The sequence below is a fragment of the Pseudomonas sp. St386 genome, from assembly GCF_018325865.1.
GTDB lineage: Bacteria > Pseudomonadota > Gammaproteobacteria > Pseudomonadales > Pseudomonadaceae > Aquipseudomonas > Aquipseudomonas brassicacearum.
Map to the genome: position 1 here is coordinate 3,380,711 of NZ_AP021900.1, position 57,025 is coordinate 3,437,735.

Annotated in this window: 50 protein-coding genes and 2 pseudogenes (2 of these 52 cut by a window edge); 21 read left to right on the forward strand and 31 right to left on the reverse strand. The window is 61.7% G+C overall.

Annotated features, from left to right (window positions below):
- From hpaD to KI235_RS14835, 4 genes are all read right to left on the reverse strand, one after another.
- A protein-coding gene (gene hpaD, locus KI235_RS14820) for a 3,4-dihydroxyphenylacetate 2,3-dioxygenase (protein ID WP_027911702.1) crosses the window boundary here: on the reverse strand, nucleotides 1-303 show its 5' portion. Its footprint begins 555 nt before the window's first position; 303 of the gene's 858 nt are visible here — the first part of the coding sequence; its start codon is at nucleotides 301-303; the stop codon falls past the left edge of the window.
- Nucleotides 304-415: 112 nt separating this feature from the next.
- A complete protein-coding gene (gene hpaE / locus KI235_RS14825) occupies nucleotides 416-1,876 on the reverse strand; it encodes a 5-carboxymethyl-2-hydroxymuconate semialdehyde dehydrogenase (RefSeq protein ID WP_003201617.1) in 1,461 nt (486 codons plus the stop codon).
- Nucleotides 1,877-1,881: 5 nt separating this feature from the next.
- Complete coding sequence (locus KI235_RS14830) at nucleotides 1,882-2,652, reverse strand: fumarylacetoacetate hydrolase family protein (protein WP_003201619.1); 771 nt, start codon at nucleotides 2,650-2,652, stop codon at nucleotides 1,882-1,884.
- Nucleotides 2,649-3,326 (reverse strand): fumarylacetoacetate hydrolase family protein, encoded by a 678-nt coding sequence (locus tag KI235_RS14835; protein WP_003201621.1) that lies wholly within the window; start codon nucleotides 3,324-3,326, stop codon nucleotides 2,649-2,651. Before KI235_RS14835 ends, KI235_RS14830 begins: the two co-directional genes overlap by 4 nt.
- A 187-nt stretch (nucleotides 3,327-3,513) precedes the next feature.
- Here KI235_RS14835 and hpaA point away from each other — a divergent pair, with 187 nt between their 5' ends.
- Nucleotides 3,514-4,419, forward strand: a complete 906-nt coding sequence (gene hpaA, locus KI235_RS14840) for a 4-hydroxyphenylacetate catabolism regulatory protein HpaA (protein WP_003201623.1) — start codon at nucleotides 3,514-3,516, stop codon at nucleotides 4,417-4,419.
- 204 nt (nucleotides 4,420-4,623) lie between these two features.
- Entirely contained in the window at nucleotides 4,624-5,046 is a 423-nt protein-coding gene (gene hpaR, locus KI235_RS14845; RefSeq protein WP_003201625.1) for a homoprotocatechuate degradation operon regulator HpaR, read from the forward strand.
- Nucleotides 5,047-5,185: 139 nt separating this feature from the next.
- Here the strand turns inward: hpaR and KI235_RS14850 are convergent, their stop codons facing one another.
- The 6 genes and pseudogenes from KI235_RS14850 to wecB form a co-directional block, all read right to left on the reverse strand.
- Nucleotides 5,186-5,404: a phage infection protein gene (locus tag KI235_RS14850; protein WP_212795843.1), complete on the reverse strand. Its 219-nt coding sequence runs from the start codon at nucleotides 5,402-5,404 to the stop codon at nucleotides 5,186-5,188.
- Between the two features lie 200 nt (nucleotides 5,405-5,604).
- Nucleotides 5,605-6,477, reverse strand: coding sequence for a hypothetical protein (locus KI235_RS14855; protein WP_027911698.1), 873 nt, complete (start codon nucleotides 6,475-6,477; stop codon nucleotides 5,605-5,607).
- Between the two features lie 87 nt (nucleotides 6,478-6,564).
- Nucleotides 6,565-8,567: pseudogene (locus tag KI235_RS14860) on the reverse strand (bacteriophage N4 adsorption protein A).
- The gene (locus tag KI235_RS14865) at nucleotides 8,564-10,678 is read right to left on the reverse strand and encodes a glycosyl transferase family protein (protein WP_003201631.1); all 2,115 of its coding nucleotides are present in this window, start codon (nucleotides 10,676-10,678) and stop codon (nucleotides 8,564-8,566) included. Before KI235_RS14865 ends, KI235_RS14860 begins: the two are co-directional and overlap by 4 nt.
- Before the next feature lie 12 nt (nucleotides 10,679-10,690).
- Nucleotides 10,691-12,904: a hypothetical protein gene (locus KI235_RS14870; RefSeq protein WP_212795844.1), complete on the reverse strand. Its 2,214-nt coding sequence runs from the start codon at nucleotides 12,902-12,904 to the stop codon at nucleotides 10,691-10,693.
- A gap of 38 nt (nucleotides 12,905-12,942) precedes the next feature.
- Nucleotides 12,943-14,169, reverse strand: coding sequence for a UDP-N-acetylglucosamine 2-epimerase (non-hydrolyzing) (gene wecB, locus KI235_RS14875; RefSeq protein ID WP_080560970.1), 1,227 nt, complete (start codon nucleotides 14,167-14,169; stop codon nucleotides 12,943-12,945).
- Between the two features lie 942 nt (nucleotides 14,170-15,111).
- Here wecB and KI235_RS14880 point away from each other — a divergent pair.
- From KI235_RS14880 to KI235_RS14890, 3 genes are read left to right on the forward strand one after another with little or no spacing between them, the layout of a single operon-like run.
- A complete protein-coding gene (locus tag KI235_RS14880; RefSeq protein WP_003201637.1) occupies nucleotides 15,112-15,672 on the forward strand; it encodes a TRAP transporter small permease in 561 nt (186 codons plus the stop codon).
- The gene (locus tag KI235_RS14885; RefSeq protein WP_003201639.1) at nucleotides 15,669-16,949 is read left to right on the forward strand and encodes a TRAP transporter large permease subunit; all 1,281 of its coding nucleotides are present in this window, start codon (nucleotides 15,669-15,671) and stop codon (nucleotides 16,947-16,949) included. Before KI235_RS14880 ends, KI235_RS14885 begins: the two co-directional genes overlap by 4 nt.
- Nucleotides 16,950-17,004: 55 nt before the next feature.
- A complete protein-coding gene (locus KI235_RS14890; protein WP_028236998.1) occupies nucleotides 17,005-18,024 on the forward strand; it encodes a TRAP transporter substrate-binding protein in 1,020 nt (339 codons plus the stop codon).
- A 150-nt stretch (nucleotides 18,025-18,174) separates the two neighbouring features.
- Here the strand turns inward: KI235_RS14890 and KI235_RS14895 are convergent, their stop codons facing one another.
- On the reverse strand, nucleotides 18,175-18,966 hold the full coding sequence (locus tag KI235_RS14895) for a transporter substrate-binding domain-containing protein (RefSeq protein WP_027911694.1): 792 nt from the start codon (nucleotides 18,964-18,966) through the stop codon (nucleotides 18,175-18,177).
- Between the two features lie 67 nt (nucleotides 18,967-19,033).
- Nucleotides 19,034-19,711, reverse strand: coding sequence for a TetR family transcriptional regulator (locus tag KI235_RS14900; protein WP_212795845.1), 678 nt, complete (start codon nucleotides 19,709-19,711; stop codon nucleotides 19,034-19,036).
- Nucleotides 19,712-19,852: 141 nt separating this feature from the next.
- On the opposite strand from KI235_RS14900, the gene KI235_RS14905 reads away from it, so the two are divergent.
- Together KI235_RS14905 and KI235_RS14910 are read left to right on the forward strand one after the other, a co-directional pair.
- Complete coding sequence (locus KI235_RS14905) at nucleotides 19,853-21,079, forward strand: arabinose transporter (protein WP_212795846.1); 1,227 nt, start codon at nucleotides 19,853-19,855, stop codon at nucleotides 21,077-21,079.
- A gap of 55 nt (nucleotides 21,080-21,134) precedes the next feature.
- The gene (locus KI235_RS14910) at nucleotides 21,135-22,004 is read left to right on the forward strand and encodes an SDR family oxidoreductase (RefSeq protein ID WP_027911692.1); all 870 of its coding nucleotides are present in this window, start codon (nucleotides 21,135-21,137) and stop codon (nucleotides 22,002-22,004) included.
- A gap of 59 nt (nucleotides 22,005-22,063) precedes the next feature.
- On the opposite strand, the gene KI235_RS14915 is transcribed toward KI235_RS14910, so the two are convergent.
- Both KI235_RS14915 and KI235_RS14920 read right to left on the reverse strand, forming a co-directional pair.
- On the reverse strand, nucleotides 22,064-22,696 hold the full coding sequence (locus KI235_RS14915) for a response regulator transcription factor (protein ID WP_013693308.1): 633 nt from the start codon (nucleotides 22,694-22,696) through the stop codon (nucleotides 22,064-22,066).
- A 31-nt stretch (nucleotides 22,697-22,727) separates the two neighbouring features.
- Complete coding sequence (locus KI235_RS14920) at nucleotides 22,728-24,089, reverse strand: cache domain-containing protein (RefSeq protein WP_013693309.1); 1,362 nt, start codon at nucleotides 24,087-24,089, stop codon at nucleotides 22,728-22,730.
- 310 nt (nucleotides 24,090-24,399) lie between these two features.
- Here KI235_RS14920 and KI235_RS14925 point away from each other — a divergent pair, with 310 nt between their 5' ends.
- Together KI235_RS14925 and KI235_RS14930 are read left to right on the forward strand one after the other, a co-directional pair.
- Nucleotides 24,400-26,460: a carbon starvation CstA family protein gene (locus KI235_RS14925; RefSeq protein WP_003201654.1), complete on the forward strand. Its 2,061-nt coding sequence runs from the start codon at nucleotides 24,400-24,402 to the stop codon at nucleotides 26,458-26,460.
- A 15-nt stretch (nucleotides 26,461-26,475) separates the two neighbouring features.
- A complete protein-coding gene (locus KI235_RS14930) occupies nucleotides 26,476-26,673 on the forward strand; it encodes a YbdD/YjiX family protein (protein WP_003201656.1) in 198 nt (65 codons plus the stop codon).
- Between the two features lie 192 nt (nucleotides 26,674-26,865).
- On the opposite strand, the gene KI235_RS14935 is transcribed toward KI235_RS14930, so the two are convergent.
- Nucleotides 26,866-28,662 (reverse strand): methyl-accepting chemotaxis protein, encoded by a 1,797-nt coding sequence (locus tag KI235_RS14935; RefSeq protein ID WP_003201658.1) that lies wholly within the window; start codon nucleotides 28,660-28,662, stop codon nucleotides 26,866-26,868.
- Between the two features lie 291 nt (nucleotides 28,663-28,953).
- Between KI235_RS14935 and KI235_RS14940 the strand changes: the two genes are divergently transcribed.
- Nucleotides 28,954-31,077 carry a TonB-dependent siderophore receptor gene (locus KI235_RS14940; protein ID WP_013693312.1) on the forward strand — a complete coding sequence of 708 codons (2,124 nt, stop codon included), beginning with the start codon at nucleotides 28,954-28,956 and terminating at the stop codon, nucleotides 31,075-31,077.
- A gap of 68 nt (nucleotides 31,078-31,145) precedes the next feature.
- Here KI235_RS14940 and KI235_RS14945 read toward each other — a convergent pair whose 3' ends face one another.
- The 8 genes from KI235_RS14945 to ribBA all read right to left on the reverse strand — a co-directional run bounded on the left by KI235_RS14945 (nucleotide 31,146) and on the right by ribBA (nucleotide 39,384).
- On the reverse strand, nucleotides 31,146-32,144 hold the full coding sequence (locus tag KI235_RS14945; RefSeq protein WP_043042986.1) for an acyltransferase: 999 nt from the start codon (nucleotides 32,142-32,144) through the stop codon (nucleotides 31,146-31,148).
- 236 nt (nucleotides 32,145-32,380) lie between these two features.
- Complete coding sequence (locus tag KI235_RS14950) at nucleotides 32,381-33,424, reverse strand: LLM class flavin-dependent oxidoreductase (protein WP_003201664.1); 1,044 nt, start codon at nucleotides 33,422-33,424, stop codon at nucleotides 32,381-32,383.
- Nucleotides 33,425-33,453: 29 nt separating this feature from the next.
- Entirely contained in the window at nucleotides 33,454-33,939 is a 486-nt protein-coding gene (locus tag KI235_RS14955; protein WP_013693314.1) for a flavin reductase family protein, read from the reverse strand.
- 44 nt (nucleotides 33,940-33,983) lie between these two features.
- Nucleotides 33,984-35,135 (reverse strand): ABC transporter ATP-binding protein, encoded by a 1,152-nt coding sequence (locus KI235_RS14960; RefSeq protein WP_003201667.1) that lies wholly within the window; start codon nucleotides 35,133-35,135, stop codon nucleotides 33,984-33,986.
- A 17-nt stretch (nucleotides 35,136-35,152) separates the two neighbouring features.
- A complete protein-coding gene (locus tag KI235_RS14965; RefSeq protein ID WP_003201669.1) occupies nucleotides 35,153-35,962 on the reverse strand; it encodes an ABC transporter permease in 810 nt (269 codons plus the stop codon).
- A gap of 6 nt (nucleotides 35,963-35,968) precedes the next feature.
- Nucleotides 35,969-36,913: an ABC transporter permease gene (locus KI235_RS14970; protein WP_013693316.1), complete on the reverse strand. Its 945-nt coding sequence runs from the start codon at nucleotides 36,911-36,913 to the stop codon at nucleotides 35,969-35,971.
- Nucleotides 36,898-37,923, reverse strand: a complete 1,026-nt coding sequence (locus KI235_RS14975; protein ID WP_013693317.1) for an ABC transporter substrate-binding protein — start codon at nucleotides 37,921-37,923, stop codon at nucleotides 36,898-36,900. The genes KI235_RS14970 and KI235_RS14975 overlap by 16 nt, the downstream gene beginning before the upstream one ends.
- A gap of 351 nt (nucleotides 37,924-38,274) precedes the next feature.
- Nucleotides 38,275-39,384 carry a bifunctional 3,4-dihydroxy-2-butanone-4-phosphate synthase/GTP cyclohydrolase II gene (ribBA, locus tag KI235_RS14980; protein WP_028237712.1) on the reverse strand — a complete coding sequence of 370 codons (1,110 nt, stop codon included), beginning with the start codon at nucleotides 39,382-39,384 and terminating at the stop codon, nucleotides 38,275-38,277.
- Between the two features lie 81 nt (nucleotides 39,385-39,465).
- On the opposite strand from ribBA, the gene KI235_RS14985 reads away from it, so the two are divergent.
- Nucleotides 39,466-39,759, forward strand: coding sequence for a DUF1330 domain-containing protein (locus KI235_RS14985; RefSeq protein WP_212795115.1), 294 nt, complete (start codon nucleotides 39,466-39,468; stop codon nucleotides 39,757-39,759).
- A 6-nt stretch (nucleotides 39,760-39,765) separates the two neighbouring features.
- Here KI235_RS14985 and KI235_RS14990 read toward each other — a convergent pair whose 3' ends face one another.
- From KI235_RS14990 to KI235_RS15020, 7 genes are all read right to left on the reverse strand, one after another.
- On the reverse strand, nucleotides 39,766-40,329 hold the full coding sequence (locus tag KI235_RS14990; RefSeq protein WP_003201681.1) for an NUDIX hydrolase: 564 nt from the start codon (nucleotides 40,327-40,329) through the stop codon (nucleotides 39,766-39,768).
- A gap of 2 nt (nucleotides 40,330-40,331) precedes the next feature.
- The gene (locus tag KI235_RS14995) at nucleotides 40,332-41,084 is read right to left on the reverse strand and encodes a GntR family transcriptional regulator (RefSeq protein WP_003201683.1); all 753 of its coding nucleotides are present in this window, start codon (nucleotides 41,082-41,084) and stop codon (nucleotides 40,332-40,334) included.
- 60 nt (nucleotides 41,085-41,144) lie between these two features.
- On the reverse strand, nucleotides 41,145-41,549 hold the full coding sequence (locus tag KI235_RS15000) for a carboxymuconolactone decarboxylase family protein (RefSeq protein ID WP_003201685.1): 405 nt from the start codon (nucleotides 41,547-41,549) through the stop codon (nucleotides 41,145-41,147).
- A gap of 133 nt (nucleotides 41,550-41,682) precedes the next feature.
- The gene (locus KI235_RS15005; RefSeq protein ID WP_028237714.1) at nucleotides 41,683-42,168 is read right to left on the reverse strand and encodes a flavin reductase family protein; all 486 of its coding nucleotides are present in this window, start codon (nucleotides 42,166-42,168) and stop codon (nucleotides 41,683-41,685) included.
- Nucleotides 42,169-42,180: 12 nt separating this feature from the next.
- Nucleotides 42,181-43,662: an aldehyde dehydrogenase gene (locus KI235_RS15010; RefSeq protein ID WP_212795116.1), complete on the reverse strand. Its 1,482-nt coding sequence runs from the start codon at nucleotides 43,660-43,662 to the stop codon at nucleotides 42,181-42,183.
- Complete coding sequence (locus KI235_RS15015; protein ID WP_003201690.1) at nucleotides 43,659-44,492, reverse strand: alpha/beta fold hydrolase; 834 nt, start codon at nucleotides 44,490-44,492, stop codon at nucleotides 43,659-43,661. Before KI235_RS15015 ends, KI235_RS15010 begins: the two co-directional genes overlap by 4 nt.
- A 45-nt stretch (nucleotides 44,493-44,537) precedes the next feature.
- The gene (locus tag KI235_RS15020) at nucleotides 44,538-45,128 is read right to left on the reverse strand and encodes an amino acid synthesis family protein (RefSeq protein ID WP_212795117.1); all 591 of its coding nucleotides are present in this window, start codon (nucleotides 45,126-45,128) and stop codon (nucleotides 44,538-44,540) included.
- Nucleotides 45,129-45,331: 203 nt separating this feature from the next.
- Between KI235_RS15020 and KI235_RS15025 the strand changes: the two genes are divergently transcribed.
- From KI235_RS15025 to KI235_RS15040, 4 genes are all read left to right on the forward strand, one after another.
- Nucleotides 45,332-46,819, forward strand: coding sequence for a hypothetical protein (locus KI235_RS15025; protein WP_013693319.1), 1,488 nt, complete (start codon nucleotides 45,332-45,334; stop codon nucleotides 46,817-46,819).
- 503 nt (nucleotides 46,820-47,322) lie between these two features.
- On the forward strand, nucleotides 47,323-48,732 hold the full coding sequence (locus KI235_RS15030) for a circularly permuted type 2 ATP-grasp protein (protein ID WP_003201697.1): 1,410 nt from the start codon (nucleotides 47,323-47,325) through the stop codon (nucleotides 48,730-48,732).
- Between the two features lie 3 nt (nucleotides 48,733-48,735).
- The gene (locus KI235_RS15035; RefSeq protein WP_003201699.1) at nucleotides 48,736-49,686 is read left to right on the forward strand and encodes an alpha-E domain-containing protein; all 951 of its coding nucleotides are present in this window, start codon (nucleotides 48,736-48,738) and stop codon (nucleotides 49,684-49,686) included.
- The gene (locus KI235_RS15040; RefSeq protein ID WP_003201701.1) at nucleotides 49,683-50,480 is read left to right on the forward strand and encodes a transglutaminase family protein; all 798 of its coding nucleotides are present in this window, start codon (nucleotides 49,683-49,685) and stop codon (nucleotides 50,478-50,480) included. Before KI235_RS15035 ends, KI235_RS15040 begins: the two co-directional genes overlap by 4 nt.
- Before the next feature lie 203 nt (nucleotides 50,481-50,683).
- On the opposite strand, the gene KI235_RS15045 is transcribed toward KI235_RS15040, so the two are convergent.
- A complete protein-coding gene (locus KI235_RS15045) occupies nucleotides 50,684-51,541 on the reverse strand; it encodes a hypothetical protein (protein WP_212795118.1) in 858 nt (285 codons plus the stop codon).
- Between the two features lie 382 nt (nucleotides 51,542-51,923).
- Between KI235_RS15045 and KI235_RS30455 the strand changes: the two are divergent.
- The 6 genes and pseudogenes from KI235_RS30455 to KI235_RS15075 form a co-directional block, all read left to right on the forward strand.
- Nucleotides 51,924-52,094: pseudogene (locus tag KI235_RS30455) on the forward strand (transposase); the annotation flags it as partial.
- A gap of 191 nt (nucleotides 52,095-52,285) precedes the next feature.
- Nucleotides 52,286-53,890, forward strand: a complete 1,605-nt coding sequence (locus KI235_RS15055; protein WP_013693321.1) for a ShlB/FhaC/HecB family hemolysin secretion/activation protein — start codon at nucleotides 52,286-52,288, stop codon at nucleotides 53,888-53,890.
- A gap of 17 nt (nucleotides 53,891-53,907) precedes the next feature.
- Complete coding sequence (locus tag KI235_RS15060; protein ID WP_212795119.1) at nucleotides 53,908-55,707, forward strand: MotA/TolQ/ExbB proton channel family protein; 1,800 nt, start codon at nucleotides 53,908-53,910, stop codon at nucleotides 55,705-55,707.
- A 10-nt stretch (nucleotides 55,708-55,717) separates the two neighbouring features.
- Nucleotides 55,718-56,143, forward strand: coding sequence for a biopolymer transporter ExbD (locus KI235_RS15065; RefSeq protein WP_003201710.1), 426 nt, complete (start codon nucleotides 55,718-55,720; stop codon nucleotides 56,141-56,143).
- A gap of 2 nt (nucleotides 56,144-56,145) precedes the next feature.
- Complete coding sequence (locus KI235_RS15070) at nucleotides 56,146-56,850, forward strand: energy transducer TonB (protein ID WP_003201712.1); 705 nt, start codon at nucleotides 56,146-56,148, stop codon at nucleotides 56,848-56,850.
- 38 nt (nucleotides 56,851-56,888) lie between these two features.
- Nucleotides 56,889-57,025, forward strand: partial view of a putative porin gene (locus KI235_RS15075; protein WP_060613857.1) — the 5' end (the start) only. Its footprint extends 1,549 nt past the window's final position; 137 of the gene's 1,686 nt are visible here — the first part of the coding sequence; its start codon is at nucleotides 56,889-56,891; its stop codon lies off the right edge, out of view.

A 57,025-nucleotide genomic window follows, 5' to 3' on the forward strand; every position in this document is an offset into this window, starting at 1 on the left:
CAGCTCGCCCAGTTCCGGGGCGCCTGAGTATTCGTACTCCATGTTCTTGATGAAGTGCGGCAGCTCGTTGCTGGTGTAGATGCCCTTGAAGTGCGCGCCGCTGTTGACGTGATAGGCGCTGTTGACCAGCCAGTGCACATCGAACACCACGGCGGTATCGGCCCCCAGTTCCCGGGCGCGGCGACCGATTTCCTTGTGGCCGGCAATCGCGGCGGCGCGGCAACCATGGTGCTTGCCGGGCAGCTCCGACAGGTACATCGAGGGAACGTGGCAGATTTTCGCAGCCAGGACGACTTCGCCCATGATGATTCTCCTGAAAAATTGTTCTTGTTGAATCTTGGTTGTGGGAGCAAAGCTTGCTCCCACAGGAACAGGGATAAATCCCCTCGCCACAGGGTTCATCACTTACCTGGGGTCATACACCCCAGCGCGGTATGTGATGACTGCCCATGGAGATGCAAACGTTCTTGATCTCGGCAAACACTTCAAAACTGTACTGTCCGCCTTCGCGGCCGGTTCCGGAACCCTTCACGCCGCCGAAAGGCTGGCGCAGGTCGCGCACGTTCTGGCTGTTGATGAACACCATGCCGGCCTCGATGCCATGGGCCAGGCGATGGGCCTTGCCGATGTCCTGGGTCCAGATATACGAGGCCAGGCCGTATTCGGTGTCGTTGGCCAATTGCAGGGCTTGGGCCTCGTCCTTGAACGGGATCAGGCACACCACCGGGCCGAAGATTTCTTCCTGGGCGATGCGCATGTTGTTGTTCACATCGGCGAACACCGTCGGCTGGATGAACTGGCCGCGGCTCAAGTGGGCAGGCAAATTGGTCGGGCGCTCCAGGCCGCCGGCCAGGAGGGTGGCGCCTTCTTCGAGGCCGATCTTGATGTAGCCGGTGACCTTGTCGTAGTGGGCCTGGGTGATCATCGAGCCGACCTGGGTCTTCGGGTCCTGCGGATCACCGACGATCAGGCGCTTGGCGCGGGCGGCGAACTCGGCCACGAACTGCGGATAGACACTTTCCTGGATGAAGATCCGGCTGCCGGCGGTGCAGCGTTCGCCATTGAGGGAAAAAATCGTGAACAGCGCGGCGTCGAGGGCCCGTTCCAGGTCGGCGTCTTCGAAAATCAGCACCGGCGACTTGCCGCCCAGTTCCATCGAATACTTCTTCAACCCGGCGGTCTGCATGATTTTCTTGCCGGTGGCGGTGCCGCCGGTGAAGGAGATCGCCCGCACATCCGGATGGCGCACCAGCGCATCGCCGGCGGTTGCGCCGTAACCCTGGATCACGTTCAGCACGCCATTGGGCAGGCCAGCCTCGACCGCCAGGCGACCCAGCTCGTTGGCGGTCAGCGGCGACAGCTCGGACATCTTCAGCACGGCCGTGTTGCCCAGCGCCAGGCACGGCGCGGTCTTCCAGGTCGCGGTCATGAACGGTACGTTCCAGGGCGATACCAGCGCGCAGACACCCACCGGTTGGTACAGGGTGTAGTTGAGCATCTGGTCGTCGACCGGATACGTATGACCGTCCATGCGCGTGCAGACTTCGGCAAAGAAATCGAAGTTGTGGGATGCACGCGGAATCAGCACATTCTTGGTCTGGTGGATCGGCAAGCCCGTGTCGAGGGTTTCCAGTTCGGCCAGTTTCGGCACGTTCTGCTCGATCAGTTCACCGAGCTTGCGCATCAGCCGGGCGCGTTCCTTGGCGGGGGTATTGGCCCACTTCGGGAAGGCCTCCTTGGCGGCGGCCACAGCCTGGGCGACTTCCTCGGCACCGCCGCTGGCGACTTCACCGATGGCCTCGCCGGTGGCCGGGTTGTAGTTGACGAACACGTCTTTGCTTTCGACCTCACGGCCGTTGATCCAGTGTTTGATCATGCTGCTCAAGCCTCTTTACGGGATGCGAAGAACTCGGCTTCGCTGACAATTCGATTGACCAGACGGCCGACGCCTTCCACTTCCACCACCACTTCATCACCGGGCACAACGTCCGCCAGGCCTTCCGGCGTGCCGGTGGCAATCATGTCGCCGGGTTGCAAGGTCATGAAGCTGGACAGGTATTCGATCAGGTACGGGATATCGAAAATCATGTCCTTGGTGCTGCCTTCCTGGCGCAGTTCGCCATTGATCCAGGTGCGCAGCGTCAGGTTGCTCGGGTCCGGTACATCAGCCACATCGACGATCCATGGGCCGACGGGGGTGGTGGCATCGCGGTTCTTCACTCGCAGGTTGGGGCGGTAGTAGTTTTCCAGGTAATCGCGGATCGCGTAGTCGTTGCACACGGTGTAGCCGGCCAGGTATTGCAACGCATCCTGGCGCTTGACGTTGCGCGCCGCTTTGCCGATGACCGCCACGAGCTCGCACTCGTAGTGCATGTAGGCGACGTTGTCGGGACGCCAGCTCACCTGGTTGTGGCCGGTGTAGGTGCCGGGGGACTTGATGAATGCCAGGGGTTCGGTCGGCGGCTTGAACGCCAACTCGGCGGCGTGATCGGCATAGTTCAGGCCCAGGGCGAACATGCTGCCGGTGGCCGGTGGCAGCCACTGGACCTGGTCCTCGGCCACCAGGCGACCGTCGGCCAGGCGTACAGCGTTGTGAGCTTCAACGGTGACGGCTTGATCCTGGCCTTCAAAACGAATGCGTGCGTGTTTCATGAACCTGCTCCTGTTTCCTCGGCCACGATGGTATTGACCAGACGGCCCAGGCCGGCGATGTCCACTTCGACACGGTCACCGGGCAGTACGTCGACCCGGCCTTCAGGCGTACCCGTGATCAGCACGTCGCCGGCATGCAGGGTCATGAATTCGCTGATCTCGGCAATCAGTTGGGGAATGTTGCGAACGAGGTTGGCCGTGCTGTTCTGCTGGCGAACCTCGCCGTTGACGTACAGCGTGATCGCCAGGCTGTGAGGGTCGGCCACCTGAGTGGTAGGCACCAGTTCTGGGCCGATGGCGCAGAAGCCGTCCCGGCACTTGGCCTTGACGGCGGGGCGGTAATAGCTGTCTTCCGGGAGGCTGAATTCATTGACGATGGTGTAGCCGGCCACGTAGTCCAGGGCTTCGGCGGCGCTGACGCGACTGGCCGACTTGCCCATGACCACGCCCAGCGCCGGCCCTGGTTGCAGTGTTTCGCCGCGACCGGGGTGAAACACCTCGGCACCGTGCCAGTTGCGGGTGTTAGGGGTCTTGATGAACAGCACGGGCTTGAGCGGCGGTTTCTGGTAGGGCGGTTGCTCGAACTCGGCGAGGCGCTGTTTCAGCAGCCCCTGGTAGTTCAGCGCGACCCCGAACAGGGTGCCGGTCGCGACGTCATGCAGGGCACGGCTCATGCTTGTCTCCTGGCGATGCAGAGGGGTGAGGGCTCTGCGGTTATTGTTAATGTGTTAACAGTTATAATTAAGATGTTAACTATCGTCAAGCGTGACAGAATGAACGGGCACTGGTTGCCTTGCCGGATTCGGTGCAGGATGGCTGCGGCAGGTGCCTGGACCAGAATAAGAAAACGAGTACTGCGTGATGACTGACCGTCAGCCGATCCCCAACATCAACATTGGTCAGGTGTACGACCAGCGCTATAGCGACGCGGAAGTGCATTACGACCGACTCGCCAACCTGGCGGATTTTTTCGGTCGCAACATGCCGGTTCATCGCCACGACCGGTTCTTCCAGGTGCATTACGTCAAGAGCGGCACCGTGCGCGTGTATCTCGATGACCAGCAGTACGTCGAATCCGGCCCGATGTTCTTCCTCACACCGCCGACCATTCCCCATTCCTTCGTGACCGAGGCCGACAGTGACGGGCATGTGCTGACGGTGCGCCAGCAATTGGTGTGGCAGTTGATCGACGCCGACCCGAGCCTGGCGCCGGCGGGCGTGCAGATGCCGGCAGCCTGCGTAGCGCTGGCGCAACTGGGGCCCGGGCAGGCGGGGGAGGTGCGGCGCCTGGAGTACCTGTTCGAGGAGTTGAGCGAGGAGGTGACGGCCGGGCGCCCGGGGCGCAGCGCAGCACTGGACGCTTTGACGCGGCTGATCATGATCAGCCTGCTACGGTTGTGTTCCAACTCCCTGGAGGCCAGGCCGGCCCGGCATGAAGACCTGAAGATCTTTCACCGCTTCAACGAGTTGATCGAGGCCCACTACCTGCAGCATTGGCCGTTGTCGCGCTACGCCGAAGGCATCGGCGTGACCGAGGCGCGCCTCAATGATGTGTGCCGACGCATCGCCGACCTGCCTTCCAAACGCCTGATCATGGAGCGGCTGATGCAGGAGGCCAAGCGCCTGTTGTTGTTCACCGGCAGCTCGGCCAATGAAATCTGCTACCAGCTCGGGTTCAAGGACCCGGCGTATTTCAGTCGGTTTTTCCAGCGTTACGCCCAGCTCACGCCGGGGGAGTATCGCCAGCGGCAATCGGGGTTGCGCTGAATAGTGGCGAGAGGGATTTCTGTGGGAGCAAAGCTTGCTCGCGATGGAGGCGCCTCAATTTCTGAAAGACCGCATCGCCAGTATTCGCGAGCAAGCTTTGCTCCCACACAATCCCCTTCCACAGTGACATAGCGCGGCCATGCTTCTTGCAGCAGCCTGGCGGCCCAACTAAGCTGCCGACTCGCCCATCCACACAGTTCGAACATGGCCAACCCCAGACCCTCATTGACCCTGACGCTGTTGCAAGCCCGCGAAGCGGCGATGGCTTTTTTTCGACCGGCGCTGAACCAGCATGACCTCACGGAACAGCAATGGCGGGTGATCCGTATCCTGCATCAGCAAGGGGAGCTGGAAAGCCATCAGCTCGCTCACCAGGCGTGCATCCTCAAGCCGAGCATGACCGGTGTGCTCAGTCGCCTGGAGCGTGACGGCTTGGTGCGGCGGCAGAAGTCCAGCCAGGATCAGCGACGGGTCTTTGTCGGGCTGACCGAGCGCGGCCAGCAGTGCTTCGTGTCCATGAGCGAGGGCATGGAAAGCAACTATCGACGGATCGAAGAACAGTTCGGCGAGGAAAAGATGCAGCAACTGCTCGCGTTGCTCAATGAGCTGAAGAACATCAAGCCCTGAGCCGCCCTGTCAGGCACTCGCAGCGAGGATGCGATCTTTCCATTGCTCATTGAGTCGAAAGCTCAAGATCAAAAGATCGCAGGCTTCGCCAGCTCCTACAGAATCGAGCGAGAGTAAGCGCCATTGCCACAAAAGCGCTTCACACCGCGCTGCGTTCACGCAACTCCTGCAGCCGATCAGCGCCACCTTCAGCCACACGGTTCTCGAGCAAGCGATCGGAGCCGCCTTCAGCCAGCTGTTGCGCCTGGTTGTGAATCGATGCACTGGCTGCGGTGGCCGAGGCGACATTGGCCAGGCCGACACCGCCAACCAATGTCAGGGCGATAGCCAGGGACGATACTTTCGAGAAATTGAACATGGTGATTCTCCTTGCGCTTGATTGAGTGGGGCCGTGGCAGCGAATGTGTTGCTGTCCGGTGATCACAGTTAAACGCGCGGATGTATCGACGATGTGTGCCAGGAGAGGGCGAGATGCATTGTTTTGTATCGGTCCGCATTTCAGATACAGACCGATACAAACTCAGTTAGCGGGGGCAAGCGGATGGCTTTAAGTCCTGATCAAGGCAGGGCCAGGGCTTGTTTCAACTGGTCCACCAAGGTTGGTGTCATGTAGTGCGGCCCGTCGAACAGGTAGAGCGGATAGCCTGCATAGGCCGCCAATTGTGGCTTGAGCTCGTCGACCGTGGCGGAGCGGAAACCACCGCCGTATTTGGGGCGAAAGGCTTCGACGATGATCCGCACGCGATCCTTGCCAAGCCGGTCACGCAGGGCATCGGCGTAGCTTCGGGCAACCGGGGCGGTGCGGGCATAGACGCCAACGCCATCCTGGAAGAACACACCGATGTCGTTCGGCAACCATTGCTTGAGCCAGTCTGCGGTAGCGGCGGGGCCGATGTTGGCGCCGTCGTAGACGCTGATCCACAGCGGGCGCGGCAGCTTGGCCAGCAACGCCGGCAGCTCCGTGGCGCCCGACCAGCTGGGGTCGACCTCAGCCGGAAAGTACCAACCGGTGACATGCAATGGCGTTGGCAACCCGGCAATGCGCTCCGACAGCGCGGCCAGTTGCTCGATGTTTTCTCGTGAGCGGTTCTCGCTGAAATAGCCGGCCAGCCCGAGGATGACATCCTGGGCCCAGGGCGTCCTGGCGATGCGCGCCCAGTCCGGCAGTACCGGTACGCTGGGCAGGCCGGTGCCGGGCACGAAGGCCTGGTCGTCCACCACCGTCCATTGCACGAGCAACTCGTGCACCCCCAGTTTTTCCCAATTGCCGCTGATGCCGACGGTCTGGTTGTCCGGCTGCCAGACGATGCCGACGATGTTCGGTGTCGTGGTGGTCATTATGTAGTACGTCCCTGTACCTGCGCCGAGGAGCGCGGCCAGTAACAGCGCCGCGACGGTCTTGCGATTGACGAACTTTGCGAAGCTATTCAAACAAGTCCCTTCTGGATGCAGTGTAGTCGCGGCTCGGCAAGGCGAGCCGCTTTTCGTACCGACGAACCGAATATCCCAACAGCGTCCTCAATAGGAGTAGGTCAGGCGCGCGAACACGCCTTTGGCGCGATCCTCGCCAAACACCCTGGCCCGGTATTGCAGGGACAGGTCCACATAGGAGCGTGGCGCGTTGTAGGCGTCTTCCCGGAACCAGTAACGTACGTTGTTTCCTATCCCGATCCCCCGGCGTCGCCGGAAGAAAAGCCGCCGCCGGCTTCGCTCTTCATCTTGGAATCGTAGTCGATCGCCGCGACGACATGGGGGAAGGTCACCCAGCGCGAGCCGGTTCCGCCGATGGCATAGCTGCGGCCCACTTGCCATTCGCTGTTGAAGTAGTCTCGCGAGTCGTTGATGTAGTGGCCGACCTCGGCGTACAGCTGCGAGGTCCACCAGCTCGGCACATCGACCCGCAGATCGGTGCCGATGCTCGAACCGTAGCCCAGTCGCACCAGCCAGTCGCCGTCGACATTGGAAGAGCCCAGCGGGAAGGTCCGTTCAAGGGCCGCCATGATGTTGACCGAACTGAAGGGCTTGACCCGCACGCCGAGAGCGCCTTGCAAGGCATCCGCGCCCGTGTCCGATTCGCTGTTCTTGCTCCACAGGGTGTCAGTGATACGACCGTAGAGTTCGACAAAGCGGCCATTGCGATAGCCCAGCGGACGCCACGACAGTTCGGTGCTGTTTTGCAGCAGGTCATTGCTTTCGCTGCCGCTGCTGCTGGTGCCCGGGGCGGCGCTCAGGCCACTGGAACTGCTGCCGCGATAGCTGGTGGTGCTGGTCAGGCCGAGTCTGCGTGATACATCGCCCACGGTGCGACGGGTATCGAAAAGCTGTTGCGGGGACAAGGGCGTCTCAGCGGTTTTTTGCCCATCGATGACGCGCTTGAAGTACGCCACGGCTCCGTCGTCTTCATGGACTCGCATGGCGTTGTAGGCAGCGTCCTGGGCGGGTGCCGGTGCCAATCGCGCGGTGGCGTCCGCCTTGCGGAACGCGGCATGGGCTGATTCGTCGTCGCCGGCTCGAACCCAGTTATAAGCTAGCTGCAGATCGCTCACCGGAGCCTGCCCGCCGGTGTTGCCCGGCGAGATGGAGCAGGTCAGACCGTAGGTGCTCTCCTGGCATAGCAGCACTGGTGGTGAGGATTGGGCCTGGGCGAAGCGGATGTCACGAGCTTCCCCGGCCGACAGGCCCGCAAGGCTCTGCGCTTGGTGAAGATCGTCCTGGGCCGCCTGCGTCTTGCCCTGGCGGTTACGGGCAAAGCTGCGCAGGATCCACGGCGCGGCTTGGTGATCGTCCAGCGCCAGTGCGGCAGAAGCGGCCTGTTCGGCACTCACGTCAGCCTTCGCCGCGAGCAGGGCACTGATGAGCAGTTGCTGGTTGGCGGCGATCTCTGGTGCCCAGGCCACGGCTTTGCGCGCCTGGTCCACGGCCAGGACTGTGTTGCCTTGCTCCAGGGCGCGATAGCCCTGGGTCGCCAGCGGTACCGCGAGTTGGCGGCGAATGGCTTTGCGGCGCATCAACAACGTGTTGTCGTTGGCAAAGACACCAAGGGCATCGGTGGTGGCTAGGTCGGCTTCTTCCAAGTGTTGCTGGCGCTGCAAGGCGTCGATCAGCAACAGGCGATATTCACGGCGCCGGGGTGCCTGGGTGACGGCCTTGCGGGCCGATTGCGCGGCCAGGCCGAATTGTTCGCGGTCATAGGCCTTGAACCCCTGGGACGCGGCGACGAAACCCGGTGCTGCGCTGGCGGGGCGAGACGCTGCCAGGGGCTGGGGTTGGTCGCGCAGTTTCTTGTCCCGCTCGGCCAACTCGATCAGGGTGTTCAGGCGCGTCACGTCGGCACGCTGGCGCAGGGCTTCGCGTGCCTTGGTAATGGCCAGGTCGTAGTCCTTGCGTTCGTAGGCGCTGTAGGCTTCGTTGGCGGCGGTATAGGCCGGCCCGGACAGTGGCAGCGGCAACGTTTCGGCAAGCGCAAACGCTGGTATCAGGCTCAGCCCCGTGGCCAAAAGGGTCAGGAAGGGGCGGTTCATGCCGGGAGCTCCGTTGGGTAGAGATTGTGCTGACGGGCCACGACCTGTTCGATCGTCGAACGTGGCAGCACGCCGCTGTCGACCAGGTAATCGCCGATGCGGCCGTGGTGTTGCGGGCGGTACTGGAGCATGACGCGACTGAATTCGTCGCGATCGAGCAGGCCCATTTCGATCAGCAGGTCGCCCAACAGCGGCGCCCGGGCATTGGGTACGGCATGACCGTTGCGCGCAGGCAGCTTGCGCAACAGCGCGAGAATTTCGCTTTCCCGGGCAATCAGTTGCACCGGCTCGCTACCCAGCGCGGCGCTGACCTGTTGCAGGCCTTCATCGGGCAAGGGGTTGGCGACGGCGATCTGTTCGCGGCCTTCGCTGTTGGGGCCCAGAGGCACGACCCGCCAGCGCAAGGCAAACTCGGGGCTCAGCGGGGACGTCGAGGCAGCGGCTTTCTCGGCGACATCAAAGACCCGTGGCAGGTCATTCTGGAACGCGATGGCTTCGGCCAGGGTTTCATCGTCCAGCCAGCCGTTATTGAGCAGAATTCGCCCCAAAGGCACGTTGCGCGACTGTTGTTCGTGGAGGGCGCTTTGCAGGGCCGTGTCTGTGATAGCCTGCCAGGACAGCAACACGCTGCCCAGGCGGCGCGGCGCGATGGCGACCAGGTCGGTGGAAGGAAAATCGTGCATGGTCTTGTCCCAGACCAGCTTGCGATTCATCACCTTGCCCACCAGGAACATGCGCCAGGCCCGGGAAGCGGCCATGAAGTTGACGAAGTTGCCCACCAGCATGCGCGGCATGGACAGCAAGCCATGCTGCCAGCCGTACAGCACGGCGGTGAAGTAATAACGGTGCAGGATTCGCCAGACCAAGGCGACGCCGTTGGCCAGCAGCAGGTATTTGATCAGGTCATTGCTTTCAAACGGCGTAGGGAAGGTGACGTCCCATAAGCCGCTGTGGCGCAGGACGATCAAGCCCAGCAGTTGCACCAGAATAACGTAGGCAATGATGCTCACGAACGCCGTCACCACGCCCTTGCGGTCGCGAAACAGCAGGTATCGGTTGGCCAGCGAGCCGTTCCAACCCATCTGCTCCCAGCCTTGCAAGCCGATGCCCAGGGTCCAGCGTGCCTTCTGCCGGAAGGCGGTGCGGAACGTGTCCGGGAAGAACTCGCGCACGCACAATGGCATGGTCAGGGTCGATTCGTAGGGTTTGCGAAACCAGGATTTGCGCAGCACCCGGAACTGCACCGGGAAACGTACGAAGATCGCATTCATGCCAACCTTGGCCAAGCGCGCGCCAACGTCATAGTCCTCGGTGAGGCTGTCGGTGTTGAACGGCTGGTTTTCGGTTTCACCGGCCAGCACCCGCAGGGCGCGATGGGAAAAGCAGGTTCCGACGCCGGCCGAGGGTACGGTATCGGTCATGCTTTCACGCACCACCAGGTCCTTGCCGTGCCATTCGGCGAACTCGTCCATGTAGACGCCCGCCACCCATTCGTACCAGTTGCGCTCCAGCGACACCACGGGCAACTGGATCATGTCCTTGCGCGGCAACAGGTAGTTGAACAGACGCAGTTCCAGCGGATGCAGCACGTCCTCGCTGTCGTGCAGGACGACGCCGGCGAAGGTCATGCCATGGGTTTTCTCATGCAGGAAAATCGCCTGGATCACCCAGTTCAAGCAGTCGGCCTTGCAGGTCGGCCCGGCATGGGGCACTTCCACGCGGTGCAGTTGTTTGTAGCGTCTGCGCATCCGCTCGACTTCGTCGATGGTGCGCTGGTCGTTGATGTACGTACCGACGAACACCACGTAGTTCTGGTAGTCGAGTGTCGACACCATGTTCTCGATCATCGGCGCGATGACGTCGTATTCCAGCCAGGCCGGCACCATGATCGCCAGGGGCTGTTCGTCCCGGGCCAACAATTGCTCGACGGTCAGCGGCCGGTAGCGGCGGTCCACGGTGAACTTGCGGTACAGGCGACGAGACCAGTACCACACGTCAACGATCAGATCGTCCAGGCTGGAGATCAGGATCAGCACCGCGACCACGATGGTCGCGATCTCCAGGTAGTTGTAGTAATGGGCCAGCCAATAGGGCCAATAAATCGACGTCATCGAAGGGTACCGTTACTGGCGATTGCGACGGGCGCTACGGCCTGCCAGCAACAAGAGGAGGAACAGGATAATGGCGCCTGGAATCAACCAGAGCAGCGAAGGTTTACGCCAGGCGTCCAGGCCCTTGGGTTCTTCGCTGCCGATCAGCAGGCTACCGCTTGGGTCTTGGGTATCGAAGATCGCCACGGCCCCGTTGTTGCCCAGAATCGCCACGTCGCCACGGGTCAGCACAATCGGCTTGGCCGGGCTTGGCGGCTGGTTGCCCAGGGCCCGGTAGACCAGGCCGTGCTGGCCTGCGGTCTGCACCACTTGCAGCGAGGCCAATTGGTTGAGGGGTTGTACGTCCAGCAACACCTGGTCCTTGTGGTTGATGCGCAGGCGACCTTGCTCGTCGACCTGGACCGATTCCTGGCTGTCCTTGAGCGGCAACTCGAAGGCCAGGAAGGCTTTGTCCGGGCTGACGACGGCTTTCGGATCAGCGCTGACCTTGAGCTGCGCGCGCAGCGGCGATACGCCGCTGGTATCGGCCACCGAAATGACCCGCGTCAGGCTGCTGGCCGGTTGGTCGAGGTAGGCCTGGGGAACCAGGATCTGGGTGTCCACGGCGAAGCGTGCGGCCATGCCGGAGAAGTCGTCGTCAAGCGAGGTTTTTTCCAGGACGATGTGGCTGGTCGGCAGGACCGATACCGGGAAGGCTTGCGGCGTTTCCAGGCAGCGGTCGCTGACCGGCTGGCGCTGGAACGACACGCGCAAGGTGTTCTTCGAGCCCAGGGCGTAGCGTGGGATGTGGGCCTGGATGCGCTGTGGCTCACCATCGGTAGTCAGTTGCTGCGCGCCGATCAGGAAATCATTGAAAAACAGCGAGGCCACCGGTGCTGTAGCGGAAGCCCCCGGGGCTGCGGAGACGTCCACCACGGCCGTGACCGGCAGGCGACCGTCGTAAGCCACGCTGCCCAGAGGGAACGAAGTGCTCCAGTCGAATCGCGAGGCCACGTCGAAGTTGCCAGGGGCGCCGCCCAGTCGCGACAGGGCTACACGGCCATCGTCGCTCAACGGTGTTTGCGCTTCGCTCACGGTCAATTGACGACTTTTCGCCAGTTTGCTCCACGCCGAACCGAGCAGCGACAAGGCTTTGCCGGTGGATTGCGGGGCGATCATCAGGACCGGGCGAGTGCCGAGCAGCGCCAGGCTTACGTTGTCGGTGCCGGCGCTCGCCAGCGCTGCGTTGACGTGCTGTTCGCGCCATTGGGTCAGCGCGCTGGCTGCCGTTGTGTCGAGGCCCTGGACCTGGTTTTGCAAGGCGTCCAGGGACTGGTTGATGGCCTTGAGCAGTTCCGGGTCGTTGATCGCCAGGTCTGCCTGTACGTTCGAGGTCTGGCCCAACACCAGCAGTGCGCCGATCTCGGCCGGGTTGGCCAAGGTGTGCGGGCCTTTGCCGTTGAGGCCGGCGAAGGCTGGAATGCTCAATAACTCGGCAGGAATGCGCAGGCTGCTCAGGTCCACGCTGTCCTGCACGACAGGGAAGGGCAGGATGCGGCTGTGTTTGCCGATGCGTTCCAGTGCCACGCCCAGGCGCCAGGCCGAATCGTAGCTGGCAGCGGACAACGAACCGGGGGCGACGAGGATGCCGGGTTCACCGGGCAGGGCCGCCCAAGCCGTACCAACGTCGCGTAACTGACTGGCGTCGTAGCTGTAGTTCAGGCGTGTCTCGGGTTGGATGCGCAGCACGTTGCCGATGACCCGATCGTCTTCGCACAACGGTCGAGACACCACCGAGGACCAGGCAACGCCCAGGCGCACCAGGCCGTTGTCACGCGCGGCCTTGTCGACGCCGAGTGTGGCGCTGGCATCGCCTTGTGCCTCGCTAAGCCCTTCGGCGCGCACCGGGTAACCATCGAGGGACAGCAGCAGGGTGTTGCGACCGCCTTCGCCATTGAGGTAGCTGGCATCCAGTTGCAAGGTTGCGTCATCGAGGGCAACGCCGGCGGGCACTGGCAGGTAGAGTTCGCGGCGGGCGTCGCTGGCGCTCAAGAGGATCGGCGCAGTGATACCCAGGTCGCTCAAGCGCACTTCACGTGTCTGGCGGGTATCGGCGTTGAGTCGATGAATAGCCTGGGTCAGCGGGCTGTCCGCAGCCAGGGCAAAGGTCGGCATGAGCGCGAGCAGGCTCAAGCCGCAGGCAAGGGCGCTGAGCGCACCCGTAGGGATGGCAACGGAAGGCTTCATTCAGGCAAGTCTCGATCTGATAAGAGGAATAACGGTGGTCAGTTGAAATCGGCGAGCAACTCACGCGGCTCGGACAGTGATGGAGCGACCGGCTGCTGTGCAGGCGGTTGGGCCACGACGAAGTCGTCGACCGGGCGCCCCATCAGGGTATCGACGATGCGTTGGCTGGCATTGCCGTCGCCATAGGGGTTGGCGGCTTGTGAGGCGCGGCGCCACAACGCGTCATCGTCGAACAATGCGTCCACGCCAGCGATGATCGATGCCGGCGAGGTGCCGACCAGGCGCACCGTGCCCGCCGCTACTGCTTCAGGGCGTTCAGTGACATCGCGCATCACCAGCACCGGTTTGCCCAGCGACGGCGCTTCTTCCTGCACGCCACCGGAGTCGGTGAGGATGACATGGGCGTGTTGCATCAAGCGTACGAAGGCCAGGTAGTCCAGCGGCTTGATCAAATGCACATTGAGCAGATCGCCCAGCTGTTCGGTCACCGGGCCTAGTACGTTGGGGTTGAGGTGCACCGGGTAGACGATCTGGATATCCGGTCGCTGGGCCAGGTGACGCAAGGCCTTGCAGATGTCCAGGAAGCCCTCGCCGAAGTTTTCTCGGCGGTGGCCGGTCACCAGCAGCAGCTTGCGTCCGGTTTGCAGGTACGGGAACTGTTGATCCAGTTCGTCACGCAACCGGGCATCGTCATTGATGCGTCGGGCCGTCAGTTGCAGCGCGTCGATCACGGTGTTGCCGGTCACCAGGCAACGGCCTTGCAGACGTTCGCCCAGCAAGTTGTCACGCGATTGTTCGGTAGGTGCGAACAGCAGGTCGGCGCTGAGGTCGATGCAGCGGCGGTTCATTTCTTCCGGCCAAGGGCTGTAGATGTCGCCGGTGCGCAGGCCGGCTTCCACATGGCCGACAGGGATGCGTCGATGGAAAGCGGCCATCGACGCGACCATGGCCGAAGTGGTATCGCCGTGGACCAACACCCGATCCGGCCGGGTCTGTTCCAGCACCGGGTCGATGGCTGCGTACAACGCAGCAGTCAGGGAGTTGAGCGTCTGGTGCGGCGTCATCACGTCGAGGGTGAAATCGGCCTTGAGGTCGAACAGATCCAGGACCTGCTTGAGCATGCTCTGATGCTGGCCGGTGACACAGATCAGTGACTCAATGCCCGGTTCGGCGGCGAGGGCCTTGACCAAGGGGGCCATCTTGATGGCTTCCGGACGGGTACCGAAGATCGAAAGGATCTTGATTCGTGGATGATTAGTTGCGATGACGCCCTTCCTCGCGCAGTTTGCTGCGCCGCACAGCAGCTCGCCCGGACGCGATGAGGCATTCGAGAAAGCAAGCGATTTAAGTTGAGTAGTGACCCGTTGTCAGACAGCGGTTTGACGTACACAGGAAGTGACGCAGTGGCATCTTGAAGTTCGGGGCGGCAGATTATTAGCATCAAAAATCATGAGCGCAAAGATTTATATGCGGAAGTTTATTAATAATTTTTCTGAGGGTTGTTTAGTGGTCGGGTAGAGGTGTCTTAAAGATGCGCTATAACTTCTGTTACTTGTTGATATAAAAAGATTTTTTATTATTTGGATGCCGATTTAATGGCCTGTTCAGAATTGGGACGGTGGTGCCGATGTTTTTTTGGCGCCTAATTTCTCGCTTGGCCGGTGCGGGGGTGTCATTGGAATGGCGCCTGTAAGTCGTCTGAAATAACGGTTTTTACTTGGTTAGTTGGAGTTGGAGTTGAAGTTGGCTATCTGTAAAAAAGTTCAATTTAATTTTAGCTTTTATACTAATAAGCCAAAAGAAAGGTTCCACTCGCAATGGCCCACTAGGCGGAGTCGTTACTTGTAATCGGTAAGTTGCGTAGAACGGTCCCACTCACATCCAAGAGGCGGTAAGTCGTCCTCTCATGGCGACCGATAATCGCACGCTTTGTGTTGTACGCCTGTCGGGGTTATTGACCAAACTAACCGGGTGGTACATTTTATCGGCAACCCGTCTTGCCCAACGAGGCCAAGACCATAATAAAAATAGAGGAATACTCCATGCCTACTCGTCTGCGAGCGCCACACGCCTTTCCCTTGATCCGTTGTTCCAATCCGGAAGCATCTTCCAGCCTCTCAGGTTCGATCCGCTAGCGGCCCACGCTGTTTGCGGTCTTATCGCGCCAATGGGATGTCGGCGCTCGACAAGCCTCGGAGTTCTTCAAGATGACAAAAATCGTCGATCTGTATTTCAAGCTGCTCAAGCTACTGATTGTGTTGTGCATGGTCGCGATGATCGTGCTGGTGTTCGGCAATGTGGTGCTGCGTTATGCCTTCAACTCTGGCATCAGTGTGTCGGAGGAGCTGTCGCGCTGGTTCTTCGTCTGGATGATATTTCTCGGTGCCCTGGTGGCGCTCAAGGACCGTGCTCACCTGGGCATGGACAGCCTGGTCAAGCGCTTGCCGCCGGCCGGCAAGCGTATATGCCTGGTCATCAGTCATCTTTTGATGTTGTACATCTGCTGGCTGATTTTCAGTGGCAGTTGGCAACAGGCCGCGATCAACCTGAATGTAGTTGCCCCGGCGTCAGGATTGTCCATGGCGCTGTTTTATGGGGCCGGCCTGGTGTTTGGCGCCAGTGCCGCAGCGATCCTGCTCTACGAGCTCTACCTGGCGCTGTCCGGCAAGCTGGGGGATGACGAGTTGGTGATGGTCAAGGACAACGACGCCGAGGTGATCACACCTAACTCCATCACCCCTGACCACATCAAGAGTACCCGCCCATGACGCTGGTTATTTTCCTCGGTTCCCTGATGGGCAGCATGGCACTGGGCATGCCCATCGCGTTTGCCTTGCTGGTGGTCAGTGTGGCGTTGATGTTCTACCTGGATCTGTTCGACGCGCAAATCATTGCCCAGAACCTGCTCAACGGGGCGGACAGCTTCCCACTGATGGCCGTGCCGTTCTTCATGCTGGCCGGCGAGATCATGAATGTCGGTGGCTTGTCCAAACGCATCGTCAACATTGCCATGGCGCTGGTGGGGCACAAGCGCGGTGGTCTCGGTTACGTGGCGATCATCGCGTCCTGCCTGCTGGCGTCGCTCTCCGGTTCGGCCGTGGCCGATGCGGCGGCACTGGCGGCCTTGTTGGTACCGATGATGGTGCTGGCCGGGCATAACCGGGCACGCTCGGCGGGTTTGATTGCCGCCGGTGGCATTATCGCGCCGATCATTCCGCCGAGCATTGGCTTCATTGTCTTTGGCGTGGCGTCCGGGGTGTCGATTTCCAAGTTGTTCCTGGCCGGCATCGTGCCGGGGATCATGCTCGGAGCGGCGCTCGCCATTGCCTGGTGGTTCGTTTCCCGCAGCGAGAATGTCGAGACGCCACCCAAGCAATCCCGTGCCGAGGTCCTGCGGGCATTGGTCGAGGGCAGCTGGGCCATGGGCTTGCCGATCATCATTATTTTCGGCCTCAAGTTCGGCATTTTCACCCCGACGGAAGCGGCAGTGGTGGCGGCGGTCTATTCGCTATTCGTGTCCCTGGTGATCTACCGGGAAATGAAAGTCAGCCAGTTGTACGAGGTGATCCTGTCCTCGGCCAAGACCACCTCGGTGGTGATGCTGCTGGTCGCCGCCGCCATGGTTTCTTCCTGGCTGGTGACCATTGCCGACTTGCCAGGCCAATTGGCGGCGGTGCTCGAGCCGTTCATGGATAGCCCGACCCTGCTGTTGGTAGTGATCATGCTGATGATCATCCTGGTCGGTACGGTCATGGACATGACGCCGAGCATCCTCATCCTCACACCGGTGCTGATGCCGGCGATCACCCAGGCGGGCATCGACCCGGTTTACTTCGGCGTGTTGTTCCTGATCAACACCGCCATCGGCCTGATTACCCCGCCCGTGGGCACTGTGCTCAACGTGGTGAGCGGGGTTTCCAAGCTCAATATCGAAGAAATCGTTCGTGGCGTGTGGCCGTTCCTGCTAGCGCAACTGGCGGTGCTGTTCCTGCTGGTCCTGTTCCCGCAACTGGTCCTGGGACCCCTGAAATTCTTCACCGGTTAATGCCGGTGCAAGCCGTAGTAGCTCGACTTAAAAACAATAATGATCGGAGAGTGACATGGGACAACTGATGAAAACCCTGTTGGCCGGGGCGTGCGCAACGGGACTGCTGCTGGGTAGCGTGGTCAGCCACGCCGATGAAATCCGCGAACGTACCCTGCGATTCGCGTTCCAGAACGTCAAGGAGCATCCACAAGGGCAGGGCGCGCAGAAGTTCGCCGACCTGCTCAGCGAAAAGAGCGGTGGCAAGATCAAGGTCCGCCTGTTCCCCGGCGGTACGCTAGGCGGCGACGTGCAAACGGTGTCGGCGTTGCAGGGCGGCACGCTGGACATCACCGTGCTCAACTCCGGCATCCTGGCCGCCCAGGCACCGGATTATGCCATGCTCGATTTCCCGTTCCTGTTCAACAACGTCGAGGAAGCCCATGCGGTGATCGATGGGCCGGTCGGGCAGAAACTGGCGGCGCAACTGGATAGCAAGGGGCTGGTAGGGCTGGGTTATTGGGACCTGGGTTTCCGTAACCTGACCAACAGCAAGCACCCGGTGACCAAGCTTGAGGACATGCAGGGCTTGAAGATTCGCGTCATCCAGTCGCCGATCTACCTGGAGACCTTCTCCGCCCTGGGCGCCAACCCGGTGCCGATGGCGTTCCCCGAGGTCTACACGGGTCTTGAGCAACACACCATCGACGGTCAGGAAAACCCGTTCACCGTGATCGAGGGCAACAAGTTCTACGAGGTGCAGAAGTATCTCTCCGTCACGGGCCACATCTTCAACCCGCAGTCGTTGATCATCAGCCAGAAAACCTGGAACCGCCTTAACGACGACGAAAAGGCAATGATTCGCGCGGCCGCGGCCGAAGCGCAAACATTCCAGCGTGAAGTCACGGCGGCGGGCATGGACAAGGCCAAGGTGACGTTGGCCGGCGCGATGACCGTGAATGAGATCACCCCAGCCGAGAAAGATCGCTTTCGTGAACGCGTGCAACCGGTGATCGACAAGTTCGCCAAATCCCTGGATGGCGACCTGGTGAAGATGATGTACGAGGAGATCGCCAAGGTGCGGGCGGCGCAGTGACGTAAAGCGGTCAGTCCTGAACAGGCCCAACCCTGTGTGGGAGCGAGCTTGCTCGCGATAGCGGTGCGTCAGCCAACATCAATGCGGCAGACGTGGCGCCATCGCGAGCAAGCTCGCTCCCACATGTTTTTTTGTTTTGTCAGAGAACGGTTATTGGGCGGCCGGGACGGCCAACCACTGCCCAATCACTTTCTGGTAGCTGCCATTGGCCTTGCTCAGGTGCAGCCACTGATCGACGTACATCTTCCAGGTGGCGTCATCCCGAGGCAGCAGGTAGGCCTTCTCGCCATATTGCAGGTAGCGGGTCGGGTTGACCGCGCACAGGCCGGGCTTGAGTTTTTGCTGGTAGAGCGCTTCTGACGCGTCGGTAATCATCACGTCGGCTTTCTTGTCCAGCAGTTGCTGGAAGATGGTCACGTTGTCATGGAAACTGAGCTGGCCGTTGGGCAGGAACGCCCGGACGAAGGCTTCGTTGGTGCCGCCGGCCGGCTCCACAAGGCGTACCGAAGGCTGGTTCATCTGTTCGAGGGTCTGGTAGCGCTCCTTGTCTTCGCAACGCACCAGCGGGATCTTGCCATCCACGTCCAGGGTGTCACTGAAATAGGCTTTCTTCTGGCGTTCCAGCGTCACCGAAATCCCACCCATGCCGATGTCGCATTGACCGGCAACCATATCCGGCATCAGGGTTTTCCAGGTGGTCTGCACCCATTGCACCTTGACGCCCAGGCTGGCGGCCAGCGAGCGCGCCATATCGATGTCGATGCCTTCGTATTCGCCCGCTTCGGTTTTAAAGGTATAGGGCTTGTAGTCGCCGGTGGTGCACACCTTCAGTTCGCCGCGTTGCAGGACCTGGTCCAGCAGCGAAGGTGCCGGCTCGGCCAGGGCGCTGCCGGAGAGCGCCAACAGGCCACAGAGCGTCATCGAGCTTGTTATGTTTTTCATAGTGATTGGACGTCTCGCAACGGAAGGGAACAAGACCGGGGAGTGTAGTGAAAGCGCCTGCTCGCTGTCACTGCGGTGTTGATCGTGAACAGTCAGCTGAGCGTAGTCTCGGGGGCTGTCGCTGCAGGCTTTCCAGGTAGGCGCAGAACATATCGGCCATGGCATCGCTATAGACGGCAACTTCCACAGGAGAGCGGGGCGCGGATGAAAATCGCTTGCCCACGGTACTGAGCGTCGTGATCACCAGGTCACCTGCCAGGGCGCGGGCCTGTGCCGGGACGGCAGGCAGTGCTTGCAGCATGAAGGCGTCCACCGATTGTTGTACCGACATCCGCGCGGCCTGGTGTTCGGGGGCGTCGCGGTAGAGCGGTGCGGCGTCGTTGAGCGCGACGCGTATCTGGGCCTCGTCGCATTCGGACTGGATGAACGCCCGCACGAGGCTGCGCAGCCGCTCGAAGGGCGGCTGGCGGCTGTCTTCAAGGATCTCGCGCAGCATATCGCTGGTTTGTCGCCATTCATCACTTTGCAGGCGGAACAGGATCGCCGCTTTGTTCGGGAAGTACTGATACACCGAGCCGACGCTCACGCCAGCTCGCTCGGCAACCCGGGCCACCGTGAAACGTGCCGCGCCCTGGGTCGCCAGAACCTGAACAGCCGCCTCCAGAACGGCGGCGACGAGCTCGGTGGAGCGTGCCTGTTGCGGCTGTTTGCGTGAGGAAATCTGCGGGCTTGAGCGTTCGGACATACGGGCATGAGCCTTGGAAGGGAATGCGAATAGGAAATGCGACGGATTGTTCGTATCTTGAATGCGACGAATTGATCGCATTCTAGTCGGCTCCACAGACAACGTTCAACGTCGCATCGCATCCTTTCTGTGAGTAGGGTTATGACTCAAAAAAACGTTCATCAGGGCGCCTCCTTGGCGCCTCAGGCAAGCGCTGACGTCAAGCCGGTGCTCAAGCTGTTGCCACTCATGCTGACGGTATTCATCGGTTTTCTGACCCTGGGCATGCAATTGCCGGTCTTGCCCCTGCACCTGCATGACACGCTAGGCATGGGTACGCTGGTCATCGGCCTGGTGGTCGGCGCACAATTTGCCGCGGCGCTGTTGTCACGCGCCTGGGCCGGCAACTTCGCTGACATGCGCGGAGGCAAGCGCGCCGTCATGGTCGGCCTGGTGACGGCGGCGGCTTCCGGGTTGGTTTATCTGCTGTCCTTGGCGTTCGTTGCTACGCCTGTCACGTCGGTCTGGCTCTTGCTGGGCGGTCGTGTCCTGTTGGCCCTGGGTGAAAGCCTGATCGTCACCGGCGCGTTGGGTTGGGGCATCGGCCTGGTCGGCGCGCAGCATGCCGGCAAGGTCATGGCCTGGAATGGTATTGCCATGTACGGCGCCTATGCCCTGGGCGCTCCGCTCGGCGTGGCGCTGAATAGCGGCTGGGGGTTCACCGGCATTGCCGTCGCGACGATTTTCATCCCGCTGCTGGCGCTGGCGATTGTCGCGGGTGTCCGGGCTGTCGCCCCTACGGCGACCCGGCGGGCACCGTTCTACAAGGTGCTGGGCGCGGTGTGGGTGCCGGGCATGGGGTTGGCGTTTTGCAGCGTTGGCTTCGGTGTCATCACGGCTTTTATCGCGCTGTTGTTTGCGGCCAGGGATTGGGGCAATGCCTCTCTGGCGTTCACCGCATTCGGGCTGGCGTTCATCGGTGCGCGCCTGCTCTTTGGCCACCTTCCAGACAAGATCGGCGGCGCGCGTGTCGCCCTGGTCTGTGTGGTGATCGAAGCCGTCGGGCAATTGCTGATCTGGGGCGCCGACACTGCGCTGGTGGCCTATCTGGGCGCAGCGCTCACCGGCTTCGGCTATTCCCTGGCCTTCCCGGGCTTTGGGGTGGAGGCGGTGAAACGCGCGCCAGCGCAGAACCGCAGTCTCGCCATGGGGGCCTATGTCGCGTTCCTGGACATTTCCCTGGGGCTGAGCAGCCCGTTGGCCGGGGCGTTGGCGGGCACGTGGGGGATCGGCGCGGTTTACCTGGGCGGGGCCGTTACGGTGATGCTGGCCTTTGTCGTGGCGCTGGCATTGGTGATGCCAGGGATGCAAGGCCGGCAGCTGGCTTGAGCTGCGCCAGAAGTGAGTCTGTGTTCCTCGATGGTTCTAATCAGGAGTTTGAAACATGCATGTATTCGTTACCGGTGCCACGGGCTGGGTTGGGTCTGCCGTGGTCCAGGAATTGATCGGTGCCGGCTATCAGGTCACCGGCCTGGCCCGTTCCGATGACAAGGTTGCCGCACTGGCCGCGACCGGCGCGAAGGTGGTCCGCGGGACATTGAATGACCTCGACGTCCTGCACCGGGCGGCTTCGGCGGCGGATGCGGTGATTCACACCGCGTTCAATCATGACTTCTCGCGGTTTGCCGAGAACGCTGAGTTGGACCGCCATGTAATCGAAGTATTGGGCAGCGCGCTGCAGGGGTCTGAGCGACCTTTGCTGGTGACGTCCGGCCTGTTGGGCTTGACTCGGGGCGCGAGCGAGCTGGAGGTGCCCAGCCCGGCTTCGCCGCGCAAATCCGAAACGGCGGCCCGGACGCTGGTCGAGCGTGGTGTGCGCTGCGCGACCGTGCGCCTGGCACCCTCGGTCCATGGCCTCGGCGACCACGGATTCGTTCCGATCCTGGTTCGCCTGGCCCGGGAGACGGGCGTTTCGGCCTATCTCGGGGACGGCGTCCACTGCTGGTCGGGCGTGCATCGGCTGGACGCCGCACGGGTCTATCGGCTGGCGCTGGAGCAGGGCGTGACGCAGTCCGTCTACCACGCCGTCGCCGACGAGGCTGTGCCGTTCAAGGACATTGCCCAGGCGATCGGTCGTGGCCTGGGGTTGCCGGTGGAATCCCGGGAGCGTGAGCATTTCGGCTGGTTCGCCCACATGGCGGGCGCGAACATGGCAGTGTCCAGCGAATACACCCGCGCCTTGCTGGGCTGGACGCCAAGCGGCCCGAGTCTGTTGGATGATCTTGAGTTGCCTGGCTATTATCACGTCGATTGAAATGAATAACCCTGTGGCGATGGAGCAAGCTCCCTCGCCACAAGGGCTGTGCGGGGCCTCTAGCGCGAAATGATCCCGTGGTCGATCGCGTATTTCACCAGGGCCGCGGGCTTGTCGATGTTCAGCTTGCGGCGGATGCTCAGGCGATGGGTTTCGACGGTGCGTACGCTGATGTCCAGCTCGCGGGCCATTTCCTTGTTGTTCAGGCCCTGGACCATTTTCGCCAGCACCTGGCTCTCGCGCGGCGTCAGCTCGCTGTCGGTGTTCGGGTTGGTGGCGAGCCGCTGGGCGATCTCGGCACTGTAGAACGTGCCGCCGCTGATGATGGCTTCGATGGCCGCGATGATTTCCCGCGACGGCGCGTTCTTGAGCACGTAGCCGCTGGCGCCGGAGCGCACGGATTCGCTCACGTACTCGTAATTGTCATACATGCTGAGGATAAGGATCTTGAGGCTGGGGTATTGCTTGCCCAGCAGTCGGGTCAACTCGAGCCCGTTCATGTCCTTGAGGCTGATGTCCATCAGCAGCAGGTCCGGTTGGCTGCGACCGACCATTTCGATCGCCTGCGCACCATTCTCGGCTTCGCCCACCACGTCCAGTCGGGGCATGACGGACAGCAGGGCCTTGATGCCGTCGCGGACCAGGGAGTGATCGTCGACCAGCGCGACGCGAATCACCGGAGGCAGGTTCATCGGCAGGTGCTCTTGTTGTAAGGGGCGCGCATCAGTTTTCCGTTACCGAGAGGTTCATGGGCAGCAGGATATCCAGTTCGCTTCGTCCCGGTGCCGAGGTCACCTCCAGGCGTCCGCCGAAATGCTCGACCCGTTCGCGGATATTGCGCAGGCCGATGCCGGCGTGGCCGCGCTCTACTTGCGGGACATTGAAGCCCATCCCGTCATCCACCACCGTCAGGCGCAAGGACTGGCTGGAGCCGAACAGGGTGATGCCGACACTTTTCGCCCCGGCATGGCGCTCGATATTGGTCAGGGCTTCCTGGGCAATGCGGAACAGCGAGACAGGGGCGCCATTTTCCAGGCGGCAATCGAATTCGTTGCTTCGGTAGGACACTTCAAGCCCGCTGCGCTGTTGGAACTCGGTCGCGAGTTGGCCAATGGCGGCGGGCAGGCCCAGGGTATCGAGCAGGGACGAGCGCAAGTCATGGGAGATGCTACGGATTTCGCCGATGGCTTCGCCTAGCCGATCGGTCGCGTTCTTGAGGATGCCCAGGCCATTCTCCTGGCCGTTCTCCAACACATGGCTGGCCAGTTCGAACTGGAACTTTATCGACACCAGCAGTTGGCTGATGCCGTCGTGCAGCTCGCGAGAAACCCGCGAGCGTTCCTCTTCCTGCAAGCTGACGATGCGCTGATTCAGCCGCTGCAGCTTTTTGTCGGCCAGGCGATGTTCGCTGACGTTGAGGGTCATGCCGCCGGCAAATACCAGCAGGACCGCCACCAAGGCGATCGCGGCGATGGCTTGCATGGTGCTGTGGATGCCGTGGGCAACTTCGTCGCGGGCTTGCTGGGTGGCGCGTTCGACGTCCTCCAGGTAAATCCCGGTGCCGAGCATCCAGCCCCATTGATCGAGCATCACGACATAGGCCAGCTTGTCGGTCACCTGGCCGGAGGAGGGTTTGTTCCAGGCATAACGCTGGAACCCTTCGCCTGACTCGGCACTCTTGAGCAATGCCTGGATGACCGGCAGGCCGTGGGGGTCCTTCATGTCCCAGAGGTATTGCCCCACCAGTTCCGACTGGCGGGCATGCATGAGGCTGCGGCCCTGGCGGTCGTACACGAAAAAGTAACCGTTGATGCCGAAGCTGAGCTTGCGCAGTTCTTCAAGGACCTGCTGCTGTGCGCGCTCGTCTCCCCGACCGTTGTCATACAGCGGGGCGATCAGGCTCTGCGCCATCTCGACATAGTTCTTCAGCTCCGCGCGCTTGCTCGCCAGGATGCTGTCTTCGATCAGTTGCGCCTGTTGATCGCCCAACTGGCGATTGAGCGAGATCACCAGGGCGCAGATGACCGCGATGGCCAGGACCAGCGGCAAAATCCCGAGGGCGACGATTTTGTGTTTGAGCAGCATCTGTACTCCTGTCCGGACTCGGCGGGGAGGCGAATGGCGGCATCATATGCCAAACCCATGGATGAGGCATAAAACCTGTGGCGCAAGACATGTGGGAGCAAAGCTTGCTCGCGATGCAGGCGCCGCGGTTTATGAAAGACCGTATTGACTCTATCGCGGGCAGCCTTGCTCCCACAGAAGTTGGGGTTCTACGTAGTACTACGGATTTATTTATTGACCCATTGCAGGGATATTGGGCCGGCTCCGAATAGCCGGGGCACACTATAAAAACAATCGCCGCAATCCACTGGATATCGGCAGGAGACACGCAATGACAACCCGTCTGGTTAAACACCTCGCCTGGTTTGCCGTGGCTGTTCTGGGAGCCTGTGCGTTGAGTGTCGTGGCCTTGCGCCGCGGCGAACCCATCAACGCCCTCTGGATCGTCGTCGCAGCCGTGGCCATCTATCTGGTCGCCTACCGCTACTACAGCCTCTTCATCGCCAACAACGTGATGCAACTCGATGCGCGCCGGGCTACTCCCGCCGTGCTCAACAACGATGGCCTGGACTACGTCCCGACCAACAAACACATTCTTTTCGGCCACCACTTCGCGGCCATTGCCGGTGCGGGGCCGCTGGTCGGGCCGGTGCTGGCGGCGCAGATGGGCTACCTGCCCGGTACGCTCTGGCTGATCGCCGGCGTGGTGTTGGCCGGTGCGGTGCAGGACTTCATGGTCCTGTTCCTGTCCACCCGCCGCAACGGGCGTTCCCTGGGTGACATGGTCCGTGAAGAAATGGGCCGCATCCCCGGCACCATCGCGCTGTTCGGCTGCTTCCTGATCATGATCATCATCCTCGCGGTGCTGGCGCTGATCGTGGTCAAGGCCCTGGCCGAGAGCCCGTGGGGCATCTTCACGGTGATGGCGACCATCCCGATCGCGATGTTCATGGGCATCTACATGCGCTACATCCGCCCGGGCCGCATCGGTGAAATCTCGCTCATCGGCGTGCTGTTGCTGCTGGGCTCGATCTGGCTGGGCGGGCAGATCGCTGCCGATCCGGTCTGGGCCAAGGCCTTTTCCTTCACCGGGATCCAGATTACCTGGATGCTGATCGGCTACGGTTTTGTCGCGGCGGTGCTGCCGGTGTGGCTGATCCTGGCGCCGCGGGACTACCTGTCGACCTTCCTCAAGATCGGCACCATCGTTGCCCTGGCGATCGGCATCCTGGTCACCATGCCCGAGCTGAAAATGCCGGCGCTGACCCAGTTCACCGACGGCACCGGGCCGGTATGGAAGGGCGGCCTGTTCCCGTTCCTGTTCATCACCATCGCCTGCGGCGCGGTCTCGGGCTTCCACGCGCTGATCTCCTCGGGCACCACGCCCAAGCTCTTGGATAACGAAACCAACGCCCGCTACATCGGTTACGGCGGCATGCTGATGGAGTCCTTCGTGGCGATCATGGCCATGGTCGCGGCTTCGGTCATCGAGCCGGGCGTGTACTTCGCCATGAACAGCCCGGCGGCGATCGTCGGCGGTGACGTGGTGGCCGTGGCCCAGACCGTCAGCAGCTGGGGTTTTGCAATCACCCCCGAGGCGCTGCAAGCGGTGGCCAAGGACATCGGCGAGACCACTGTGCTGGCCCGTGCCGGCGGTGCGCCGACCCTGGCGGTCGGGATCGCGCAGATCCTGCACTCGGTGCTGCCGGGTGAGAACACCATGGCGTTCTGGTACCACTTCGCGATCCTGTTCGAAGCGCTGTTCATCCTCACCGCGGTGGACGCCGGCACCCGTGCCGGGCGGTTCATGCTGCAGGACTTGCTGGGTTCGTTCGTGCCTTCGCTCAAGCGCACCGAATCCTGGCCGGCCAACCTGATCGCCACCGCCGGTTGCGTAGCGATGTGGGGTTACCTGCTGTACCAGGGCGTGATCGATCCGCTGGGCGGCATCAACACCTTGTGGCCGCTGTTCGGCATCTCCAATCAGATGCTGGCCGGTATCGCCCTGATGCTCGCCACCGTGGTCCTGATCAAGATGAAGCGCCAGCGCTACGTCTGGGTGACCATGCTGCCGGCGGTCTGGCTGCTGATCTGCACCACCACCGCGGGCCTGATCAAGCTGTTCGACGCCAACCCGGCGATCGGCTTTTTGGCCCTGGCGCGCAAATACAACGATGCCCTGGCCGCCGGCCAGGTCCTGGCCCCGGCCAAGAGCATCGAGCAGATGCAGCACGTGGTGTTCAACGCCTACACCAACGCGACGCTGACGGCCTTGTTCCTGTTCGTGGTCTTCAGCATCCTGTTCTACGCGCTCAAGGTCGGTATCGCCGCCTGGGGCACCAAGGAACGCACGGACAAGGAAGCGCCATTCCAGGCCTTGCCGGACGCTTGATAGGGGATTGCAACGATGTTCAATGACTTGAGTCGCCTGGGTAAATACCTCGGTCAGGCCGCCCGCCTGATGGTCGGAATGCCCGACTACGACAACTACGTCGAGCACATGCAAACCAAGCACCCGGACAAACCGTTGATGGACTACGAGGCGTTCTTTCGCGAACGCCAGGAGGCCCGTTACGGTGGCAAGGGTGGGCCCAAGTGCTGTTGAGTTGAGGTAGCCTCGAACCCCATGTGGGAGCGGGCTTGCTCGCGAAGGCGGTGGATCAGCAGCATTGATGTTGACTGACCCACCGCCTTCGCGAGCAGGCTCGCTCCCACAGTTGTTTTTGGGGTGGTCTCAAGATGTGCATACACCACAGATCCCCTTTGGGAGGATCTCAGGAGTCGTGCGAGCGCTTCATCACTCCGCCAACAACACCGCCGCATCGAAGCCCACCCGCAAGTTGCCCCAATGACGGCCGCCGAAGAAGAACGGTACGTCGATCTCGGTCATGATTTCCCCGGTATCGCGCAGGTAGGTCTGCAGCAGGAAACGCTGGACGTTGCCCGCCGCGCGCAGGCCGATCGGGTCGTTGAAGATTCGCTTGTTGCGGCACACCGGCAAATCCACCACCCGGTCGCCGGTTGGCGGCTTGGAGACCCAGCTGTTGTTCACCGGGCAGTAGCCCTTGCTGTCGACAATGAACGAAACCTTGCCACCCGGCGTGCTGCGGGTGAGTTTGTCGCATTCTTCCTGGCAAACCTGGGCAAAGCGTTCGGTGTAGCTGGCCATGTACTGCTTGGGGTCGGTGCCGGGAATCGGTTGGTAATTCTGATCGAACAGATTCAGGCCTTCACCTTGCAGCGCCTCCAGGCGAACCTGGAGCGTGTCGCGGCACTGACTGGCCCGGGTGATGGCGGCATCCAGCTTGCCGTGGCCGAGCACGAAGCGACCCAACAGCGCCTGGACCTTTTCGGCCACGCCGGACAGGTCGCGGGTGGCCGTCGCCGAATGCTGCATGCGCTGGTCGATCAACTGACTGTCGGCGTGAATCTGGGTGACCCGGTCGTTGATCCCCGTGTTGCTGTCGGCGAACTGCTGGATATGGGTCGCGATGTCCGCCAGCTTGCCGTTGGTGGATTCGAAATCACCGATCATGCTTTCAAAATGACCGGAGGCGCGTTCCACCACTTTCTGGGTTTCCCGGGCGCTGTGGCTGATCTGGGTGGTCTGTTCGTGGGTGGAGCTGACTTCATCGAGCATGGCGTCGATGTTGCGTGAGATGTCATCGGTGGCCCGGCTGACGTTTTGTGCCAGGGTCCGCACTTCATCGGCGACCACCGCGAAGCCACGGCCGCTTTCGCCGGCCCGGGCGGCTTCGATGGCGGCATTGAGGGCCAGCAGGTTGGTCTGGGCAGAAATCTGTTGGATCAACCCGACAATCGACTTGATGCTTGAGGAACGCTGGTTCAAGGCGCTCACCAGCGTGGCAAATTCACCGAGGCTGTTGGAGATTTCGCTGATGTTGCCGGTCACTTCCAGCAGCTCGGCGTAGGAGTCGCGGGCCATGCTCAGGTTCTGGGCGGTGGTGCTGGAGATGCCCTGGGTCTGGCGCGAGACTTCTTCGATGCGGCCCACGGCGGTGTTGCTCTGGTCCATCACCTCCTTGGCGAAGCGGGCCTGGTGGGTGGCACTGTCGCTGGAATCGCTGATGTTCTTCAACGAGCGGGCCGATTCGACGGCGATGTGCACGGTCAGTGCCTGGACGTTGCTGATGATCTCCCGCTGCTTGGCCAGGAAACGGTTGCAAGTGCCGGCCAGCACGCGGATCTCGTCGTGAGTCACCAGCGGCAGGTCCTTGGACAGGTCACCTTCGCCGTTGGCGATCTCTTCCAGGGCCTTGGTCATGGCGGTGACGGGGCGCACGATGAGATGGCGGAAATACCAGACCATGAAGCTGATCATGCCCAGCGTCAGGAACGCACCGAAGAGCAGGGCATGGGTGAGGCTGTCGAGCCGGCCTTCGATCTGCCCCAGCAAGGCGCCGTCCAACTGTGCGTCGCGCAACTGCAGCACGATCTCGGCGCGAGCGCTGAGGGCCACCCAGTACAGCAAGCCACTGACCAGCACCAACAGGAAAAGGCTCGACAGTTTTTTTGTGAGGGTATCGAAAAACTGCATCTCGATAGACTCGTACAAGGCCTTTAACGTCTGCATGCCGCTGCTCCTGGGCAAAAAAATCTCTCAATGGAATACATTCGACCGCGCACGCCAAAGCTTTAGGGCGGTGGGGCGATTTGATATCACCGTTCGCGAAATCCGTGGGCGCGAGCTTGCTCGCGATGGCGGTGGGTCTGTTGCATTGATGTTGGATGTACCGCCGCTATCGCGAGCAAGCTCGCTCCCACGGGGGTTTGGGGACGATCAGCATTTGATACAAAAGATTTACTGGGAATGATTCTCAAAGTATATTTGCTCTCATTAACGTTCCTTCTATGAGTGCGCGTCTTGAAACGTTCCACCCCCCTCGCTAATCGCAACGTCTTTATCAAGTGTGTGTTGCCAACGCTGTCCTGCTGCTTCATTGCCAGCCCGTTGTGGGCGCAGGACGCTCTCGAACTGCCGGCCACGGCCATCCAGGGCAGTCGCGTCACTCAGGAAGAGGGCTATACAACGTCGCAAGCCAGCACGGCGAGCAAGAGCGATGTACCGATCAAGGAAGAAGCGCAATCGATCAACGTGGTGACCCAGCAGACCCTGGCCGACTATCAGGTGCGCTCGCTGAGCGACGCGATGAAGTTCGTCAGCGGCGTCAGCCAGGGCAACACCTTGGGCGGTTCGCGAGACTCGCTGGTCAAGCGCGGGTTTGGCACCAACGACGATGGCTCGATCCTGCGCGACGGCGTGCGCTCGAACCTGGGGCACAACTTCAGCGCTACCACCGAACGGGTCGAAGTGCTCAAGGGCCCAGCCTCGATGCTGTATGGCGCGCTTGAGCCAGGCGGCCTGGTCAACGTCATCAGCAAGAAACCGGAGTACACCCAAAGCACCACGTTGAGCGGCTCGGCCTATAGCGAAGGCGGCGGCACCATGGCCCTGGATACCACTGGGCCGCTGGGCGACACCGGCCTGGCTTATCGCCTGATCGCCGAGCGCGGCCACGAGGACTACTGGCGCAACTACGGGGTCAACGAGAGCACCCTGGTGGCGCCGTCCCTGGCTTGGACGGGGGAGCGGGCTTCGTTGAATCTCAGCTATGAGTACAACGAATATTCCAATCCGTTTGATCGTGGGACGGTGTTCACCAATGGGCATCCGGCCGATATCGATTACGACAAGCGTCTGGATGAGCCGTGGGCCAAGAGCGTGGGGATTCGCGAAACGGCGACGGCGCGGTTTGAGTATGAGTTGAGCGAGGATTGGAAAACTCGCGTGACCTATGGCTGGAACAATGATCGGTATAGCCTTTCGATTGCGCAGCCAAGTCTGTCGAAAACCGGCGTTTTTCAGCGAGCCGCCAACGGCGCTCATTACGATGACGAAACCCGTTACGCCAGCTGGGACTTCATCGGTAAACAGGAGCTGTTCGGCCAGCGCCATGACGTGTTGATCGGTGCTGATAATCAGGTGTCGGACCAATACCGTGGCAAGACCTACCGTGGGGCAGTGCGGGGGGGCTTCGATATCTCTGCGCCGGTGTACGGCGGCCTGGGAGAGCCCAGCGTCATCAGCCCGACCCAAAGCAATCTGAGCAATCAGCTGACTTCCAGCTCGGTCTACCTTAAGGACAACTGGCACCTGAATGATCGTTGGATCCTGGTCTTCGGTGGTCGCTACCAGCATTACGATCAGTTCGCCAAGCAAGGGTTGGTCACCAGGGTGCCGGTCCGCGACGACAACGGCGATGCCTTCGTCCCGTTCCTGGGCCTGGTCTATAAAGCCACCGGGGAGCTGTCGCTGTATGGCAACTACAGTCGTTCGTTCAAGCCTAACGACACCGTGGACGACAACCTCAGTACCTTCAAGCCGGAGGAGGGTCGTAGCTACGAAATTGGCGCCAAGTACGATCCGCTGCCGGGCCTGAACATCAACCTTGCGCTGTTCGATATCGAGAAGAAAAACGTCGTGACGTCCTCTACGGTCAACGGCGTAACGCTGGCAGAAGCCGCGGGCAAGGTCGGCTCCCAAGGCCTCGAACTCGACATCACCGGTCGTCTGGCGGAACGTTGGGATTTGATCGGGACTTATGCTTATACCCACACTGAAATCCTCGATGACCCGAAAAACGAAGGTCACCGCCTGTCCGATGCGCCCAAGCACACCGCCAGCCTGTACTTGTCGCACCACTTGAACGTCCCGGCCGAATTCGGTGCCTGGCACGCCGGTGCCGGTGCGCGTTACGTCGGCGAGCGTGCGGCTAACGCGGCCAACGATTTCTGGCTGAGCAGCTACACCGTCGCCGACGCCTTCCTGCGCTGGGAGTCGCCGGTACTGGGGCACAAGACGTCGCTGCAACTGAACGTCGACAACCTGTTCGACAAGCAGTATTACCCGTCGTCCACCGGCAGCCAACTGCAAGTCAATGTCGGTGAGCCGCGTACTGCCAAGCTGAGCGCCAGCGTGACGTTCTGATTCGGCTGCGCTGAAACACAAAATGCCCGGGACCTGCGTTCCGGGCATTTTTGTATGGCAGTCAGAGGCTAAGCCGCCGTGCTGCCAACGGGAGCCTGCGTGGTACCGTATTTAACGCCCGCCCTGAGCGCATGACGAAGCTTCAGCGCCGGTCGCTCGACCGCATAGTACGAAACACCACTCATCGCGAACGACAGCACCAGCACCGCCGTGATGATCAGGATGCTGTACTCCACCGGCCAGAATGCCCGCAACACGTACATCACCACAAAATGGTTGAGGAACACGCCGTAGCTGATATTTCCCAGGAACTCATCGAGCCGGTGATGCTTCAACCTGCTGAGCAGAAAAACCGCTGGCAGGCCCAGGGCAATGCCCAGGGTCACCTCGGCGTTGAACGGCCGACGCGGAATGATCCCCACAACAATGGCGAGAAACATCAATGCTGCAACGAATCCGGTAACGAACGCGATCCACAGCCCCTTGGCCTGGGCCCGATACAGGTAGCTGCCGCAGAGGAAAATGAACAGCACGCCCGGCAGCAGGCGGTAGCCGTAGATGTCGGTGTCGAGGTAGCCCAGCGAGGCGACCATGAACACCGTCACGGACAGCGCAAAGGCTATACCCCGCGTCCTGTAGAGAATCAGGAACGGGATCAGCAGGTAAAAGCACATTTCCAGGCCGAGGGACCAAGCGGGTGGCAGGATCTCGGGCACGGTGATGCCAAACATGTAGAAACCCAACGGCACGATCGGCAGGCTGGTGGCGATGTTTTCGAGGGTCAGGGCGGCTGCCTGGGGCGTTCCCGGCAGAAGGAAATGTATCACCGCGCAGGACAGGACGAAGTACACCAGAAACTGTGGGTACAGCCTGAGCAATCGATCCATGTAGAACAGGCCGATCTGGCCCGGGGTGTTGTAGGTCCTTTCGATCAGCGAGGTCATCACGAAGCCGCTGATGATCAGAAAGGACACCACGGCAACGACGCCGGGGTTAAAACCCATGAACGTCATGCCCATATGAGAAACCGCTACCAGCATGGCCAGCAGCAACCGATAAACTCCCACGCGCATCATCCTTAAACAAATTGCGCGGTAAATTATGTGGCTTTGCGAGCCGTTGATAGCAGTTTGCGGGGCGGCGGCGGGGTAGTGGGGGGAATTGTCACATTTGACACATTTGTTTCAGTTGGATGGCCATCGCGAGCAAGCTTGCTCCCACTGGGCCGTCGGTGCACACAAATATTGCGTACGTCGTGGAACCTATGTGGGAGCGAGCCTGCTCGCGATAGCGATGTCACTGATCACCGAAACGCTGGCACCACCTGCTGGATAAACAGCTCCAGGGATTTTTTCTTCTCGGCATGGGGCAGGCTGTTGTCGCACCAGAAGCTGAACTCATCCACCCCCAGTTCCTGGTAGTACTTGATCCGCTCGATGATTTCCTGCGGGGTGCCGATCATGGTGTTCTTGCGGATGTTCTCCAGTTGGAACTCCGGGCGCTCGGCGAATTTTTCTTCCGGGCTTGGCGCGAGAAAACCGTTGACCGGCACTTGTTTGTTGCCGAACCAGGCATCGAAGGTGCGATAGAACTTCGAGATCGCCTGGGCGCCGACCTTCCAGCCTTCGGGATCATCCACCGCATGCACGTGGGTGTGGCGCAGCACCATCAATTGCGGGCGCGGCACGTCGGGGTTGTTGTCCAGGGCGGCCTGGAACTTGTTCTTCAGGTCCAGGACTTCCTCATCGCCCTTCATCAACGGCGTGACCATCACGTTGCAGCCGTTGGCGACGGCGAAGTTGTGGGAGTCCGGGTCGCGGGCGGCGATCCACATCGGCGGATGAGGTTTGCGGATTGGCTTGGGTACGCTGGTGGAGGCTGGGAATTTCCAGATCTCGCCGTCATGGGCGTAATCGCCTTGCCACAGGGCGCGCACCACCGGGACCATCTCCCGCAGGGCCTGACCGCCAGAGGAAGCCGGCATGCCGCCGGCCATGCGGTCGAACTCCACCTGATAGGCGCCCCGGGCCAGGCCGACTTCCATGCGGCCATTGCTGATCACGTCCAGCAGTGCGCATTCGCCGGCCACCCGCAGCGGGTGCCAGAACGGCGCGATGATGGTGCCAGCGCCCAGGTGGATGGTGGTGGTCTTGCCGGCCAGGTACGCCAGCAGCGGCATCGGGCTTGGCGAAATGGTGTATTCCATGGCGTGGTGTTCGCCGATCCACACGGTGCTGAAACCGCCGGCCTCGGCCAACAGGGTCAGCTCGCTCAGGTCTTCGAACAACTGGCGATGGCTGATGCTTTCGTCCCAGCGCTCCATGTGTACGAACAGGGAAAATTTCATGGCGCTATCTCTTGTAGTTGACGATCGGTTCAGGCGAGGACGGGCAGGGCGCCCATCTTGCCGTGGCAATAAACCAGCGGCCCCGGTGTGTGCTGCGGGACGATCAGGTTCTTTACGGCGCCGACCATGATGGCGTGGTCGCCGCCTTCGTATTCGCGCCACAGTTCGCATTCGATGATGGCGGTGGCATTGCTCAGCAGCGGGTTACCCAACTCGCTCAAGGTCCATTCGATGCCCTGGGCCTTGTCCTTGCCTTTGCGGGCGAAGGCATAGGCTTCATTCTGCTGGCCGCCGGAGAGCAGGTGGATGGCGAAGCGCTTGTTCTTGATCAGCACCGGATAGGAGTCGGAGCTGTAGTTGGGGCAGAACAGCACCAGCGCTGGCTCCATCGACAATGAGCTGAACGCGCTGGCGGTGAGGCCGACGATCTGGCCGTCGTCATCGAGGGTGGTGATCACGGTCACGCCGGACGGGAACGAGCCCATGACTTGTTTGTAGACGCTGGCATCGATCATTGGACGATCCTCGGGCTTTATCGGTTGTGGGCGCGCAGTGTTCATCAGTGGGCACCTGCGGCCTTGTTCAGGTCGCTCTCGGCCCATTGGGTGTAGACGCAAGCATCGGCGGTGGCCCAGCGCACACGCACCGGGTCGCCGGCCTTGAGTGGCATGCCGGCGGCGGACAGCGCCTTGACCGTCATGGCCGTGCCGCCGGACGTCACCACGCTGCAGGTCTGGCTTTCACCCAGGAACAGCACTTCGACGACCTTGGCCGAAACCTCATTCCAACCGGCTGCCAAGGGTTCCTGGGCGGCCTGTTCGACGCTCAAGGCGAGGGCTTTTTCCGGGCGCACCATCAGCAGCACGTCCTGGTCCGTTTGCAGGCCGGCGGTCAGGCGGATCGACAGCGACTGGCCTTCGAAGGTCGCCACTGCGTTGCCCTGGGCCTTGAGCTTGAGGAAGTTGGAGTTGCCCAGGAACGAGGCCACGAAGGCGTTCGGCGGGTTCTGGTAGAGGTCATAGCCGCTGCCCAGGCCGACGATCTTGCCGTGGCTGAAAATCGCGATGCGCTGGGACAGACGCATGGCTTCTTCCTGGTCATGGGTGACGTAGACGATGGTGATGCCCAGGCGTCGATGCAATTGGCGCAGTTCATCCTGCAAGTCTTCCCGGAGCTTTTTGTCCAGCGCGCCGAGGGGTTCGTCCATCAGCAGGATGCGTGGTTCGTAGACCAGTGCCCGGGCAATCGCCACGCGCTGCTGCTGGCCGCCCGACAGTTGCGAAGGGCGGCGATGGGCGAACTCTCCCAGTTGCACCAGTTTGAGCATGGCGTCGACCCGACGTTCGCGCTCGGCGCTGGCCAGTTTGCGAATCGCCAGCGGAAAGGCAATGTTGTCGCGCACCGACAGATGGGGGAACAACGAGTAACGCTGGAACACCATGCCGATGTCGCGTTTGTGCGGCGGTACGTTGACCAGGGATTTTCCGCCTACCAGGATCTCGCCGCTGCTGGGGGTTTCAAAGCCGGCCAGCATCGACAGCGTGGTGCTCTTGCCCGAGCCGCTGGAGCCGAGGAAGGTCAGGAATTCGCCGTCCTGGATCTCCAGGGAAATATCGTCCACGGCGGCAAAGTCGCCGTAGTGCTTGTTCAGGTTGCGCAGGCTGACCAGGGTCTTGTTGTTCTGTTGTGCGGGGTCTTTGACGGCACTCATCGTGTTCTCCTAGGCGCTCAGGCGCTGATTTCATTGCGCCGGCGCAGGGCGGCGGCGATCACCATCACCAGGACCGAGAGGCCGATCAGCAGCGTCGAAGCGACGGCGATCACAGGCGTCAGGTCCTGGCGCAGGGTGGTCCACATCTTGACGGGCAAGGTTTGCAGGGTCGGGCTGGCCATCATCACGCTCAGCACCACCTCATCCCACGACACCAGGAACGCGAACAGGGCGCCGGCGACCATGCCTGGGCGAATGGCCGGGAAGGTCACCTTGAACACCGCTTGCAGGCGTGAGGCGCCGCAGATGACCGCTGCGTCCTCGATGGACTGGTCGAACAGCTTGAGCGAGTTGATGATCGAGATGATGGTGAACGGCAGTGCGACGATGACGTGGCTGACCACGAACGCGAACATCGTCCCGGTGTAGCCCAGCTTGAGGAACAGCGCATACACCGCCACGGCGATGATCACCAACGGCACGATCATCGGCAGGGTGAACAGGCCGTAGAGCATTTCCCGGCCCGGGAAGCGTCCACGTACCAGGGCAAACGCCGTTGGCAGGCCCAGCGCCACGGCGCAGACGGTGGTCAGCACCGCGACCTTGAGGCTGGTCAGTGCCGCGTTCATCCAGTCGGGGTTGGAAAAGAACTGGCCGTACCATTTGAGCGTCCAGCCCGGTGGCGGGAAGACCAGCCATTGGGACGAACCGAACGACAGCAGTACGATGAACACGATCGGCAGCAGCAGGAACAGCGCGATCAGGCCGGTGGTGAAATACAGGCCGAACCGCATGCGCCGGCTCATGGCATTGGGAGTCAGGAGCATGACGGCTTACCTCGCGTTGCTGGCACCCACCGGGGATTCCGGCTGGAGCTTCAGGTAGAAGTAGAACAACACCAGGGTGATCGCCACCAACAAGGCTGCACCGGCGCTGGCCAGGCCCCAATTGAGGAACGACTGCACCTGCTGGATGATGAATTCAGGCAGCATCATGTTCTGCGCGCCGCCCAGCAGTGCCGGGGTCACGTAGTAACCGAGGGACATCACGAACACCATCAGCCCACCGGAGAACAGCCCCGGCCGGCACAGCGGCAGGAATACCCGGAAGAAGTTGGTCCAGGGGCTGGCGCCGCAAATCGAACCGGCCTGCAGGATCATCGGGTCGATGGCCTGCATGGTCGCCTGCAACGGCAGGACGATGAACGGGATCATGATGTAGCTCATGCCGATCACCACGCCGGTGAGGTTGTGCACCATCTCCAGCGGCTGGTCGATGATGCCCAGCGCCATCAACGCCTTGTTCACCACCCCGGAGGCTTGCAGCAGCACCAGCCAGGAGTAGGTGCGGGCCAGCAGGCTGGTCCACATCGACAGCAGCACGATGTTCAGCATCCAGCGCCCCCAGCCACGGGGCACCAGGGTGATGGCCCAGGCCAGGGGGAAACCCAGCAGCAGGCTGAACAACGTCACCAGCCCGGCCACCGAAAAGGTGTTGAACAACACCCGGGCGTAGGCTGAGTTGGCGAACAGTTGCTCGTAGTTGCCCAACCCAGGCACCGGCTCCAACACGCCGCGCAGCAGCAGGCCGATCAGCGGCGCCAGGAAGAACAGGCCGAGGAACAGCAAGGCGGGGAGCAGGTTGCCGGCCCCGCGCCAGCGCTGCATCAGCGACGGCGCTTGTGGCGCAACGGCCTTGGTGGTTACCACACCGGCAGCGCCAGCGGCGCCTCCGGTGTGTCGGGTTGCCGTTGCCGACATTTTTATTTGACCAGCCATTCGTTCCACCGTGTCGCGATGTCCTGACCGTTCTTGGCCCAGTACGCGAAATCAAGCGTGATCTGATCCTTGGCGTAGGCGGTCGGCAGGTTGGGGGCGAGCACCGAATCCAGGCGTGCGACGCTGTCGACGTTGACCGGGGCATAGGCGGTCAGGTTGGAAAAGTCGGCCTGGCCTTTGGCGCTGCTGGCGTTGGCCAGGAATTTCATGGCTGCGGCCTTGTTTTTCGAACCCTTTGGAATGACCAGGATGTCGGCCATGACCAGGTTCTGCTTCCAGCTTACGCCGACGGGTGCGCCGTCCTGTTGCAAGGCATAGATGCGACCGTTCCAGAACTGCCCGATGCTGGCCTCGCCGGAAGCGAGCAACTGCTGGGACTGGGCGCCGCCGCCCCACCAGACGATGTCTTTCTTGATGGTGTCGAGTTTCTTGAAAGCGCGGTCCAGGTCCAGCGGATAGAGCTTGTCTGCCGCGACGCCGTCAGCCAACAGGGCCAGCTCAAGCACACCGGGGCTAGGCCATTTGTACAGGGCGCGTTTGCCGGGGTAGGTCTTGGTATCGAACAGTGCGGTCCAGTCCTGGGGCTTGCCGGAACCGAGCTTGCCTTCGTTGTAGCCGAGGACGAACGAGAAGTAGAACGAGCCGACGCCGTGGTCGGAGACGAAGCGCGGGTCGATCTTGTCGCGCTGGATGACCGAAAAGTCCAGGGGTTCGAGCAGGCCTTCGGCGGCGGCGCGCAGGGCGAAGTCTGCTTCGACGTCGACCACGTCCCACTGCACGTTGCCGCTTTCGACCATGGCCTTGAGCTTGCCATAGTCGGTGGGGCCATCCTGGACCACGGTGATGCCGCTGGCCTTGCTGAACGGGTCGGCCCAGGCCTGCTTCTGCGCGTCCTGGGTGCTGCCGCCCCAACTGACGAAGTTGACGCTTTCAGCGGCCATCGTCGCCTGGCTGGTGACACTCAGCAGGCCGGCAAAAAGAATTGCGGCTGCACTTTTCTTCAACACCATTTTCACGCCCTCATTGTTGTGTTTTTGAGCGGGCTTTTGTCGCCCGCCTATCGGGAGCAGTAGGTCCATCTGGCCTTAAAGGCGACCGTGCCAAGGGCTCTTGTTTGTACTTTCCCTCTCGGGGGCACTTGGCTGAAGTGTTCGGTCTATGGAATATCATATTATGGTATTCCAAACTTTCTGCAAGCATTTTGCCGTACCGGCTATCTGTCCGGGGGCAGATTTTTCCCTGTCATTGCTGGGTTGAACCCTGTGGGAGTGAGCTTGCTCGCGATGGCAATGGATCTGCCGACATGGATGTTGACTGACCCACTGCTATCGCGAGCAAGCTCGCTTCCAAAGGTTTTTCTGTTATCCGGTGAAGGGAATGCTCTCCACTACCTCCAAGTCATACCCCGTCAACCCCGCGTACTTGAGCGGTGGTCCCAGGTGGCGCAATTTGCCCACCCCCAGGTCCTGCAGAATCTGCGCCCCGGTGCCCACTTCAGAATAGATGCGCGATTGCGACCGGCTGAACTGTCGTGGTGGCTGGATCAGTTGCGGCACGCGCTCGAGTAGCGCCTGGGAGGATTCGTGGTTGGCCAGCACGACCACCACGCCGCGACCTTCTTCGGCCACCCGCTGCAGGGCCGCCCACAGCGTCCAATTGGAAGGGCCGTTGTATTCGGCCCCGACCAGGTCCCGCAGCGGGTCGATCACATGTACGCGCACCAGCGTCGGCTCATCCCGGCGAATCTCACCCATCACCATCGCCATGTGCACGCCACCTTCGATGCGGTCTTCGAAGGTGAACAGGCGGAAAGTGCCATGCACTGTAGGCAGTTCCCGTTCACCAATGCGCACCACGGTGTGCTCGGTGCTCAAGCGGTAGTGGATCAGGTCGGCGATGGTACCGATCTTGATCCCGTGCTTGCGGGCGAAAATCTCCAGGTCCGGCCGACGGGCCATGGTGCCGTCATCGTTCATCACTTCGACGATCACCGACGCTGGTGTGAAACCTGCCAGGCGCGCCAGATCGCAACCGGCCTCGGTGTGTCCGGCGCGGGTCAGCACACCGCCTTCCTTGGCTCGCAGCGGGAAGATATGCCCCGGCTGCACGATGTCGCTGGGCCCCGCATCGGCGGCCACGGCGGCGGCGACAGTGCGCGCCCGGTCGGCGGCGCAAATACCGGTGGTCACGCCGGCGGCGGCCTCGATGGACACGGTGAACGCAGTGCTGAACACGCTGCCGTTACTCGGCACCATTTGCTCAAGGCCCAAGCGCTGACAGTGTTCGTCGGTCAGGGTCAGGCAAATCAATCCGCGCGCTTCGCGGGCCATGAAGCTGATGGCCTGGGCATTGCAACAGTCGGCGGCCAGCAACAGGTCGCCTTCGTTTTCCCGATCTTCGTCATCCACCAGCAACACCATCTTGCCCAGGCGGTAGTCTTCGATGATTTCCTGAATGCTGTTAAAGGCCATGGCGGGCTCTCTTTGTTTTGATAGGGCTTGCTGGAATGTTGTTGTGGTATACCATAATACAAAACAAACCGAGAGGTCACTATGAAGGCGTACTGGATTGCTCATGTGGATGTCACCGACCCCGATCAATACAGCCAATACACCCAACGGGCGCCGGCGGCGTTTGCCTTGTATGGCGGTCGGATGTTGGCCCGGGGCGGGCGTAGCGAAGCGCTGGAGGGCAGGCCCACGCCGCAGCGCAGCGTGGTGATAGAGTTCGACTCCTACGAACAGGCGCTGGCCTGCTATCACTCGGCGCAGTATCAGGAGGCCAAGCGCCATCGCGAAGGCGTGGCGCGGGCCGAGGTGATCATTGTCGAGGGTGTGGCGCCCTGAGATACGTCAGCGGATAAAGTGAATCTTGCCGCTGTCGTCGTTGCCCATGTAGATGCCATAGACCCCGGCCTGGCGTTCCTCGATATAACGTTCGAGGATCTGCCGGATGGCCGGGTAGTAGATGCTGTCCCAGGGAATGTCTTCGGGGGCGAAGAATTGGCAGGCGAGGGTTTCCGGGCCGAACTGGCCAGTGATCTCCAGTGCGATGGCGCGGAAGATGATGTACACCTCGCTGATCTTCGGCACGCTGAAGATCGAGTAGGGCGAAACGATTTCGGCGCGTACGCCGGTTTCTTCCCAGACTTCGCGCAGCGCCGCCTGTTCAGTGGTCTCACCGCCTTCCATGAAACCGGCCGGCAGTGTCCAGGTGCCCGGACGCGGCGGGATAGCGCGCTGACACAGCAGGTACTTGCCGTCCTGCTCGATGATGCAGCCGGCAATGATCTTCGGGTTGACGTAGTGGATGTAGCCGCAACCGCCACACATCAGTCGTTCATGGGTATCGCCCGTTGGCAGACGGTGATCGAGGTCACTGCCGCCACACTTTGGACAAAAGCTCGGGCTGAACATGGCTAGCGACCTATGCGCGGTTCTTTGAGGGCGATGGGCGGGATTATCTCGGGGATTTCACCGGTCTCTTCCTGTTTGCGCTTGAGGTAATCCAGGGCGACCTTGGCGGCGGCGCGCACGTGGTCGACGCAGGCCTGGTGGGCCGCCAGGGGATCGCCGCTCTTGATCGCCTCGACCATGCGTTCCATTTCCTGGTTGCTGTCGCCGCGACGGTTTTCCTGGGACACCGAGGTTGCCCGCAAATAGCTGATGCGTGCCTGCAACTGGCGCAACTGGGTGGCGGCGACATGGTTGCCGGAGCCTTCGAGCAATACGTCGTAGAAGCCTTGCACCGAATCGATGACCTGTTGCAGTTCGCCCTCCTTGAGGGCCTTGCGGTTTTCCGCGAGGGCTTTTTCCAGGGCCTTGATGTCCTTGGCCTTGGCCCGCAGGGTGAACAATTGGACGATCAGGCCTTCGAGCACGCAACGCAGCTCATAGATATCCACGGCGTCGGCCAAAGTAATAATGGCGACTCGCGGCCCCTTGGCATCGGCAAACTCCACCAGGCCTTCGGATTCCAGGTGGCGCAGCGCTTCGCGTACCGACGTGCGGCTCACACCCAGGCGATCGCACAGATCGCGTTCGACCAGGCGATCACCCGGCAGAAGCTGGAAGTTCATGATGGCGCTTCGCAGTTTATCCAGCACGATCTCGCGCAGGGTAACGGGGTTGCGATTGACCTTGAAGCTGTCGTCGAGTGGCAGGCGTTTCATGGGGTCCGCTCTGTAATATGGCTGTCCATGCCAAACGGGCAACATCCGTGCACGTTCAGATCAAACAGCCGAGGGTTGACTGGAGGCCTCGGCATCGGCTTCGGCGAAGGCTTCACGGGCAAGCCGGAAACTGTCCACGGCAGCGGGGACGCCGCAATAGATACCGACCTGAAGCAGAATTTCGCGTATTTGCTCACGACTCAGGCCGTTACGCAAGGCACCGCGCACATGCAGCTTGAGTTCGTGCGGGCGATTGAGCGCCGAGATCATGGCCAGGTTGATCATGCTGCGCTCCTTGAGCGATAAACCCTCGCGACCCCAGACATGGCCCCAGCAATATTCGGTGACCATTTCCTGCAACGGCCGGGTGAAATCGTCGGCGTTCTCGATGGAGCGGTTGACGTAGTCCTGGCCCAGCACCTGGGTGCGGATCTTCAGGCCTTGTTCGTACTTGTCGTTGCTCATGCGGACTCCCTGAAGAAGTGATGAACCTGTGGGAGCGAGCTTGCTCGCGATAGCGGTGGGTCAGTCACAGTAATGTTGGATGTGCTGCCGTCATCGCGAGCAAGCTCGCTCCCACAGGGGATGTGTACGGTCATCAGGCCAGCGCGGGCAGCGGGCCCAGCTTGCCTTTGTGGTAAATCATCGGTGTTACCGGCTGTTCAGGCAGGATCAGGTTCCTCACTGCGCCGACGATGATCGCGTGGTCGCCGCCATCGTATTCGCGCCACAGCTCGCATTCGATGATCGCCGTGGCTTTGCTCAGCAATGGATTGCCCAGGTCGCTCAGGTGCCAATCGATGCCCTTGGCCTTGTCCTTGCCTTTACCGGCAAAGGCATAGGCTTCGGCGGTCTGGTCGGCGGACAGCAAGTGGATTGCGAACTGCTTGCTGTCGCGCAGCACCGGGTAGGTGTCAGAGGCGTAGTTGGGGCAGAACAGCACCAGCGCCGGGTCGATCGACAGCGCGCTGAAGGCGCTGGCGGTGATGCCGACGATATTGCCGTCCGGGTCCAGGGTGGTGACCACCGTGACGCCGGACGGGAAGGAGCTCATGACTTCTTTGTAGATGCCGGGTTCGATCATTTCTCAGGACTCCTAGCGCATCACGAACGGATCAGGCATAGGCGCCTGGGACAGGTTGATCCACACCGTTTTCAGTTCGGTATAGGCCAGCACCGAATCGATGCCGCTCTCGCGTCCATAGCCACTGTTCTTGAAACCACCGATGGGCGCCATGGCCGAAACTGCACGGTAGGTGTTGACCCAGATGATGCCCGAGCGCACATCCCGGGCCAGGCGATGGGCACGGCCCAGGTCGCGGGTCCAGATGCCGGCGGCGAGGCCGAATTGCGAGTCGTTGGCGATCGCCAGGGCTTCGGCTTCGTCCTTGAAACGAATCACCGAGGCGACCGGGCCGAAGACTTCTTCCTGCATGATCTTCATCGAGTTGCGGTCGCATTCGAACAGTGTCGGCTCATAGAACCAGCCATCCCCGAGATTCTCTGGACGCTTGCCGCCAGTGCGCAGGCGCGCACCTTCGGCGATGGCATCGGCGACCAGGCCTTCGACCACGGCCAGTTGCTGCGCGGTGGCCATGGGGCCCATTTCGCTGGCGTCTTCCTGCGGGTTGCCGATGCAGATGCGCTGGGCCCGTTCGACCAGGCGCGAGACGAACTCATCGTAGATTTCGTCCTGCACCAGCAGGCGTGAGCCGGACACGCAGCTCTGGCCGGATGCCGCATAGATCCCGGCAATTGCCCCGTTGATCGCACTGTCCAGGTCGGCGTCGGCAAAGATAATGTTTGGCGACTTGCCGCCCAGTTCCAGCGACAGCTTGGCGAAGTTCTCGGCGCTGCTGCGCACCACATGGCGAGCGGTGGCCGCGCCGCCGGTGAAGGCGATCTTGCGCACCAGCGGATGGCGGGTGAGGGCGGCGCCGGTGCTGGGGCCGTAACCGGTGACGACGTTGACCACACCCGGTGGAATGCCCGCTTCCAGGGCGAGGCGAGCCAGCTCGAGAATGGTGGCCGAAGCGTGCTCGGATGGTTTGATCACGATGGTGTTGCCGGCCGCCAGTGCCGGTGCCAATTTGATCGCCGTCAGATACAGCGGGCTGTTCCAGGGAATGATCGCCGCGACCACGCCCATGGCTTCGTGCACGGTGTAGGCAAACAGGTCGGGCTTGTCCAGCGGCAGGGTGCCACCTTCGAGCTTGTCGGCCAGGCCTGCGGTGTAGTGGAAGAACTCCGGCAGGTAGCCGACCTGGCCGCGGGTTTCACGGATCAGCTTGCCGTTGTCGCGGCTTTCCAACTGGGCCAATTGTTCTTTGTTCTCGGCGATCAGGTCACCAAGGCGACGTAGTAGCTTGCCGCGTGCGGTGGCGGTCAGGCCGCGCCAGGCCGGGCTGTCGAAAGCGCTCTGTGCCGCCTGGACGGCGCGCTCGACATCGGCTTCGTCGGCGTCGGGTAACTCGGCCCAGGGTTGGGCCAGGGCCGGGTTCAGACTTTCGAAGGTCTTGCCGGAGAGGGCATCGACCCATTCACCGCCGATGCACATCGAAAAACGTGCGAGTGTCATGCAACGATCCCCTTTATTTGGTTTTGTCGGGCGTTTGCTGTGTCGAGAAATTCCAGCAACAGCTGGTTGACCAGGCGCGGCGACTCTACCGGCATCATATGCCGCTGCTCGGCGAGTACGGCAACCGTGGCGCCGGGAATTCGCTCGGCCAGTTGCCGGGCCATTTCCGGTGTCGAGCCGGGGTCCAGTTCGCCAGTGGCGATCAGCGTCGGTACCTGAATATTGCCCAGGTCATCGGCGCGGTACATGTCCTGGGTGGCGAACAGTTCATAGGTGGTCAGGTAGCCCTGGGGATCATTCTGCGCCAGGGTCTGGCGCAACGCGGCAATCTGCGCCGGGTTGGCCGCCTGGTATTCACGGCTGAACCAGCGCGACAACGCAGCCTCGGCATTGGCGTCCGGCCCATGCTCGGCGGCCTGGGCCGTGCGGGCGATGACCCCGGCGCGCTGTTCGGCGCTGCGGTTGAACACACTGTTGAGCACCACCAGGCCTTGCAGGCGTTGCGGGTAATGCAAGGCAAACGCACGGGCTACCAGCCCGCCCATGGAAAAGCCGATCACCGTCGCCTGGGGCAGTTGCAAATGATCGAGCAACTCCAGCAACTGGTCGGCGTAGCCCAGCAGCGCGGTACCGCTTTGCGGACGCGGGCTGGCGCCATGGCCGAGCATGTCGTAGGCAATCACACGGTATTGCGTGGCCAGGCCAACGACCTGGCCGCCCCACATTTCTTTGTTCAGGCCCACACCATGGATCAAGACCACGGGTTGGCCTTGGCCGGTTGCCAGGTAGCTGGTGCCGGCCGGGGTGAGTTCAGCGGTGAGCCGAATCATGGAGCGCTCCTGCATGCCTTTTTTATTGTGGTTACCGAGGCTGGATTACTGCGCATTCTCGGCGGCCAGTTCTTCCAGGTCGATGTAGCGGTTGCCGATGCGCGGGTGCAGGCGGCCGCCATCGGCGCAGCCCAGCACCACGACGATTTCGTCGGCGCGCGGGGCGTCTTCAATTTGCATTTCCAGGGTGATGTAGTGCGAACGCAGGCCTTCGTCGTCCTTGTGCATCATCGGGATCTGAATCGAGGTGCCAGGGCCGCCGCGCTTGTTGGTGAAGCTCAGGTAGCTCTTGGCCTTGACCGCTTCGCGGTAATGGTTGCCGAAGCGCAGGGTGTGGATCACGGCGGAGGCGTGCTCGATTTCGCCGTCGGCGCCCACCACAGCGGCCTTGCCATAAGCTTCGATCTTCTCGGCGCCGCCGATGATGCTCACCAGGCGCTCGACCATCAGCGCGCCGAGGTCGGAGCAGTTGGCGCGGATTTCCGGCTTCAGGTCTTCGACGAAACCGCGACCCAGCCAAGGGTTTTTCATTACCACCGCCAACCCGACCATGGCCACCGGTTTGTCGGTGGCCTTGCCGCCTTCGATAAAGGTTTCTTCGACATAGCTGACGATCTTGCGAATTTCGAAACTCATGAGCTGCTCCCTGGGTGGGTGATTAGGTCTTTGCGTATGATGGTATACCATAATACTGAAGGCGCAAATCCCCACGGCGAGTTTGTGTTCGGGAGGCGACCGAAGGCAGCTTGCCCGCGACCCAAGGGGAATTGGTCTACGCTTGGTGCGCGGACACCCGATTGTTTTCGGATAACCCTGCAACGTGTCCCGGGGGAGGAAGGATGCCCTTCGAAGTCGCCGATATCTCAATCACCGCCTGGTCGTTGATGAGCCCAACTTACGAGACGCTCAAACCCCACGAAGCCCTTATCAAGCGTTTCCTGGGGAGCGATCTGCAGGTTCGCTTTCCGACGACCCAGGCGGCCGCGCAGGCGCTGGCGCAGCCCGCTCAGGCCTTTCCCCTCAAGTGGCGGGTGGGGGCCACTCCATTGGCCGAGGCCAATCAAAGCATCAACCAGTGTCTGGATGCCCTGGCGCTTTATTTGCGGGACCAGGACAAACGCAAGTACCAGGACATGCTGGACGAGGCGAATGCCACAGGTGGCTCGCTGTTCACCGATGCGCGGAAAAACACACCGGCGCAATTCGTCGGCCAGAAGTGCACTTATTACTACCAGGGCGCGTACATGTCGGGTGATCAGTTCGCTGTCGGCGCGGCGTTGCGCCATGACCCCAGCTCACGACTGATCTTGCTCTACGCGGCCGCTGACGAGGCGGCGGCCAAGCGGCTGGTCAAGTTCTATGGCACTTCCTGTGGGGTAAAGGCCGCTCGGTTGCTGCCGGTGTTGGTCACCGATGCCAAGGCTGCCTGCGAGACGTGTCGCCTGGTGGTCGACGCCAGGATCAATAAAAGTGCGCTGCCACCCTTCACCGACGCGGTACTGGGATTCCTGGCCGGCGTCGCCAACGGTGCAAAATTGTGCCCCGTGGGCGGCGCCACCACCGATGTCGCAGCGTCGGTGCTCAGTGGCGACGGCAAGGGCAGCATCGCCAAGTGGGACAATGTCGATCCAAATACCAATCGCTACTGGGCGTATCGCCTCGACAAGTTCCTGGGGCTCAAAGGGGTGGTCAAGGGCCAGAGCTACGTCATTGTCTGGACCCGCTTCAGCGGCAAGGACGGCGGTGCCCATCCGGAGTTGGACGACAGTTGGACGGGGTTGGGGCAGGTGTGTCACCGGTTGTTGAAAAAAGGTCGGAACGTCATCGTGGTCGGACGCCCGAGGACCAACCGGGACCTCAACGTGAAGCTGACGACCCACCTGGGTCAACTCGACCAAGCTGACGGTCTCGTGTCCCGAGCCAATCTTCAGGTCTGGGGTGAGTATTGGAAGTTGGACAACGGCAACCCCAACCAGAAAATCATCGGGCCGAACCGTGCTGCCGAATATGCCATTTTCCTGCGCATGAAAAGTGCCGAATGGAATTGCAAACTGGTGCACCTGGGCATGCGCAGCGGTGCGATGGATGCCGCGGCCTTGCTGGGCATGCGCACTCGATTCATCGAAAACGCCGGCAACGAGCAGATCGCGCGAACGACCAAATGGACCGGGGCGACCAATACCAATCTTCTCTACCAGCGCATCCCGGTGGCCGAACTGCCTACCTGGAGGGCGCGAGGCCGAGAGGAAAACCTGGTGGTCAAGCGAGGTTACCTGCCCACAGACCTGGAGATGATCGTCGCCAGTGTCGAGGGCGCATTGACTTGAGGTGAACGGCCGTGCTGCTTCAAGCTGGGGCGGCGGGTATGAATCCGTGCATTTTCCTGCAACGTTGCAGTGCGTTCAGGTTTTCACTGCCTGGGGTTGAGCGCGGCGCGTGAAGGGTCAGCCGTGGATGAATGAGTAAAAACTTCCCTCTTGTGGGGCAAGGCTGTCCCATTCCACCCGCTCAAGAACCGTTCAAGCCGCGTTCGAGAGAAAGGGCGCCCGCATTTATGGTCGTTAATGTCGCTAGATCGAAAAATAATTTCGCCTTTTAGTGGTTTTGCAATACTTTTTCTATTCAGGGTGTGACGCCGTGACGCTTAGGCACACCCTTTGCTAAGCATTGAAAAGCCGGCCTCCCAGGCCTGGACACACCATCCATGAAGAAACAGAGGGGAATCCCAGGACCGCACTCAATAAAGCAGGGCTCAAAGCAAGGCAAGGCCGAACCGTCGGAATGACGAAGTGATAAGAAATGCCGTGTAGAACGCGGCTGGGAGTTGGCTATGCCCCACGCTTTTTTTAATGAAATGTATGACGCCAAGGGTGACTGCCGCCCGCATTACCAAGCCTTCTCGCGCTGGCTGGCGGATACACCGCTCGAGCTGCTAGAGCAACGCCGCCGCGAAGCCGACCTGCTGTTCCATCGAGCCGGTATCACTTTCACCCTCTACGGGGACGAGCAGGGCACCGAGCGGTTGATTCCGTTCGACATCATCCCGCGCAGCATCAAGGCCAGCGAATGGCAGATGGTCGAGCGTGGCTGCATTCAGCGGGTCCAGGCCCTGAACATGTTCCTGGCCGACATCTACCATGGGCAGCACATCCTCAAGGAAGGCATCATTCCTCCCGAACAGGTGCTCGCCAACGAGGGGTATCAGATTGCGATGCAGGGCCTGAACCTGCACCGCGGCATTTACGCCCATATCGCCGGTGTCGACCTGGTTCGCGACGGTGACGGCAGCTACTACGTGCTGGAGGACAACCTGCGTACCCCCAGCGGCGTGAGCTACATGCTCGAAGACCGCAAGATGATGATGCGCCTGTTCCCCGAGCTCTTCGCCGCCCAACGCGTGGCTCCCATCGATCATTACCCGAACCTGCTGCTCGACACTCTCAAGAGCTCAAGCCCCCTCGAGAACCCCACCGCCGTGGTGCTGACCCCGGGGCGCTTCAACAGTGCCTATTTCGAGCACGCGTTCCTGGCCCGTGAAATGGGCGTGGAGCTGGTAGAGGGCGCGGACCTGTTCGTGCGTGACGACCATGTCTACATGCGCACCACCGCCGGCCCACGGCAGGTGGACGTGATTTATCGTCGTCTCGACGATGCCTACCTCGACCCGCTGTCGTTCAACCCCGATTCGATGCTGGGCGTGCCCGGGCTGATCGCTGTGTACCGCGCGGGCAATGTGGTGCTGGCGAACGCGGTCGGCACGGGCGTGGCTGATGACAAATCGATCTACCCCTACGTTGACGAGATGATCCGCTTCTACCTCACCGAAGAACCGATCCTGAAGAACGTGCCCACCTGGCAGTGTCGCAAGCCTCAGGACCTGTCCCATGTGCTGGCCAACCTGCCGGATCTGGTGGTCAAGGAAACCCAGGGCTCCGGCGGCTACGGCATGCTGGTCGGGCCGGCCGCCAGCGCGGCGGAGATCGAAGATTTCCGCGCACGCCTCAAGGCCCGTCCTGAAGCCTACATCGCCCAGCCAACCTTGAGCCTGTCCACGTGCCCGACCTTTGTCGAGAGCGGCATCGCGCCGCGCCACATCGACCTGCGTCCGTTCGTGCTGTCGGGCAAGGAAACGCGCCTGGTGCCCGGCGGGCTGACCCGCGTGGCGCTGCGCGAAGGCTCGCTGGTGGTGAACTCGTCCCAGGGCGGTGGCACCAAAGACACTTGGGTAGTGGAGGACTAAGACATGCTTTCAAGAACTGCTTCGGACCTCTATTGGATGTCCCGCTACCTGGAGCGCGCCGAGAACCTGGCGCGCATGCTCGAAGTCAGCTATTCGTTGTCGCTGATGCCCCAGGCCGGGCGCAGCGATGGCCATGCCGAGCTGGCGATGTCGCTGCTGGCGGCCGGTACGCTGGACGATTACAACGCCCGTTATGACGCGCTCAACACCGAGCGCATGCTGCATTTCTTCGCGCTGGATGAAACCAACCCCGGCAGTATCTACAGCTGCCTGCGGGCCGCGCGGACCAATGCCCATGCCGTGCGCGGGCGCATCACCGCCGACATGTGGGAGAACATCAACGCCACCTGGCTGGAAATGCGCAACATCGCCAGCAACGGCCTGGGGCGCTACGGCATCAGCCATTTCTGCGAGTGGGTCAAGGAGCGCTCGCACCTGTTCCGTGGCGCGACGTCGGGCACGATCATGCGCAACGATGCCTACTGCTTCATTCGCCTGGGCACCTTTATCGAGCGGGCCGACAACACGCTGCGCCTGCTGGACGCCCGCTACGAAATGTTCGGCGAGGAATCGGAGGAGGTCAGCGACAACTCGGCCCGTGGTTATTACCAGTGGAGTGCCTTGTTGCGCGCGTTGTCTTCGTTCGAGGCGTTCAACGAGATCTACCGCAATGCGCCCAATGCCGAGCAGGTTTCCGAGATGTTGCTGTTGCGTGCTGACGTCCCACGCTCGCTGCATGCCTGCATCGAGGAGCTGGACCATATTCTCGCCAGCTTGCCGGGCAACAACGGCCGGCCAGCGCAACGCCTGGCCGCCGAGCTGAATGCGCGCCTGCGTTATTCGGGGATCGATGAGATCCTGGCGTCGGGCCTGCATCAATGGTTGACCGACTTGATTGGGCAGATCCGCCACTTGGGCCAGACCGTCCATGAGTCTTACCTGGAGGTCGTATGAAACTATCCATACGCCATGACACGACCTACAGCTACGCCGATGAAGTCTGCACCAGCATCCAGTTCCTGCGCCTGACGCCCCGGGACACTCAGCGCCAGCGCATCCTGGAATGGCACCTGGAGCTGCCGCGACTGGTACGCAGCCAGATTGATCCCTATGGCAACATCTTGCATGTGATGACCATGGACGAGCCCCACGGCGCCTTGGTACTGACGGCTTATGGCGAGGTGGAAATCCATCAGTCCATCGCGATGGAACCGGACAACCAGTCGCCGCTGCCTTTCTTGCGCACCAGTCGCCTGACCCAGGCGGATGAGACCCTCAGCGCCTTCGCCGTCGAGCAATGCGCTGGCCGGCGCGATCGTTCGGCCTTGACCGATCTGATGAATGGTTTGGCGGCGCGGATGCCCTACAGCCCCGGCACGACGGCGGTCAACAGCACCGCTGCCGAGGCGTTTGCCGGTGGAACGGGGGTGTGCCAGGACCATACTCACGCATTCCTCGCCTGCGCCCGCAGCCTGGGCATTCCTGCGCGCTATGTTTCCGGCTATTTGTGCACCGAAGATGAAAGCCACCTGGCGAGCCACGCCTGGGCGGAAGCCTGGCTGGACGATGGCTGGTACAGCTTCGACGTGACCAACCGCCTGACCCTTCCCGACCGCCACCTGAAACTGGCGGTCGGCCTGGACTACCTCGACGCCTGCCCGGTACGCGGCATGCGCCGGGGTGGCGGAGCGGAACAGATGCAGGCGAGGGTGCAGGTAAGCTCGATGGTGCAGGTGCAGCACCAATAACGGCAGGCTTCATCGCCACCACCCGCTCCCACATGGAATCTGGTGGTAGACAGCAAACCTTGTATCCACTCGAGAACCTCTGTGGGAGCAAGGCTTGCCCGCGATGGCGGCAGCCCATCCAACATCGATGCAAACTGACCCACCGTCTTCGCGAGCAGGCTCGCTCCCACATGGAATCTGGTGGTGGACAGCAAACCTTGTATCTACCCGAGAACCTCTGTGGGAGCAAGGCTTGCCCGCGATGGCGGCAGCCCATCCAACATCGATGCAAACAGATCCATCGCTTTCGCGAGCAAGCCCGCTCCCACATGGAATCTGGTGGTGGACAGCAAACCTTGTATCCACCCGAGAACCCCTGTGGGAGCAAGGCTTGCCCGCGATGGCGGCAGCCCATCCAACATCGATGCAAACAGATCCATCGCTTTCGCGAGCAGGCTCGCTCCCACATGGAATCTGGTGGTGGACAGCAAACCTTGTATCCACCCGAGAACCCCTGTGGGAGCAAGGCTTGCCCGCGATGGCGGCAGCCCATCCAACATCGATGCAAACAGATCCACCGCTTTCGCGAGCAAGCCCGCTCCCACATGGAATCTGGTGGTGGACAGCAAACCTTGTATCCACCCGAGAACCTCTGTGGGAGCAAGGCTTGCCCGCGATGGCGGCAGCCCATCCAACATCGATGCAAACAGATCCACCGCTTTCGCGAGCAAGCTCGCTCCCACATGGAATCTGGTGGTAGACAGCAAACCTTGTATCCACCCGAGAACCCCTGTGGGAGCAAGGCTTGCCCGCGATGGCGGCAGCCCATCCAACATCGATGCAAACAGATCCATCGCTTTCGCGAGCAAGCTCGCTCCCACATGGAATCTGGTGGTGGACAGCAAACCTTGTATCCACCCGAGAACCCCTGTGGGAGCAAGGCTTGCCCGCGATGGCGGCAGCCCATCCAACATCGATGCAAACAGATCCATCGCTTTCGCGAGCAAGCCCGCTCCCACAAAAATCCTCCAGTCGCCCCAAGTCTGGGCATCTCCCTGGTCTCTCCAAAATGAAGCTTTCATGACAAAAGTTCGGTAGCACATCGCCATTCCCGTCATGCCTGTGTGACGTGTTCAAGGGGCCTGCAAGGTCGTTTTGGAGCCGGGGCGCGAAGCCGGGAGTGAGGCGATGGGGACTATGGAACGTTATTCGAAAGTGGGCATGCAGGAGCTTGACCAGCGGCTGTCGAAGATCGTCGAGGCGGCGCGCAAGCAGCCGGTCTCGGTGTATCGCTACGGCGCGCCGTGGGTCTGGATCGTTTCCCAGGATGACTGGCAAGGCGCGCTCAAGGAAGTGTCCAGCTACATTCCGCAAGGCCATTCACTGGTCTTGCTGCGTCCGCAGATCGACGACCTGCTGGATGACCATCGCGATGTGTTGCAGGGCCTCAACGCTGGTGCCCAGATGTTGATCGCACCGCAAACCGCCATGCATATCCTCCTGCTGCAACTGCTCTATTCGGTGCCCAGCGAGCAGCAACTCTACGAACAACTCAACTACAACCTGCTGTTCCGCTGGTTCGTCGGCCTGGACCTGAACCAGAAGGTCTGGAGCTTCAACGTCCTGAGCAAAGACCTCGCCACACTGCTGGGCGACGCGCGGGCGGTGCGGCTCATCCAGAAAATCATCGGTGAAGTGTTCTGTGGCGCCTTGCTGCAAATGCCGGAGTTCTCCTTGAACTTCGCGCTGCTGCACACCTGGCTGGCCCGGCACGCCACGACATCGATCGCAAGCAATTGAGCCGTATTTTGAATTCAGGGGGTGGTGTGGAGCATTTCTTCAAATCGCGGCCGGCGCTGTGGGGCTGGTTGCTGCTGGCGGTCGGGGGGCCGTCGGCGTTCGCCGCCGAAGGAGGGCAGGAGGCCGAAGCGGCGCCGGCGCGCCTGGTGGACGTGAACGAGTATTTCGTGCGGGGCAACACCGTGCTCGATGCCCGGGCCATCGAGGAAGCGGTGTACCCGTTCCTCGGCCCGCAAAAGGCCTTGAGCGACATCGAAGGCGCCCGGGAGGCCTTGCAAAAGGTCTATCAGGCCCGGGGTTATCAATCGGTGTTCGTTGAGTTGCCAGAGCAAAAAGTCGAAGACGGCATCGTCTACCTGCAAGTCAGCGAAACCAAGATCGGCCGGGTACGGGTGGTGGGGGCCAAGCATTATTCACCCGTCGAAATCCGTGATGACGTGCCGGCGCTCAAGGAAGGCGAGGTGCCTGATTTCGCCCAGGTCCAGGCAGAACTGGCGCTGCTGAACAAAACCCCGGGGCGCCAGGTCATGCCGCTGGTGCGTGAAGGCCAGCGCCCCGGGACGATGGACGTGGATTTGCAGGTCGAAGACCAGGACCCCTGGCAGGCCAGCCTGGGGCTGAACAACGACTACAGTGCCGACACCGAGAAGCTGCGCACGGTCGCCAGCCTGGGTTACAACAACCTCTGGCAACTGGGCCACAGCGTTTCGCTGACCTTCTTCACCGCACCCCAGGACACCGAAAACGCCAAGGTCTGGTCGGGCTCCTATACCGCGCCGCTGAGCGAACGCTGGAGTGTGCAGTTCTCGGGTTACCAATCCGACAGCAACGTAGCGACGGTTGGCGGCAGCAACGTGTTGGGCAAAGGTCATTCCTACGGGGTGTCGGCGATCTACAGCCTGCCGTCCAGTGGGGCATGGGCCAACAGTTTTTCGGTCGGGGTGGATTTCAAGGATTTCGAAGAAGAGCTCAACCTCGGTGGTGCCAGCGATAAGGCACCGCTCAAGTACGCGCCGTTCACCTTCGCCTACAACGGCTTTCGCTACACCGAACACAGCCAGTTGGGCCTCGGCCTGAGCCTGGTGGCGGGTACCCGCAGCCTGCTGGGCTATGGCAGCTCCGACGAAGAATTCGACTACAAGCGCTATCGCGCCAGCCCCAGCTTCGCCGTGCTCAAGGGCGACGGCAATTACACCTTCACCTTCGGCAATGATTGGCAGACCGCCTCCAAGGCCGCCTTCCAACTCGCCTCCGGGCCGCTGGTTTCCAACGAACAATTCTCTGCCGGTGGCGCCACCTCGGTGCGTGGCTACCTGGCCGCCGAGCGCACCGGTGATGACGGCTACTTGCTGTCCCAGGAGCTGCGCACACCGTCCCTGGCCAAGTTTCTCGGCAGTTATGTCCAGGAGTGGCGCTTCTATGCCTTCGCCGAAGGCGCGCAGTTGTACTTGCGCGACGAACTGCCCGACCAGGAGGCCGACTACAGCCTCGCCAGCGTCGGCCTCGGCACCCGCGCCAGCCTGAGCAAATGGCTGTCCGGCAGCCTCGACTGGGGCTATCCGCTGCTCGAAGGGCCGAACACCTCGAAACAGGAATCGCGCCTGCATTTCAACCTGCAAGCGACGTTTTGAACCCAGGAGTCATGTCCATGCAACGCTTATTGTTATCCCTGTTTATCTGCCTAGGGCTGGTGCTTCCGGCGACCGCCAACGCCTGGTGGCAGGATGATTGGCACTACCGCAAACAGATTTCCGTGGACACCACGCCCCAGGGCGCCGCCATCGCCCAGGCCTTGGGTCGCACCGCGTTGCTGGTGCGCCTGCACACCGGCAATTTCACCTTCGACGGCGTCAAGGACGACGGCTCGGACCTGCGTTTCGTCAGTGCCGACGACAAGACCGTGCTCAATCACCAGATCGAAAGCTTCGACCCGTTGATGGGCATGGCGCTGATATGGGTTGATGTGCCGAGCGTGGAGGGTGGCCAGCGTCAGGACGTGTGGATGTATTACGGAAACCAGAAGGCGCCGGCCACGGGCAGCGGCCAGTTGACCTTCGACCCGGACTACACCGCGTTGTACCACTTTGACGGCGCCACCGGCGTACCGCCCCGGGACACCACGGCCTACGGCAACAATGCCCAGGGCGCGGCCGGTGTCAGCATCGACGGCGTGATCGGGCGTGCCTTGCAGTTCAACGGCCAGCCGCTGTTGTTGCCGGCCAGCCCTTCGTTGCAACACAGTGCCGGTGCAGCGTTCACCTTCAGCACCTGGCTGCGCCAGGACCAGGCCAGTGGCGAACAGATCATCCTGGCCCGTCGCGAAGCCGTTACCAGCCTGTTGGTTGGCGTCAACCAGGGTGTGCCGTTCGTAGCGATCAATGACCAGCGTGCGGTCTCGACCCAGCCACTGAACCCTGGCCAGTGGCAGCACCTGGCGTTGACCGCCTCGGGCGACCGGGTCGTGCTGTACGTCAATGGGCGTGAAACCGCGAGCCTGGCGGTGGCGATGCCAGCGTTCAATTCGTCGATAGCCCTGGGGGCCGACCTTTCCGCAGGTGCCTTCGCGCCATTTGGCGGGGCCATGGACGAAGCGCGCCTGTCCAAGGTCGCCCGTCCGGCGCCGCTGTTGTTGGCTGACGCCAATGCCCAGGGCGCCGAGTCGAAACTGGTGGCCTACGGTGTCGATGAAGAACAGTCCGGTTTCGGCTTTGGCAGCCTGGGTTTCCTGCTCAAGGCCGTGCCGATGGACGCCTGGGTGATCATCGGGGTACTGGTGCTGATGATGTTCCAGTCGTGGATCATCATGATCCGCAAGAACCGCATGGTCAGCCGTCTCAGCGCGGCCAACGATGCCTTCCGCGAACAGTTCGCCCAGATCGGCACACGCCTGGAAATGTTCGCCGACGACCAGGGCCTCGCCCAGCGCCTGCAACATTCGTCGCTGTGGCGTTTGTACCTGGTGGCCGTCAAGGAGATCCGCACCCGCCGCGAGCAGGGCGCTGACACTTCGTCGGTGTCGGCGGCCACCATCGAAGCGATCCGCTGTTCCATGGACGGCGTGCGCACCCGGGAAAACCAAGCACTGAGTTCGAAGCTCTCGACCCTGTCCAACGCCATCGCCGGCGGTCCGTACATCGGCCTGCTCGGCACCGTGCTGGGGATCATGGTGGTGTTCCTCGGCACGGCCATGGCCGGTGACGTGAACATCAACGCCATTGCCCCGGGCATGGCCGCGGCATTGCTCGCCACCGCCATGGGCCTGTTCGTCGCGATCCCGGCGCTGTTTGGCTACAACCGCCTGATCACCCGCAACAAGGAAGTCAGCGCCGACATGCGGGTCTTCGTCGACGAGTTCATTACGCGCCTGGCGGAGATGCACGGCGAAGGCCAGTCCGGTGAAGCGGCGCATCGCCGTAATCATCACGTCCAATCGTCCGTACCGGCCTGAGGGAATCGCCATGGCTAGCGTAAACGCTTCACACGATGACGACGATGACGCGGCGGTCGACAGCATCAACATCACGCCGCTGGTGGACGTGCTCATGGTGGTGCTGGTGATGTTCATCCTCACGGCCACGGCCCAGGTGTCGGGTATCCAGATCAACCTGCCCAAGGCCAGTGCCTCGGTGTCGTTGTCCGAAGCCAAGACCAAGGCGATTTCGGTGAACGACGGCGGGCAGGTCTTCCTCGATGCCTATCCGGTGACCCTGGCCGAGCTGGAAGAGCGCCTGCGCATCGAAAAGGCCCAGAGCCCGGACTTCCCGGTGATCGTGCGCGGCGACGCGACGGTGCAGTACCAGAAAGTCATAGAAGTGCTGGACCTGCTGCGGCGCCTGGAACTGTCCCAGGTCGGTCTGGTGACCGGCAAACCGAGCCAGGGCTGACCATGACCGCCAGACTTCCCATCGATCCGCCCCCGGTGAAGACCTCGCCGTTGCGCCTGCTCAAATGGGCCGCCGGCCTGGCGCTGGGTGCCGTGGCGGCCTGGCTGCTGTGGCAGTGGGCCAATGACATGAGTGGCGTGCGCCGCGAAGCGCCGAAGGTGCCGACCATTATCCCGCTGCCGCCTCCGCCCCCACCACCGCCGGAGAAACCCAAGGAGCCGGAACCCCAGGTCGAGGAGAAGGTGGTCGAGCCAGAGCCGACCCCGGAACCCGAAGAGGTCAAGCCCGAGGAAGAGGCACCGCCGTCGCCGGTCGATGACCTGGCGAACCCGATGCAGATGGACGGCGATGCCCAATCCGGCAACGACGCCTTCAACATCGGCGCGGGCAAGGGCGGCGGCATGGCTGGGGCAGGGGGCGGGCGCCTGGGCAATGGCACTTACAGCCAGTTCCTGGCATTCACCTTCCAGCGCTTGCTGCGAGAAAACCCCGACTTGCGCAGCCTGGCGTTCTCGCTGCAGGCCGATGTCTGGCTCAGTGCCGTGGGCGAAATCACCCGGGTCGAGTTGGTCAAGTCCAGCGGCAACCCGCAAGTGGACGAACAAGTTATTTCCGCCCTGCGTGCCGCGCCCCATTTGAGTGAACGGCCACCGGCCTCCCTGACTTTACCCGTGCGCTTGTCCTTGCAGGGACGGCGGCCGGGTTAACCGACTATTTGAAAGTTTGCCAAAGGAGTTGTGTGCAGATGATTTCCAATGTGAATCGATTATCGTGGGCGATCGGCCTGGTGGTCCTGAGCCTGGCCGGGCACGCGGCCCCAGCGCCCTCGGAAAACGCCACGATCAATCTGATCCGCCTGCTGGTGCAGCAGGGCGTGTTGAA

Bases quoted from the DNA above. Each gene is read 5' to 3' on its own strand.
- hpaE (WP_003201617.1), bottom strand. From the start codon at position 1,876: ATGATCAAACACTGGATCAACGGCCGTGAGGTCGAAAGCAAAGACGTG.
- KI235_RS14830 (WP_003201619.1), bottom strand. From the start codon at position 2,652: ATGAAACACGCACGCATTCGTTTTGAAGGCCAGGATCAAGCCGTCACC.
- KI235_RS14835 (WP_003201621.1), bottom strand. From the start codon at position 3,326: ATGAGCCGTGCCCTGCATGACGTCGCGACCGGCACCCTGTTCGGGGTC.
- hpaA (WP_003201623.1), top strand. From the start codon at position 3,514: ATGACTGACCGTCAGCCGATCCCCAACATCAACATTGGTCAGGTGTAC.
- hpaR (WP_003201625.1), top strand. From the start codon at position 4,624: ATGGCCAACCCCAGACCCTCATTGACCCTGACGCTGTTGCAAGCCCGC.
- KI235_RS14850 (WP_212795843.1), bottom strand. From the start codon at position 5,404: ATGTTCAATTTCTCGAAAGTATCGTCCCTGGCTATCGCCCTGACATTG.
- KI235_RS14865 (WP_003201631.1), bottom strand. From the start codon at position 10,678: ATGACGTCGATTTATTGGCCCTATTGGCTGGCCCATTACTACAACTAC.
- KI235_RS14870 (WP_212795844.1), bottom strand. From the start codon at position 12,904: ATGAAGCCTTCCGTTGCCATCCCTACGGGTGCGCTCAGCGCCCTTGCC.
- KI235_RS14880 (WP_003201637.1), top strand. From the start codon at position 15,112: ATGACAAAAATCGTCGATCTGTATTTCAAGCTGCTCAAGCTACTGATT.
- KI235_RS14885 (WP_003201639.1), top strand. From the start codon at position 15,669: ATGACGCTGGTTATTTTCCTCGGTTCCCTGATGGGCAGCATGGCACTG.
- KI235_RS14890 (WP_028236998.1), top strand. From the start codon at position 17,005: ATGGGACAACTGATGAAAACCCTGTTGGCCGGGGCGTGCGCAACGGGA.
- KI235_RS14895 (WP_027911694.1), bottom strand. From the start codon at position 18,966: ATGAAAAACATAACAAGCTCGATGACGCTCTGTGGCCTGTTGGCGCTC.
- KI235_RS14900 (WP_212795845.1), bottom strand. From the start codon at position 19,711: ATGTCCGAACGCTCAAGCCCGCAGATTTCCTCACGCAAACAGCCGCAA.
- KI235_RS14905 (WP_212795846.1), top strand. From the start codon at position 19,853: ATGACTCAAAAAAACGTTCATCAGGGCGCCTCCTTGGCGCCTCAGGCA.
- KI235_RS14910 (WP_027911692.1), top strand. From the start codon at position 21,135: ATGCATGTATTCGTTACCGGTGCCACGGGCTGGGTTGGGTCTGCCGTG.
- KI235_RS14915 (WP_013693308.1), bottom strand. From the start codon at position 22,696: ATGAACCTGCCTCCGGTGATTCGCGTCGCGCTGGTCGACGATCACTCC.
- KI235_RS14920 (WP_013693309.1), bottom strand. From the start codon at position 24,089: ATGCTGCTCAAACACAAAATCGTCGCCCTCGGGATTTTGCCGCTGGTC.
- KI235_RS14925 (WP_003201654.1), top strand. From the start codon at position 24,400: ATGACAACCCGTCTGGTTAAACACCTCGCCTGGTTTGCCGTGGCTGTT.
- KI235_RS14930 (WP_003201656.1), top strand. From the start codon at position 26,476: ATGTTCAATGACTTGAGTCGCCTGGGTAAATACCTCGGTCAGGCCGCC.
- KI235_RS14935 (WP_003201658.1), bottom strand. From the start codon at position 28,662: ATGCAGACGTTAAAGGCCTTGTACGAGTCTATCGAGATGCAGTTTTTC.
- KI235_RS14950 (WP_003201664.1), bottom strand. From the start codon at position 33,424: ATGAAATTTTCCCTGTTCGTACACATGGAGCGCTGGGACGAAAGCATC.
- KI235_RS14955 (WP_013693314.1), bottom strand. From the start codon at position 33,939: ATGATCGATGCCAGCGTCTACAAACAAGTCATGGGCTCGTTCCCGTCC.
- KI235_RS14960 (WP_003201667.1), bottom strand. From the start codon at position 35,135: ATGAGTGCCGTCAAAGACCCCGCACAACAGAACAACAAGACCCTGGTC.
- KI235_RS14965 (WP_003201669.1), bottom strand. From the start codon at position 35,962: ATGCTCCTGACTCCCAATGCCATGAGCCGGCGCATGCGGTTCGGCCTG.
- KI235_RS14970 (WP_013693316.1), bottom strand. From the start codon at position 36,913: ATGGCTGGTCAAATAAAAATGTCGGCAACGGCAACCCGACACACCGGA.
- KI235_RS14975 (WP_013693317.1), bottom strand. From the start codon at position 37,923: ATGGTGTTGAAGAAAAGTGCAGCCGCAATTCTTTTTGCCGGCCTGCTG.
- ribBA (WP_028237712.1), bottom strand. From the start codon at position 39,384: ATGGCCTTTAACAGCATTCAGGAAATCATCGAAGACTACCGCCTGGGC.
- KI235_RS14985 (WP_212795115.1), top strand. From the start codon at position 39,466: ATGAAGGCGTACTGGATTGCTCATGTGGATGTCACCGACCCCGATCAA.
- KI235_RS14990 (WP_003201681.1), bottom strand. From the start codon at position 40,329: ATGTTCAGCCCGAGCTTTTGTCCAAAGTGTGGCGGCAGTGACCTCGAT.
- KI235_RS14995 (WP_003201683.1), bottom strand. From the start codon at position 41,084: ATGAAACGCCTGCCACTCGACGACAGCTTCAAGGTCAATCGCAACCCC.
- KI235_RS15000 (WP_003201685.1), bottom strand. From the start codon at position 41,549: ATGAGCAACGACAAGTACGAACAAGGCCTGAAGATCCGCACCCAGGTG.
- KI235_RS15005 (WP_028237714.1), bottom strand. From the start codon at position 42,168: ATGATCGAACCCGGCATCTACAAAGAAGTCATGAGCTCCTTCCCGTCC.
- KI235_RS15010 (WP_212795116.1), bottom strand. From the start codon at position 43,662: ATGACACTCGCACGTTTTTCGATGTGCATCGGCGGTGAATGGGTCGAT.
- KI235_RS15015 (WP_003201690.1), bottom strand. From the start codon at position 44,492: ATGATTCGGCTCACCGCTGAACTCACCCCGGCCGGCACCAGCTACCTG.
- KI235_RS15020 (WP_212795117.1), bottom strand. From the start codon at position 45,128: ATGAGTTTCGAAATTCGCAAGATCGTCAGCTATGTCGAAGAAACCTTT.
- KI235_RS15025 (WP_013693319.1), top strand. From the start codon at position 45,332: ATGCCCTTCGAAGTCGCCGATATCTCAATCACCGCCTGGTCGTTGATG.
- KI235_RS15030 (WP_003201697.1), top strand. From the start codon at position 47,323: ATGCCCCACGCTTTTTTTAATGAAATGTATGACGCCAAGGGTGACTGC.
- KI235_RS15035 (WP_003201699.1), top strand. From the start codon at position 48,736: ATGCTTTCAAGAACTGCTTCGGACCTCTATTGGATGTCCCGCTACCTG.
- KI235_RS15040 (WP_003201701.1), top strand. From the start codon at position 49,683: ATGAAACTATCCATACGCCATGACACGACCTACAGCTACGCCGATGAA.
- KI235_RS15045 (WP_212795118.1), bottom strand. From the start codon at position 51,541: ATGAAAGCTTCATTTTGGAGAGACCAGGGAGATGCCCAGACTTGGGGC.
- KI235_RS15060 (WP_212795119.1), top strand. From the start codon at position 53,908: ATGCAACGCTTATTGTTATCCCTGTTTATCTGCCTAGGGCTGGTGCTT.
- KI235_RS15065 (WP_003201710.1), top strand. From the start codon at position 55,718: ATGGCTAGCGTAAACGCTTCACACGATGACGACGATGACGCGGCGGTC.
- KI235_RS15070 (WP_003201712.1), top strand. From the start codon at position 56,146: ATGACCGCCAGACTTCCCATCGATCCGCCCCCGGTGAAGACCTCGCCG.